Source organism: uncultured Ramlibacter sp. (assembly GCF_936925435.1).
GTDB lineage: Bacteria > Pseudomonadota > Gammaproteobacteria > Burkholderiales > Burkholderiaceae_C > Ramlibacter.
Genome location: NZ_CAKZHQ010000014.1, coordinates 1 through 54,044, shown reverse-complemented (window position 1 = coordinate 54,044; position 54,044 = coordinate 1). Strand labels below are relative to the sequence as shown.

Here is a 54,044-nt window from a genome sequence, read left to right as displayed (position 1 = left end):
GCACGGCGCCTGGCTGGCAACGGCCGCTTCGCCTTCGGCACCTGGAAGATCGAGGTGCTGGGCGGCTACAGCAGCGCCATCCTGTTGCTGCTGGTCGCAGCCCTCATGCTGTGGCAGTCGGTCGCGCGCCTGCTGGCACCGGAGCCGATCCAGTACGACGCCGCCATCGCCATCGGCCTGGCGGGCCTGGCTGTCAACCTGGCCTGTGCCTGGCTGCTGCGCGGCGGCCACCAGCACGATCACCACGGCCACGGACACCACCATGGCCACGGTGATGCCCACGGCGACCTCAATCTGCGCTCGGCCTACCTGCATGTGCTGGCAGACGCCGCCACCTCGGTGCTGGCCATCGCCGCCCTGGCCGGCGGCAAACTCTGGGGCGCCAACTGGCTGGACCCGGTGATGGGCATGGTCGGCGCCGTGCTGGTCACCGTCTGGGCCGTGGGACTGCTGCGCGACACCGGGCGCGTGCTGCTGGATGCCGAAATGGACGCCCCCGTGGTGCAGGAGATCCACGAGGCCATCGCCGCAGGCCCGGTGCCGGCCAGCATCTGCGACCTGCACGTCTGGCGCGTCGGCAAGGACAAATACGCCTGCATCGTCTCGCTGGTCACGGCCGCCGACGCCCAGCCCGACGACTTCAAGCGCCTGCTGCGCGTGCACGACGAACTGGTCCACATCTCGGTGGAGGTCAACCGCGTGACAGCGGCCGACGCCTTCGTCCCGGCCTGAGCGGCCTTTAAACCGCCGATAGGGACGGGCGCACCGCAGCTAGTCCAGGCAAAGCGCGGCCAGCCCACCGGCCAGAGCGCAGGCCGCCACGAATGCAAGCTTGACTGCCTCGCCCAGGCCGTGGCGGTCCACCAGGGCGGTGAGGCTGGCCCAGCGCATGAGGAGAAGGCCCATGGCCAGATTCTGCACGACCTGCCCGGGCCTGGACACTGCAAGCCCCAATGCCAACAGCCCGCACGAGGCGGGCTGCTTGGCTTGGCGTTTCACGTGCGGCCACACAGGCCGCAACGCTCACCAGTTCTTCACGCGGGCGCGCAGGCGGGCCACCGACTGGCTGTGCAGCTGGCACACGCGCGACTCGGTCACGCCCAGCACGGCGGCGATTTCCTTGAGGTTCATGTCGTGCTCGTAGTACATGCTCATCACGTACTGCTCGCGTTCGGGCAAGTCACCGATGGCGGCCACCAGGGATTCGCGGAAGCGCCGGTCGGCCAGCTGGGCGGCCGGGTCGGTGCGCTCGTCCACCGGCAGGTGGCGGTCCAGGTAGTGGGTGTCGTCGCCGGAGGCTTCGTAGTCGTCGGTGTAGACCAGCTGCGCGCTGCGCACGTCGGTCAGCATGTCGTGGTAGTCCTGAAGCGGCACGGCCAGCTGGGTGGCGATTTCCGAGTCGGTGGGCGCGCGGTGCAGCTGGTGCTCCAGCGCGTGCACGGCGCCGGCGATGTCGCGCTGGCTCTTGCGCACCGAGCGGGGCACCCAGTCGGTGCCGCGCAGCTCGTCGAGCATGGCGCCGCGCACGCGCTGCATGGCGAAGGTCTCGAACTGGGCGCCATGGCCCTGTTCGTAGCGCTGCATCGCATCCATCAGGCCGATCATGCCGGCCTGTACCAGGTCGTCCATCTCGACGTTGGCGGGCAGGCGGCCGATCATCTTGGCGGCGGCGCGGCGCACCAGGGGAAGGTAGGTCTCGATGCCGGGTTGGCCGTCGATCGTGCCTTTGGCGGTGTACATGGACATGGATTGCTCCTTGGGATCGTCTTCGTCCGGCACGTCAGTGCAGGACCAGGGGTGTGGCCGCGGTATGGATCAGGCTCTGGGCCAGTTCGGCCAGCGCCGGTGCGGAATCGGCGGGCGGGCGCGGCAGCCAGCCAGCCAGCTGCACCTCGCAGTTCAGGAACGAGCGTGCGGCGGTGGCCAGCCGGGCGTGGGCCTGGCGGGCCTGCACGGCGCTGGTCGCACCCTGGGTGACGACGGTAAAGCGGCTGTAGCCAAATCCCGTCGCCAGTTGCTTGACGGTGGCATAGGCATGGACCAGGCCGTCGTCGCCGCTGTCCAGCGCAATCACCGGCAAGGCCGTGGCGGGCGAGGCCAGGCAGGCCAGTTCGCCGGCCGGCATCGCCAGCAGCAGCACGTCAAAACCGTGCGACAGGCCGGCGAAGCCGCCGAACAAGCGGCTGGCCGGCGCGCCCGAGGCCACGAAAGCCTCGACGCCGCGGTCGGCGCGCAGCACGTGGATGCCGTCGGACGTGGCCAGTGCTACCTCGTCGAACTGGCGCACGCCCTGCATCATGTCGAGCAGGTCGTGGCGGGGCTTGAGGCCGAAGGCGCGCGTCACGCCGCCACCGCTGGCATCGACCACCACCGGGCGCATGCCCAGCGCGCGCAGCGAATGCGCCAGCTGGGCGATCCACAGGCCGCCATCGCTGGCGGCAACCGGGAACGCCATCAGGCTCAGGCCCGGCTGCGCCACCATGCGGCGCAGCCCGGCGGCCTGGTCCAGGCCCTGGTCAAGCACGCATGCCTCCGGCAACGCGCCCAGCGGCCGGCGGTGCCGTCAGCATCAGGCCCAGTTCGGTGTCATCGGGAGTGAAGATGGAATTGGGCTGCCTGAGCAGGGCCTTTTGCACCAGCAGCTTGGCGCGCGCGGCGTGCCAGTCTTCCGGCACACGCTGGCCGTTGGCAAAACCCTCGACCAGCAGCTGGTGGCGGATCGCCACGTCGATGACGCCACCGCACTTGACGGCCTCGTCCAGCTTGGAGATGACGCAGCGGCCACCGGCGCCAGTGCCATAGGCCTGCACCACTTCTTCCAGGGTCTCGGCCTGGGCGCTGGCATTGAGCACCAGCAGGCGGTTGATGCGCTCGGCCGGCAGCGCGGCGAACAGGTCGGTCAGGCGCCTGTCGCGCTGGCCCACGCCCACGGTGTCGATCAGCACCAGCTTCTTCTTCTCGAACAGGTTCAGCAGATCGACCAGCGCGGCGCTGTCGCGCGCCATGTGGACCGGGATGTTCAGGATCTTGCCAAAGGCGCCGAGCTGGTCGGATGCGCCCATGCGGTAGGTGTCCACCGTGATCAGGCCCACCGAGGCGGCGCCGTGCTGCATCGCGAAGTTGGCGGCGATCTTGGCGGTGGTGGTGGTCTTGCCTGCGCCGGTCGGGCCGACCAGGGCGAACACGCCGCCCTTGTTGGCGATGGATTCGCTGTCGGCGCAGTGCAGGTTCTTGGCCAGCACGTCCAGCAGCCACTGGCCCGACTGGGCCTCATCGCGGCCATCGGGCAGCCGGTGCACCAGCTGGCGCGCCAGCGCGGGCGAGAAGCCGTTGGAGATCATCAGGCGCAGCAGCTGGGTCTGGGCCGGGTTGCGGCGCACGGTGTCGAACCACGACAGGCTGGCCAGCTGCGAGGAGATCATGCCGCGCATGGACTTGAGTTCGGCCAGCATTTCCTCGCCCTGCCCGGCCTGGGCCACGGCGGCAAAGGCACTGGCGCCGGCCTGGAAGGCGGGCGAGGCCGGCGTGCCGGTCTCGGACTGGGCTTGCTGCGCCACTTCGTCGTTGAGTTGTTCGGCGGCAAAGCGGCCCGGCTCCACCGGGGGCTTGCGGCGCGCCGGCGTGGCCTTGGTCGCCACGGCGGCAGCAGGAGCAGCCACGGCCTCGGCCACGGGCTCTGCCTTCGCCTCGGCGCCTTGCGCATCCAGACGCTGGCGCTCGCGCACGAACTGCTGGAACGACAGCGTGCTCATGGGCTCGACCGAGCCGGCCGGGCGCTTGGCCTCGACCGCAGCGGCCGTGCCCTTGGGCGCCGGCTGCGCCGTCTTGGCGCGGTTGCTGTGCATGGGCGCCTCGGCGCTTTCCATGGCCAGGATCTCGACACCGCCCGGGATGGGACGGTTGGACAGCACCACGGCCTGGTCGCCCCAGGCGCCACGCGCCTGTGCAATGGCTTCACGGGCATTCCTGCCAACAAAACGTCTGACGTTCATGTGTTCACTCCGATAACGCGGTTAATCTGGATCGAATGGGTGCGCGGGATTTCGCTATGGGCCAGCACGCGCAGGCGGGGAGCCTTGCGGCGCATCAGCTTGGCCAGCGGCGCGCGGATACGGTCTGGCACCAGCAGGCAGGCAGGCAGTCCCGCCTCCTCCTGGGCCTTGGCGGCGGCAGCCGCCTGGTCTGTCAGCAGCTCGCCCATGCCGGGATCGAGCGGTGCCTGGGCTTCGGGCGACAGCGCCTGCACCAGCACCTGCTCCAGGCCGGGCTCCACGGCCATCACGCCGAGTTCTTTCACCGGGCCATACAGATCCTGCACGATGGCAGGGGCCAGGCCGATGCGCAGCTCGCGGGTCAGCACGCCGGTGTCCAGGCTCTGCTGGCCAAACTCGCCCAGCAGCTCCAGGATGCCGCGCAGATCGCGGATGTGCACCGACTCGTCCAGCAGGTTGCGCAGCACCTTCTGCAGCACCTGCAGCGGCACCAGCTTGGGCACGGTGTCGTCGACCAGGGCCGGCGCATAGCGGCGGACGTGGTCCAGCAGCTCCTGCACTTCGACGCGGCCCAGCAGGGCGGCGGCGTAGGTCTGCATCACGTGGTTCAGATGGGTGGCCACCACGGTGGCGGCATCGACCACCGTGTAGCCGGAAGACTGGGCCTGCTCGCGGGTCTTGGCCTCGATCCACACGGCCTGCAGGCCGAAGGCCGGGTCGGTGGTGAGGGTGCCGGCCAGCGGCACCTTGATGTGACCGGGGTTGATGGCCAGGTACATGCCGGTGAAGGCCTGGCCTTCGCCGACGATCACGCCCTTGAGCAGGATGCGGTAGTGCGAAGGATGCAGTTCGAGGTTGTCGCGGATGTGCACGGCCGGCGGCAGGAAGCCGACGTCGGCGGCGAACTTCTTGCGCACGCCCTTGATGCGGCCCAGCAGGTCGCCGCCCTGGGCCTTGTCGACCAGCGCGATCAGGCGGTAGCCCACTTCCAGGCCCAGCAGGTCGACCGGGGTGACGTCGTCCCAGCTGGCTTCGGCGCCGGGGTTGACCTGCTTGGGCGCCTCTTCGGCCACCGGCTTGGGTTTGCTCGCCGCCTTGGTCAGCATCCAGGCGCTGTAGCCGCACAGGCCGGCCAGCACCAGGAAAGGCAGGTGCGGCATGCCCGGGATCAGGCCCAGCACGCCCAGCACGCAGGCCGTCAGGCCCAGCGCGCGCGGAATCGACAGCAGCTGGCCGGCGACCTGGCGGCCGATGTCTTCGTCGCCCACGCGCGAGACGATCAGGCCGGCGGCCACTGAGATCACCAGCGCGGGCACCTGGGCGACCAGGCCGTCGCCGATCGCCAGCAGGGTGTAGTTGTTCAGCGCGGCTTCCAGCGGCAGGCCGTGCTGCAGCATGCCGATCACCAGGCCGCCGATCATGTTGATGAACAGGATCATGATGCCGGCGATGGCGTCGCCGCGCACGAACTTGGAGGCACCGTCCATGGAGCCGTAGAACTCGGCTTCCTGGGTCACCTCGTTGCGGCGCTTGCGGGCTTCCTTCTCGTCGATGCTGCCGGCGGCCATGTCGGCGTCGATGGCCATCTGCTTGCCGGGCATGGCATCCAGGGCGAAGCGGGCCGACACTTCGGCGATCCGGCCCGCACCCTTGGTGACGACCACGAAGTTGATGATGGTCAGAATGGCGAACACCACGATGCCGACGGCGAAGCTGCCGCCGATCATGAAGTGCGCAAAGGATTCGATCACCTGGCCGGCGGCGCCGGTGCCGGTGTGGCCGTACATCAGCACGGCGCGGGTCGAGGCCACGTTCAGCGCCAGGCGCAGCAGCGTGGTCACCAGCAGCACGCTGGGGAAGCTGGAGAAGTCCAGGGTCCGCTTGGTGTAGCTGGCCACCATCAGCACCACCAGGGACACGGCGATGTTGAAGCTGAACAGCAGGTCCAGCGCGATGGCCGGCAAAGGCACCAGCATCATCGCCAGGATCATCACGATCAGCAGCGGCGCGCCGACGGCGCGCCAGCCGGGCATCATGTCCAGCAGGCCGGCCATGCCGCCGGCCTGGCCGTTGGCGGGAGTGGTGGTCAGGAAGTTTCTCATGTGGTGGCCTTGTCAAGCGGGTCCATGCCGTGCGGAACCTGGATCACCGGCAGGGCCGGCGCGCGCACTGCGGTCTGCAGGCGGAACACCCAGGCCAGAACCTGCGCCACCGCGGTGTACAGCTCGACCGGCACTTCGCCGTCGATGTCGCCGTGGCGGTAAAGGGCGCGCGCCAGCGGCGGCGCTTCCAGCATCGGTATGCGGTTGGCGGATGCCACTTCGCGGATCTTCAAAGCCAGGAGGTCAGCGCCCATGGCGACGATCCGGGGTGCGCGCATCGAGGTCTCGTCGTACTGCAGGGCGACCGCATAGTGGGTCGGGTTGGTGACGATGACGTTGGCCGTGGGCACGGCGGCCAGCATGCGGCCGCGCGACATCTCGCGCTGGCGGCGGCGGCGCTCGCCCTTGACGTGCGGGTCGCCCTGGGATTCCTTGTTTTCCTGCTTGACTTCTTCCAGCGACATCTTCAGCCCGGACTTGTGCTTGAAGATCTGCAAGGGCACGTCGGCCAGCGCGGACACCAGGCACACGCCCAGCAGCATCCACAGGCCGCCGGTGAGCCAGCCAAAGCCGGTGGACAGAGCCCGTGCCAGCGGCAGGCGGGCCATGGTGTCGATATCGCCGGCGTGGGACTGCAGGTAGAGCCAGGCGCAGTACAGCAGGGCCGCCGTCAGCAGGATCAGGCGCAGGCTCTGCAGCATCTGCTGCAGGTCGAACATGCGGCCGATGCCGGCGATGGGGTCGAGCCGCTCGAACTTGGGTTCGAGCGCCTTGAGGGTGAAGTTCCAGCCGCCCACGGCCAGCGTGGCACCGGCCAGCAGCACGGCCATGGCGCCGGCCACCGGCACCACGGTCTGCAGGCCGGCAACGCCGAAATGCGCCAGCCTGGGCACCATCTTGCCGGTTTCGAAGGCCGCTTCGCGGTCAAAGCGCAGGCCGGCATGGACCAGCTGCAGGGCCTGCTCGGCCAGCCAGGGCCCCAGGCCGAGAAGAAGCAACAGAAGAGCGCCGATGGCCGCCAGGTGGACCAGGTCGCGCGAACGCGCCACCTGACCGTCCTCGCGGGCCTGTTCAAGGCGGCGCTCGGATGCGTCTAGCTGGCGGTCTTCTTTGCTGGTTTCGGATGCGGACATGGAGGGCGGGAACGAATGTTCAGTGCCTCCATTGTTTTGCCGATGGGCAAAACTTAAGTCCCGAAGAAAGGGGGAAAAAGCCCCCTATTGGGTGGGCGGCCACCGCCGGGCCGCGTACGTGAGCGCCGCTGGGCCGCCCCAAGGCGCGAAGGCCCCCTCGGGGGGCAGCGAGCTACACGCAGTGAGCGAGCGTGGGGGCCATTCAGAAGCCGAGGCTCTCCAGCAGGTCGTCGACCTGGGCCTGGTTGGAGACCACGTCGGTGCGGCCGCTGGGGTCGATCACCGGGCCGTTGAGGAAACCGGTTTCCACCGTGGCTCGCGCCTCCAGTGGCGCGGTTTCCAGCAGCAGCTTGAGCAGCGAGTCCTCCAGCGTGGTGGCCATGGCCACCACCTTTTGCACGGTCTGGCCGGTCAGGTCGTGGAAATCCTGCGCCAGCATGATTTCGCTGAGCTGGCCGGTGGTGACCTGGGCGTTGGACTTGACGTTGCCGATGAAGTTGAGCACGTCGCCGCGGGCCACGGCGCCGACCGGGTCCTTCTTGAGAAGCTCTTCGATCGCCACAGCCTGGGCCACCAGGGCGTCCTGCTGGGCCTGGGCGGCGTCAACCGTGTTGAGCACCTTCTCGGCGGCGTCGCCGGTCAGTCGGGCGATGAAAGACAGGCGGGCCTTGGCATCGGGCAGGGTGCCCAGCGAGGCCTCGATGTTCTTGTCGTAGCCCAGCTGCTGCAGCGCGTCGTGCAGGTTGCGGGTCAGCTCGCCGACGCGCTTGAAGAAGTCGGGCGCGCCGGCGGTTGTTTCAGTGGTGGACATGGTGATGTCCTTCAGGCGGTCTGGGCCAGTTTTTGCAGGATCTTCTGAACCTTGTCTTCCAGCGTGCCCTTGGTGAAGGGCTTGACGATGTAGCCGGAGGCGCCGATCTGGGCCGCCATGACGATGTCTTCCTTGCGGGCCTCGGCGGTGATCATCAGCACCGGCAGCGCCTTCAGGGCCGCATCGGCGCGGATCTGGGCCAGCAGCTCGAAGCCGTTCATGTTGGGCATGTTGATGTCGCTGACCACGAAGTCGAAGCTGCCGGCGCGCAGCTTGGCCAGGGCGGCGACGCCGTCCTCGGCTTCGTCGGCGTTGGCGAAGCCGGCTTCCTTGAGCAGGTTGCGCACGATGCGGCGCATGGTCGAGAAGTCATCGACGATCAGAAACTTCATGTCAGTGGGGGCGGTCATGGGATGGCTCCGGAGTGAAAGTTGGCAATGGATTTCAGCGGGCGGCAGCAGGCGCGGCCGGGAAGATGGGGGCGGGTGCGGGGCGCAACGCCAGGGGCGCAGCCGTCACCGCGGGGACTTGACCTGGCAGCGACGCGGCGGGGGGCATGGCGGCCTCCTGCTTTTCCAGCAGTTGCTCGATGGCCTGGGCTTCCGACACCGGCGTCTCCACGCCCCTGGCCCAGCGCTCCTGGCCGAGGCGGCCCAGCACCAGCAGGGAAATGCGGCGGTTCATCGGGTTGACCGGGTCGGCGGGATCGAACAGGGTCGAGGAGCCCATGCCGAGCACGCGCACAACGCGGTCCTCGCGCAGGCCACCGGCCAGCAGTTCGCGGCGCGAGGCATTGGCGCGGTCGGCCGACAGCTCCCAGTTGGAGTAGCCGCGTTCGCCGCCGCTGTAAGGCGAGGCGTCGGTGTGACCCGACAGCACGACGCCGGAGTCGGCGCCCTCGATCAGCTGGCCGATGCTGCGCAGCAGCTCGCGCATGTAGTCCTTGACCCGGGCGCTGCCGGCGTCAAACATGGGTCGGCCCTTGTCGTCGACGATCTGCACGCGCAGGCCGTCGGGCGTGATGTCAAAGCGCAGCTGGTTGCGCAGGCCCGCCAGCGCCGGGTTGGCCGCGATGGCCTGCTCCAGCCTGGCTTGCAGCTCGCGCATGCGTTGCGCATCGGTGGCCTGGATTTCAGCGCGCAAGGCCTGCAGGTTGAAGCTGCGCTGCTGGGCCGGGGTCTCGCCGTTGCGCACGTTGCCGTTGACGCGGGTGAGAACGGAGCCGCCGCCCTTGATGATGCTGGAGCTGTCGCCGGAGCCGGAGCCACCGGCCATGGACACCTTCAGCGGATTCTGGAAGAACAGCGCGATGCCCTGCAGGTCGCCCTTGGAGGTCGACCCCAGCAGCCACATCAGCAGAAAGAAGGCCATCATGGCCGTGACGAAGTCGGCGTAGGCGATCTTCCACGCGCCCGAGTGGTGGGGTGCGTGGCCGGCCTTCTTGACGCGTTTGATGATGATGGGCTGAAGCTTGCCCGCTGCGGTTGCCATGTCTGTTCCTGCCTTGTTGCTGCCGCTCTCAGGCGGTCTTCTTCTTGTTGCCCTTGACGTGGTCTTCCAGCTCGATGAAGCTGGGCCGTTCCGTCGAGAACAGGACCTTGCGGCCGAACTCCAGCGCGACCGCCGGGGCGTAACCCTGCACGCTGGCCAGCAGCGTGGTCTTGACGCACTGCAATTCCTTGGTCGTCTCGTCGACCTTCTGCGTGGCCAGCTGGGCCAGCGGGCTGACGAAGCCATAGGCCATCAGGATGCCCATGAAGGTGCCCACCAGGGCGCCGGCGATCATGCCGCCCAGCACGGCGGGCGCGGCGCCCACCGAAGCCATGGTCTTGACCACGCCCAGCACGGCGGCCACGATGCCGAAAGCCGGCAGGCCATCGCCCATGGTCTGGATCGCGCCGGCGGGAATCAGGGCCTCGTGGTGGTGGGTGTCGATCTCGTTGTCCATGAGGTTCTCGAGCTCATGGGCATTGAGGTTGCCCGAAACCATCATGCGCAGGTAGTCGGTGATGAACTCCATCAGGTGGTCGTCGGCCAGGATCAGCGGAAATTTCTGGAACAGCGGGCTCTTGCGGGGCTCCTCGACGTCCGACTCGATCGACATCAGGCCCTCCTTGCGGGCCTTGGTCAGGGTGTCGAACAGCAGCGCCATCAGCTCCATGTAGCGCGCCTTGGTGTATTTGGAACCCTTGAACAGCTTGGGCAGGAGCTTGAGCGTGGCCTTGACCGTCTTGGAGCTGTTGCCCACCAGGAAGGCGCCCAGGGCGGCGCCGCAGATCACGAACAGTTCATGCGGGGCAGCGTGCAGCAGGACCGGGAACGAGCCGCCGGCCATGGCATAGCCGCCGAGCACGCAACCGATCACAAGAAGGTAGCCAACGATGACGAACATGAATGAAATGCTTTCGAATACGGCCCGGCGATGTGCCGGTGTCACAGGCAAGGTTTCGGCAGGGGGGCGCGCCACTTGAGCGATGAGGCAAAAAAAAACGCGTGTTCCCCTGGGAGCACGCGTTCAAGAATGCGTCTGCAACGACGCGAGGAGAACAATCAGTGGATGGCGCCGGTGCGGCGGCTCTTGCCGGCGCGGGCCGGCGGCTCGCACATGCCGCAGACAAAGGCCTTGAAGCCCTTGCCGTACTCGTGGCTGTGGGTGACGAAATGGCCGCCGCAGTGGGTGCAGGGCGTCAGGCACAGCATGTCGCTGTCGACGAACTTGACCAGGCGCCAGGCGCGGGTGATCGACAGCATGGCTTCCACGCCCAGGGCCTTGACGTCGGCCTCATACAGCTGCCAGGCCTTGGTGATCAGGTCGATCTGGTCCAGGTCGCAGGTCTTGTTGAGGTTCTCGTAGATGTTCAGGAACAGCGAGGCATGGATATTGGGCTGCCAGGAGGTGAACCAGTCGGTGGAGTAAGGCAGCTGGCCCTTGGAGGGCGACTGGCCGGTGACCTCGCGGTACAGGCGCAGCAGGCGCTCGTGCGACAGGCTGGTCTCGGACTCCAGGACGGCCATGCGGGCGCCCAGTTCGATCAGCTGGACGGCGCGGCCCAACTGGCGGCTGTCGTTCAAGAGGCTCTTGGCAGGTGTGCTCATGTGTGTGTCCTGGAGAAAGGGTCAGTGATCAGGCAGCGAGGGCGTGTTGGCCGGCCATCAGCACGCTGGCATGCAGGCGGCTGACGGTCTGCTCGCCGGCCTGGCGCGCATCGTGGCCGTCGGTCAGCAGGCCCCAGACCAGCTCGTCGTCGAAACGCATGGTGCACAGCATCTGGTTGCGCGAGGCCACGCGGACGATCTGCTGCGGAGACAGCTGGGCAATGAGGTCGGCCACCGGCTCGGACAGGCCCAGGCGGAACAGGGCCAGGGTCTTGTCCTGGCGGATCATGGCCTGGGCCAGCATCAGGTAGGACAGGTTGGTGTCGCGAATCTCATTCATCAGCTGATCGTTGGTCATGGTGGGTGCTCCTGGAAGGGTCGGTGGGGCTGCTGCTCCGATGTGTCCAATTGTGTTGGCGCGAAACAGAAACTTGATGCGGGAAAGGCGCATAGGCCCTAAGCAATTTGCTTACAAATGAAAAGGGGCTGTCACCAATCTCTGTGGGTGACTGAGGCGTCGATGGCGTAGAGCGAGCGCTGGTGCACAGGCGGCGTTCTCCAATGAGGGTAGGGGCCAGCCACTGTCACAACACAGTGCGCGACAGAGCCCATGCAATGGCCTGCGCTTGCGCTCTTTGCAAAACCCGCTAAAGCCCGCCGCCACCCCGCCGATAAAGAATGGCAACGGGATTCTCCCGCCAGGGCCGCGACAGATAGAGACGCGGTGTCTAAACCCAGGGCTTCCATGTCGGAAGCCGATTCTTGAGGATCTGCAACATGCCTTCCGTTATCAATACCAACATCCCGTCGCTCAACACGCAACGCAACCTGGGCAGCTCGCAAGCTGCTCTGAGCACCTCCATCCAGCGCCTGTCGACCGGCCTGCGCGTGAACAGCGCCCGTGACGACGCCGCCGGCCTGGCCATCGCCGAGCGCATGGGTGCTCAAGTGCGCGGCCTGAACGTCGCTGCCCGCAACGCCAACGACGCCGTCTCCCTGGCGCAGACCGCTGAAGGCGCCCTGGGCAAGGTTGGCGAAATGGTCCAGCGCATCCGCGAACTGGCCGTGCAATCGTCCAACGCCACCAACAGCACTAGCGACCGCGAAGCTCTGCAGGCTGAAGTGGACCAGCTGAAGGAAGAAATCGACCGCGTTGCCAAGACCACCCAGTTCAACGGCAAAGCGCTGCTGGACGGGACCTTCAGCAAAGAAAAATTCCAGGTCGGCTCCGATGCCGGCCAATCCATCGAGATCGACCAGATCACCAACACGCAGCTGTCCAGCATCCAAACCAAGACGAACGCGGCCACCGGCGGCGCCATCACCACCTTTGAAGCCCTTGCCACCGGCGACATTACGATCAATGTCGGCACCCTCCCCGGCCCCGTCGTCAGCTACCAACTTGATGCAATTGCAGCCCCCGCGGCCCTCACCCAAAAGGCCCGCGCGAACCAAATCGCCGATGCGATCAACGCTCAAGCATTTAAGTCCGGCGTGAGCGCCACGGTGGACACGGTGTCCGACGCTGTTGTCATCTCCTCCGCTTCCGAATTCACGATTTCGTTTGCAGGCGCCGGCGCCGCCTCCGCCACCAATACGGGCTTCGCTGATGGCGCCGCCAGCGTCGCCGGCGGCGCCGTCAACATGTCCGCGCTGTCCGTCACTACCCGGGACGGCGCCCAGCTGGCCATCCAGCAGGCCGACGACGCCTTGAAGCTGATCAACACCAGCCGCGCCAAGCTGGGCGCCGTGCAAAGCCGCTTCGAGAACGCGATCGCCAACATCCAGATCACCGCGGAGAACGTGACGGCTGCCCGCTCGCGCATCATGGACACAGACTTCGCCGCTGAAACGGCCAACATGACCCGCGCCCAGATCCTGCAGCAAGCCGGCACCGCCATGCTGTCGCAGGCCAACCAGCTGCCCCAGCAAGTTCTGTCGCTGCTGCGTTAATTTTCGCAAGGTCTCCCCGGAACCGGGGCGGCTTGCCGGCAGAAATAGCCGGCAAGCCGCCCTCTTTTCCGTGGTTTGCCTTGCCGCCGCCTCAAGCACAGTACGGGAATGCGCCGATCCTGAGACCCAGGACTGGCGTGAGCCCCGGGTGCCGGCGGCGCAGTTGCGTTAGGACGCAGCTGCGGTCTCGCAAGGCAATCCGGTTGAAAACCAGTTTTCGATTGGAGTCCCAATGCCTTCCGTCATCAATACCAATATCACCTCGCTGAACACCCAGCGCAACCTCAATGGCTCGCAGTCGTCCCTGGCGACCTCGATCCAGCGCCTGTCCAGCGGCCTGCGCGTCAACAGCGCCCGCGACGACGCCGCCGGCCTGGCCATTGCCGAACGCATGAACTCCCAAGTGCGCGGCCTGAACGTCGCCGCCCGCAACGCCAATGACGGCGTCTCCCTGGCGCAAACCGCCGAAGGCGCGCTGGGCAAGGTTGGCGAGATGGTCCAGCGCATGCGCGAACTGGCCGTGCAATCGTCCAACGCCACCAACAACGCCACCGACCGCGTCTCCCTGCAAGCCGAAGTGATCCAGCTCAAGCAGGAAATCGACCGCATGGCCCTGGGCACGAACTTCAACGGCACCAAACTGCTGGACGGCAGCTTCGCCTCGGCCCGCTTCCAGGTCGGTGCCAACGCCGGCGAATCCATCACCATCGACAAGCTCACCGATGCGCAGCTGACCAGCATGGGCACCATCAAAGCCCCGGCGATCACCGGTGCCGACGTCACAGACGCCCTCAACTTCACCGACCTCACCGCCATCACCGCTGGTGACCTGGAGATCACGGTTGGCACCAAGACCTTCAAACTCGATGCCATCCCCCTCGCCCTCACTAAGACAGAGCGCCAGACCCAGATGCTCGATGCGATCAACAAGGATTCCGCGTTGCACGGCGTGAGCGCCTACCTGGACGCAACGACCAACTCCATCGTCATGACCTCCTCGGCCGATTTCAAGCTGGCCGCGGTGGGGGCAACCGCCACCGTCGACACCACGGGCTTCACCTTCAGCGCCACCGTCCCCCCCCTGCCCCCCGGCGACGAGGCCGCCTCCACCTCCACCGACGTCAGCATGATCGTGCTGAACGTCGGCAGCTATGAGGCCGCCCAGCTGGCCATGCTGCAGTGCGACAAGGCCCTGGAAGAGATCAACAGCGCGCGCGCCACCCTGGGCGCCGTCCAGTCGCGCTTTGAGAGCACGATCGCCAACATCCAGATCGCCTCGGAAAACACCACGGCCGCCCGTTCGCGCATCATGGACACCGACTTCGCGGCCGAAACCGCAGCCATGACGCGAGCCCAGATCCTGCAGCAGGCCGGCAACGCCATGCTGGTGCAAGCCAACCAGCTGCCCCAGCAAGTGCTGACCCTGCTGCGCAATTAACCCAACGGAGAATTGAACCTTGCCTTCCATCACCAGCACCGGGGTCGGTAGCGGCCTCGACGTCAATAGCATCGTCACTTCGCTGATGGCGCTGGAGAAAAGGCCGCTGAACCTGCTGCAAAGCGCGGCCAGCTCCATCCAGACCAAGCTGTCGGCCTTCGGCTCGCTCAAGAGCCAGCTCTCGAGCCTGGGCGACATCGCCAAGACCCTGGCTGGCAGCACCAACTGGAACCCGCTGCGCAGCGACAGCAGCGATTCCGCTTCCGTCAGCGCCACAGCGGCCAGCACGGCCGTGCCAGGCAAGCACACACTGGAAGTCTCCCAGCTGGCCCAGGCCCAGTCGCTGGCCAGCGGCCCCTTTGACGCCCCCACCACCGTGGTGGGCACCGGCACGCTCAGGCTGGAGATCGGCACCACCACGGCCCCCGGCGTCTTCAACGCCAAAAGCGGCAGCACCCCTACCACCATCACCATCGACGCCAGCAAGCAGACCCTGGCCGGCGTGCGCGATGCGATCAACGCCGCGGGCGCGGGCGTCAGCGCCAGCATCGTCACCAGTGGCGGCAAGTCGCGCCTGGTGCTCAAGGGCAGCGACGGCGCCGACAGCTCGATCCGCCTGACGGCAACCGACGGCAACGGCGTCAACACCGATGACGACGGCAACAGCACCGACGCGGCTGGCCTCTCGGCCCTGGCCTGGGACCCCGCCGCCGGCGGCGTCAAGAACCTGGAAGAGACCCAGCCCGCGCAGGACGCCAAGTTCACGCTCAACGGCCTGAAGCTGACCAGCGCCAGCAACAATCCGGCCGAGGTCATCGCCGGCGTCACGCTCAGCTTCAAGAAGATCACCACGGCGCCGGTGGACCTGACGGTGGCCATCGAGACGGCGGCGGTGCGCAAGAACATCAACGACTTCGTCAACGCCTACAACGGCCTGAACACCCTGCTGAAGAACCAGACCCTGGCCGACACCGCCAACAGCGGCCCGCTGCAGGGCGACTCCACCGCCACCTCGATGCTCTACGCCATGCGCAGCATGCTGCAGGGATCGGTCAGCGGCCTGGCCAGCCCGTCCAGCCTGAGCGCCGCCGGCATCGAACTGCAGCGCGACGGCTCGCTCAAGGTCAACGACACCAAGCTCACGCCCCTGCTGTCCACCCCGGACAAGCTGGCCAAGCTGTTCAACCAGGCCCAAAGCGGCAGCGACCCCACCACGCGCGGCTTTGGCCTGCGCTTCAAGGAATGGGCCGGCGCCCTGACGGCCGAGACCGGCATCCTGGCCACCCGCACCACCGGCCTGGGTGAGAGCGTCAAGCGCAACCAGAAGCAGCAGGACGCCCAGCAAGAGCGCCTGGAACGCACCGAGAAGCGCCTGCGCGGCCAGTACCAGACACTGGACAGCAAGATGAGCAACCTGAACGCCCAGATGGCCCAGCTCAAAGCCAGCCTCGGCCTGGCGTAAGTCCTTTTCCCTATCACCGGCGGCGCTCAAGTTCGGGCGCCACCGGTCGATAACTGGGACAAGGACTTATTACGCCATGTTTGCCTTGCCCTCCCAGCCCATTGATCTCTACCGCCAGGTGGACACGGTCACCTCCGTCTACCAGGCCAGCCCGCACAAGCTGGTGCTGCTGCTGCTCGATGGCGCCATCGCCGCCGTGCTGCAAGCGCGCCACGCGATGGAAACCGGCGACACCGAGACCCGCATCTCCACCCTGTCCAAGGCCATGCGCATCATCGACGAGGGCCTGAAGGCCTCGGTCGAGAGCGACGCCGATCCCTCCCTGGCCGAGAACCTGCGCTCGCTGTACGACCACATGGTGTCGCGCCTGTTCATCGCCAACCTGCACGTCAGCGACGTACCGCTGGTGGAAGTGGCCCGCCTGCTGGGCGACCTGCGCGCTACCTGGGCCGAGATCGGCCCGGTGACCCAACTCAACTCCACACTGCAGGCCTGAGCATGGACAATTTCGACATGGGTCTGGACGATTCCGCCAGCGTCCTGCGCTACTACCTGGCCCTGGAAAGCGCCAGCCACGAGATGCTGCGCGCCGCCCGCGCCGGCGACTGGGACAGCGTCTGCCGCCTGGAAGGCGCCTGCGCCATCGTCATCGCCAAGCTGCGCCAGGCCGCGCCCAGCCGGCCGCTGGAAGGGCCGCAGCAGGCCGAGCGCATGCGCGTGCTGCGCGCCATCCTGGCCAACGATGCGCAGATCCGCCGCATCTGCGACCCCTTGCCCGAGACCATGGACCCGCGCTCTTTTGCCGTGGGGGAAGTGAGCCTGGCGCTGCACTGAGCAGCGCACGCAAAAAAGCCGCGCAGAGTGCGCGGCAGACAGCGTCCGCTCCGGGCGAAACAGGAGCCTTGGAGCGGAACTGAAACAGGGGCCGCGTTGAACGCGGCGGGTCCTCAGACCTGCATGTTCATGATGTCGCTGTAGGCGGACACCAGGCGGTTGCGCACGTGCAGGGCCGACTGGAAAGCGATCTGGGATTTCTGCGAGGCCACCATGGTCTGCTCCAGGCTGACACCAGCCGGGTTCATCTGGAAGGCTTCGGCCATGCGCGATGCATCTTCCTGGGTGGCGCTGACGGCGCGCAGGGCCTTGTCCATGGCGCCGGTGAAGGATTGCGACTCCTGGGCCGGCTGGCTGGCGCGCTGGGCTGCTGCGTTGCGCTTGAGCGCATCGAGCAAGGGGGTTGGCAGGCCGGAGACGGCGGCAGTCTTGTTGATTTCCATGATAGGGCTCCTGTAGGGGGTATGTGTTGACAAGACTTTAGCGGCGCGGCGGCGATCTTGAGCGACGAAAAGAGGCGCAAATACAGCGCTTATCGGCGCTCAGGTCCGGCCCCGTCCGGCCGAAGTGTCTGGGGTGTGACTGTGGCGGCGCGGCGGGTGGGCTGCTGCAGCGAATAGGGCCGGGAATGGGCCGTATTTCGGCGCTAAGGTTTGGCGCGGTCCGGCCAACAATGGCGTCCGCACTCCCCACCGCCCCATGGACACCACATTCACTCCTGACACCCTGGCCGAGACCGTGCCAGCGCGGCCTCTGACCCCCCTGAACCGTCTGAGCGCCATGCCCACGCGCAACAAGATGGCCCTGGGCATTGCCGCTGCCCTGCTCGCCGCGATCGTGGCCGTCGGCCTGATCTGGAGCCGCCAGACCGACTGGAAGGTGCTCTACGCCAGCCTGAACGACCGTGACGGCGGCGCCGTCATCGCGGCGCTGACGCAGATGAACGTTCCCCACAAGTTCACCGAGGGCGGCGGCGCCATCCTGGTGCCGGCCGAGCACGTCCACAACGTGCGCCTGAAGCTGGCCTCGCAAGGCCTGCCCAAGGGCGGCACGGTGGGCTTCGAGCTGATGGAAAACCAGAAATTCGGCACCACCCAGTTCCAGGAACGGCTGAACTTCCAGCGCGGCCTGGAAGGCGAGCTGGCCCGCTCCATCATGGCGCTGTCGGCCGTGCAGGCCGCCCGCGTCCACCTGGCACTGCCCAACCAGACGGCTTTCCTGCGCGAGCAGCAAAAGCCCTCGGCCTCGGTCATGCTGACGCTGTTTGGCGGCCGCACGCTGGACCGCGCGCAGATCGCCGGCATCGTCCACCTGGTGGCCTCCAGCGTGCCCGACCTGCAGCCGCGCGGCGTCAGCGTGATCGATCAGACCGGCAACCTGCTGTCGCAGGCCCCCGGCGACGTGCCCAACGGCCTGAACGAACTGCAGATGCAGCACGTGCGCCAGACCGAGCAAAGCCTGTCCTCGCGCATCCTGGCCATCGTCGAGCCCATCGTCGGCACCGAGAACGTCAAGGCCCAGGTCACGGCCGACGTCGACTTCACGCAGAGCGAATCGACCGCCGAGCTCTACACCCCGAACCAGGGCGCAGCGCCCGCCGCGGTGCGCAGCCAGACGCTGTCGGAGACGCCCACCGGCAGCGGTGCAGCCGCCGCCGGCGTGCCCGGCGCGCTGGCCAACCAGCCGCCCGCCACCCCGACCTCGCCGGTCAACGGCGCGCCCCAGGCCCTGAGCGCTGGCGGCACGGGCAGCGCCGCCAGCGGCGTCAAGCGCGATGCCCTGACCAACTACGAAGTCGACAAGACCGTCAAGGTGGTGCGCAACGCCACCGGCACCGTGCGCCGCCTGAACGTCGCCGTCATCATCAACCACGCCACCAAGGTCGGCGCCGACGGCAAGGCCGTGACCCAGGCCCTGACGGCGCCGCAGATGGAGCAGATCAACACCCTAGTGCGCGAGGCCATCGGCTTCAACAAGGAGCGCGGCGACTCGGTCAACGTGATCAATGCGCCCTTCACCAGCACCCAGCCCAAGGCCGAGCCCGAGCTGCCGTGGTGGCGCCAGCCGCAGAACATCGAGATGGCCAAGAACTTCGCGCCCTGGCTGGCGATGCCCCTGGTGGCCCTGATCATCATCTTCGGCCTGGTGCGCCCGGCCATCAAGGCCAGCCGCGACAAGCCGCTGCCCACACGCCTGCTCGAGACCTCGATCCAGGACGCCATCGACCTGCCCAACCCGGACGGCACGCCGTCCACCGAAGGCCTGCCAGGCATGCCCTCGGTGCCGCTGCTGGCCTCGGCCGCACAACACCGCGCTGCCCAGCTCGACAGCATCCGCGCCCTGGTCAAGCAGAACCCGGCGACCGTCGCCAACGTGGTGCGCAGCTGGATCACCCAGCCCACCGCATCCTGAACCCGCGAGATTCCCATGGCCGTAAGCACCTCTATTACCGTTGAAGATGTGGGCGTCACTTCCAGCGCCATCCTGATGCTCGCCCTGGGCGAGGAAAGCGCCGCCGATGTGTTCAAGCATCTGGCACCCAAGGAAGTGCAACGCCTGGGCGAGCGCATGGCGCGCCTGACCACCGTGGCCGACGACCAGTTCGACGACGTGCTGGCCCGCTTCCAGGAGCAGGTGCAGTTGCAGCGCTCGCTGGTCAGCGACACCGGCGCCTATGTGAGCAATGTGCTCAAGCTGGCGCTGGGCGACGACAAGGCCGGCCTGCTGATCGACCGCATCGTGCAGGGCCGCGACGTCAGCGGCATCGAAAGCCTCAAGTGGATGGACGCAGCGGCCGTGGCCGAGCTGATCCGCAACGAACACCCGCAGATCATCGCCTCCATCCTGGTCCACCTGGACCGCGACCAGGCCTCGGGCGTGCTGTCCGCCCTGGAAGAGCGCAACCGCAATGACGTGGTGCTGCGCATCGCCACCCTGGACGGCATCCAGCCCAACGCACTCAAGGAACTCAACGACGTGCTGTCCAAGGTGCTCGCCGGCGGCGATCGCGTGCGCAAGACACCGCTGGGCGGCCCCAAGACGGCGGCCGAAATCCTCAACTACCTGGGCTCGACCCTCGAGATGTCGGTGCTCGGCTCCATCCGCGACGGTGACGCCGACCTGGCGGACAAGATCGAGGAACAGATGTTCACCTTCGACGACCTGCTCAAGCTGGACAGCAAGGCCATCCAGATGATGCTGCGCGAAGTCGACAACGCCGTGCTGGTGGTGGCGCTCAAGGGCGCCGAGCCGGAAATGCGCGAGAAGATTTTCACCAACATGAGCATGCGCGCCGGCGAAGCCCTGCGCGAGGACCTGGAGACACGCGGCCCGGTGCGCGTGTCCGAGGTCGAAACCCAGCAAAAGGAAATCCTCAAGATCGTCCGCCGCCTGGCCGACGAAGGCGAGATCGTTCTGGGAGGCGCCGCAGATGAAAGTTTTGTCTGAGGAGCAGCTGCGCGGCGCCGCGGCGTCGTCCAGCCGCATCATCGCCGCCGAGGCGTTGCGCGGCGTGGCCAGCTTCGCCATCTCGGAACTCGACACCGTCACCCCGCTGCCGCAGCGCCATCTGAGCGCGCGCGACCTGGGCAACGAGACCGCCCGTGCCGCCTATGCGCTGGGACGGCGCCGCGGCTTCCAGCAAGGTGCCCGCACCGGCCTGGAGCAAGGCTACAGCGAAGGCTCGCAGGCGCTGGAAGACTTCCAGTCGCGCAAGGCCGCCGACGTGGCGCGCCAGATGCAGGACCTGGTCGACAGCTTCCGCGGCGAACTCGCCGCGCTGGAATCCCAAGTGGCCAGCGACCTGGTGTCGCTGGCCATCGACATCGCCCGCCAGGTGCTGCGGCGTGAACTGGACACCGACCCGCGCTCCGTGCTGCCCGCCGCCACCGAAGCCCTGCGCGCGCTGGCCGAAGGCGCCTCGCAGCTGGAGCTGCGGGTCAACCCGGCCGACGCCCCCATGCTGCGCCAGCACCTGGAAGGCATGCCGCAGGCACGCAGCTGGCAGGTCAGCGAAGACGAGTCGCTGCAGCGCGGCGGCTGCCGTGTCGAAGCCGACACCGGCGTCGCCGACGCCAGCTTCGAAGCCCGCTGGCAGGCCGTGATGGCCAGCCTGGGCCGCGACGAGGAGCCCTTGCCATGATCGCCGCCCGCATGGGCACCCACCTGCAGGCCCACCGCGGCCTGCTGTCGGCCCAGGTGCCGCTGGCCATCAGCGGCCGGCTGGTGCGCGTGGCCGGCCTGGTGATGGAGGCCACCGGCCTGCGCGTGCCGCTGGGCAGCGTCTGCCGCGTCACCGACGGCGAACACACGACCGAAGCCGAAGTCGTGGGCTTTTCCAAGGGACGCCTGTTCCTGATGCCCACCGGCGACATCCACGGTCTGGCGCCGGGCGCGCAGGTGCAGCCCCTGACCTACAGCTTCGATGGCCTCAACTATGGCCAGAGCGTTATCACGCCGGCCACCAACCGCCACAACCCGCACGCGCGCCGCCTGCCCATGGGCGACGCCCTGCTGGGCCGGGTGGTCGACCCGGCCGGCCAGCCGCTGGACCATGGCGGCCCGCTGTTCGGCACCCGTGCCGAGCCGCTGGCGCGCGACCCGATCAATGCGATGGAGCGCGACCCCGTGCGCGAGCCGCTGGACGTGGGCGTGCGCGCCATCAACGCCATGCTCACCGTCGGCCGCGGCCAGCGCCTGGGCCTGTTCGCCGGCTCCGGCGTCGGCAAGTCGGTGCTGATGGGCATGATGGCCAAGTACACGCAGGCCGACGTCACCATCGTCGGCCTGGTCGGCGAGCGCGGCCGTGAAGTCAAGGAATTCGTCGAGGACATCCTGGGCGAGGAAGGCCTGCGCCGCGCCGTCGTGGTGGCCGGACCGGCCGACCTGCCGCCGCTGATGCGCATGCAGGGCGCCAACTACGCCACAGCCCTGGCCGAGCACTTCCGCGACCGCGGCAAGAACGTGCTGCTGCTGATGGACTCGCTGACCCGCTACGCCATGGCCCACCGCGAGATGGCCCTGGCCCTGGGCGAGCCGCCGGCCACCAAGGGCTACCCGCCCTCGGTGTTTGCCCGCCTGCCCCAGCTGGTGGAGCGCACCGGCAACGGCCTCAATGGCGTCGGCTCGATCACCGCCTTCTACACCGTGCTGACCGAGGGCGACGACCAGCAGGACCCGATCGCCGACAACGCCCGCGCCATCCTGGACGGCCACATCGTGCTGTCGCGCCAGCTGGCCGAGCAGGGCCACTACCCGGCCATCGACATCGAGCAGTCCATCTCGCGGGTGATGCACAACGTCACCAACGAACGCCACCTCAAGCTGGCCCGCGCCCTCAAGGCCATGTACGCGCGCTACCAGCGCAACCGCGACCTGATCGCCGTGGGCGCCTATGTGGCGGGCAACGACATGCAGACCGACCTGGCGATCCGCCTGTATCCGCAGATCGCTGCCTTGCTGCAGCAGGACATGCGCGAAGGCGCGACCCTGCCCTCGAGCATCGCGGCGCTGGAGATCCTGCTGCAACAGGCCGGCGGCATCTGATGGACAAGGTTCTGCCGCTGCTGACCGACACCGCCCTGAAGGCGCGCGACAAGCAGACCCTCATGGTGCGCGATGCCGCTGTCGCGGTGCAGCAGGCCGATGCCACGCTGCGCAACCTGCAGCAGTTTCGCACCGAGCTGCTGGCCCGCGCGCCCGGCAGCCGGGGCAGCCCGGCCGACGCCCAGAGCCTGCTGGACCACCAGGCCTTCGTGGTGCGGCTGGACGAGGCCATCGCCATGCAGACCCTGGAGCGCCTGCGCCGCCAGGAGCGCTGCGACGCCGAGCAGCAGCGCCTGATCGAACAGCAACAACGCCTGATGGCGTTCCAGACCCTGGCGCGCCGCCGCGCCGCCAGCCACCAGTTGAAAGAGTCGCGCCGCGCCCAGAGCGACTCGGATGAATTTGCGGCGCGCGCCAGCCGCCGCGCCTCCTAGGAGCAAAACCCATGAGCACCATCGCCCCCGCCGCCCGCGTGGCCCCCGCTTCCAGCGCCACCACCGGCGCCGCCACAGCCGGCACCAGCGCCGCCAATCCCGGCGGCGCCAATGCCGCTGGCGACGGCCCAGCCGACGCCTTTGCCGCCCTGCTCGAGGGCCTGACTGCCGCTGGTGCCACCCCGGCCGCCGCGCAGGATGGCAGCGCCGAGCTGGCCGCCGAACCGGCCCTGCCGGGCGAACTGGCCGCTGCCACCCTGGCCGCCTTGCCGGCGCCGCTCGCCTTGCCGGATGCGACGCTGGTCGCTGCGACACTGGCCGCCGCCCAGCAGCCCCAGACCCCCCAAGCCAGCACCGCCCAGTCGCCCCAACCCGCCCAGCCCGGCGCCGTGCAAGCCGGTGTGCTGCCCGGCCTGCCGGCCACGGCCACGCCGGCCGCTGCCGCCGTGGCCGATGCCAGCCCGGCCCGCAAGGACGCCGCCGCCAGCCCGGCCACGGTCAGCCTGGCCGCCGCCGGCCCCGCCAAACAACAGAACGACCCCGGCCTGCTGCCTGCCACCACCGCCAGCGCCGCGCCGGCCAGCGGCCCGGCCGCAGCGGCCGCGACCGCCCCCGCCTTCGGCGACATCGTCAGCCGGCTGCGCGCCGATGCCGCCCGCGCCGACAGCAGCAGCGACAGCCCGCGCCTGCCCGAGGCCTCGCCCCTGAGCCTGGCGGCCCCTGCCTCGCCGGTGGACACCTCCCGCGCGCCGTTCGCCGCAGCGGTCCACCAGGCTACCCTGGCCTCGCAGCCGCAGGACCCGGCCTTTGCCGGCGACCTCTCGGCCGAAGTGCGCTTCATGGTCGATGCCGGCATGCAAAAGGCCGAACTGCGCCTGAACCCGGCCGAGCTGGGCCCCATCCAGATCCAGCTGAGCGTCACCGCCCAGACCGCCGACATCAGCTTTTCGGCCGCCCACAGCGCCACCCGCGACGGCATTGCCGAGGCCCTGCCGGCCCTGCGCGACATGCTGGCCAGCCAGGGCATGAGCCTGGGCCAGGCCGGCGTGTCAGCGGGCCAGGACGGCCGCCAGCAGCAGCAACAGGCGCAAGCCAGCCAGCAGCAGGCCCGCAATGCCCTGGCAGCCCAGGCGGGCGAAGGCCGCGCCGGCAACGGCGCCATCAGCGTGAGCGGGACCATGACGGTGCGCGCCACGCGCGGCATGCTGGACCTTTACGCCTGAAATCCGCCCGCGCCAGACGGCCGCGGGCACCGAAACGGCGGAATTTCCCGCGCTTATTGAGGCTTAGGTTTTCGCCAGGCTTCGCACAATCAATGTCATCGACTGGAGCCCTGCATGTCTGCCGACAAATCCGCCACCGCCACCGCCCCCGTGCCCAAAAAATTCAATAAAAAACTGGCCCTGATCGTGGCCGGCGCCCTGCTGCTGGGCGGCGCAGGCACTGCCGGCGCGACCTGGCTGCTGATCAAGCGGGGCTTCGGCGCCGACATGATCGCCAAGAAGGAAGGCCCCAAGAAGCCGTTGTTCACGCCGCTGGAGCCGTTCACGGTCAACCTGATGGACCCCCGTGGCGAGCGCTATGCCCAGATCGGCATCACCTTGCAGCTGGAAGACCCCGAGATCGAGATCCAGCTCAAGGACCGCCTGCCCGCCGTGCGCAACCAGATCCTGATGCTGATCACCGCCAAGACCATCGACGAGCTGCTGACGCCCGAAGGCAAGCAGCTGCTGGCCGACCAGGTGCGCGCACGTGCCGCCCAGACCATCGGCTTCGAAGTGCCGGACCCGCTGCCGCGCCAGTCCGCTGCCGCAGCAGCCGCCCCGGTGGCGCCGGTTGTCATCGCCGCGAACACGCTCAAGAAACAGCCGCTGAAGGCCGACAAGGCCATCGACAACCCTGTCAAGGACGTTCTGTTCTCGCAGTTCATCGTCCAGTAAGAACGCAAGAACACACACCATGGCCCAGCCGCTTTCCCAGGAAGAAGTCGATGCCCTGCTCGCAGGCGTCAACGGCGAAGACATCAGCAGCGCGGAAGAACTCGCAGCCGAGGGCGACGCCGCAGGCGTGCGCGACTACAACCTGTCGAGCCAGGAACGCATCGTCCGCGGCCGCATGCCGACGCTGGAGATCGTCAACGAGCGCTTCGCCCGCAACTTCCGCGTCGGCATCTTCAACTTCATGCGCCGCAACCCCGACATCTCGGTCGGCCCGGTCAAGGTGCAGAAGTTCAGCGCCTTCGTGCGCAACGTGGCCGTGCCGTCCAACATCAACGTCATGCAGGTGCGACCGCTGCGCGGCTCGGGCCTGCTGATCTGCGACCCGACCCTGGTGTTCGCCGTCATCGACAACCTGTTCGGCGGCGCCGGCCTGAACCAGGCCCGCATCGAGGGCCGCGAGTTCTCCGCCACCGAGCAGCGCATCATCCTGCGCCTGGTGGAAGTGATCGCCGCCGAGTACGCCAAGAGCTGGGGCACGATCTATCCGATCGAGCTGGAATACGCCCGCTCGGAAATGCACATGCAGTTCGCCAACATCGCGACGCCCTCGGAAATCGTGGTGACCACCACCTTCCGCGTGGACATCGGCGACGTCGGCGGCGACCTGCACATCTGCATCCCCTACTCCACCTTCGAGCCGATCCGCGAAGTCCTGTACTCGCCGCTGCAGGGTGACCAGGGCGGCCCCGACCGCCGCTGGCTGGCCCTGCTGACGCAACAGATCAAGCACGCCACCGTCGAGCTTGCCGCCGAACTGGCCCACAGCCATGCCACCGTGGGTGAGCTCATGGGCCTCAAGGCCGGTGACTTCATCGAGCTGGACCGCATGCCCACCCTGGTCTCCAAGGTGGATGGCGTGCCCGTCTTCGAGTGCGAATACGGCACCCTGGGTGCGCGCTACGGCGTGCGCATCCGCGAATTCCTGACCCAGCCTGTGGTGCTCGACGCCCAGCCTGTCCAACCCTGAACACCCTTCCCGGAGCCACCATGCAGGACACACCCAAACCGACCGACGAAGAAGCCGCGATGGCCGACGACTGGGCCAGCGCACTGGCCGAAGCCGAAGCTGCCGCGCCCACGCCCCCCGCCGAGCCTGCCCCCGGCATCTTCGCCGCACTGGGCGCAGGCGCTGCGCCCGCCCAGCGCGACGACATCGACATGGTGCTGGACATCCCGGTGCAGCTGACGGTGGAACTGGGCCGCACCCGCATCCCGATCAAGCACATCCTGCAGCTGGCACAAGGCTCGGTGATCGAGCTGGACGCGCTGGCCGGCGAACCCATGGACGTTCTGGTCAACGGCTTCCTGATCGCCCAGGGCGAGGTGGTGGTGGTCAACGACAAGTTCGGCATCCGCCTGACCGACATCGTCACACCGTCCGAGCGCATGCGCCGCTTGAGCCGCTAAAGGACACACCGCGATGCAATCCATGGCCTGGTCCCTGTCGATGATGGTGCTGGTGCTGGCGCTGATCCCGCTGGCGATGTGGGTGGTCAAGCGCATGCAGACCATCCGCCCGGCCGGCGCGCAGCGCCAGCTGGAAGTGGTGGCGCAGCTGCCCCTGGGCCCGCGCGAGCGCGTAGTCATGGTGCGCGTGCAAGGCCGTGTGCTGGTGCTGGGCGCCACGGCGCAGCACATCAGCCTGCTGGCCGAGGCCGATGCGCAGGACTTCGCGCCGCCCAGCGCCCCCAATGGCGCCATGCCCACCGGCTTTGCCGGCCTGCTCAAGAACCTGACGGCCGGCGTGGCGTCGCAAGGACAACGCAAATGACCCCCCGCACCCACCACTGGCTGCGCCTGGCTGCGCTGGCCGGCCTGGCTCTGGCCTGCGGCGGCGCGATGGCCCAGGCCACGCCGTTTGGCTTCACCTCCCAGACCAGCGGCAACACCACCACCTACTCGGTGCCGGTGCAGACCCTGCTGATGTTCGGGGCCCTGTCCTTCCTGCCCGCGGCGCTGCTGCTGATGACCAGCTTCACCCGCCTGATCATCGTCTTCAGCCTGCTGCGCCAGGCGCTGGGCCTGCAGACCACGCCGCCCAACCAGGTGCTGGTGGGCATGTCGCTGTTCCTGACCTTCTTCATCATGGGCCCGACCCTGGACAAGGTCTACAACGACGCCTACAAGCCCTACAGCGAACAGAAGATGAGTTTTGAGGATGCCGTGGCCAAGGGCTCGGACCCGCTGCGCACCTTCATGCTCAAGCAGACCCGGGCGCCCGACCTGGCCCTGTTCTACCGCATCGGCGGCACCGAGCCGGCGCCGGCCGCGCAGACGCCCATGCGCATCCTGATCCCGGCCTTTGTGACCAGTGAGCTCAAGACCGCCTTCCAGATCGGCTTCATGGTCTTCATCCCCTTCATCGTGATCGACCTGATCGTCGCCAGCGTGCTGATGTCCATGGGCATGATGATGCTGTCTCCGGTGCTGGTGGCCCTGCCCTTCAAGCTGATGCTGTTCGTGCTGGCCGACGGCTGGAACCTGATCGTCAGCTCCCTGGTGGGCAGCTTCGGCGGGATCAACTGATGACGCCCGAAGCCGTCCTCGCATTCGGCCGCACGGCCATGGAGACCCTGATCACGGTCTCGGCGCCGGTGCTGCTGGTGGCTCTGGCCGTGGGCCTGGCCGTCAGCCTGTTCCAGGCCGTGACCCAGATCAATGAATCGACCCTGTCCTTCCTGCCCAAGCTGCTGGCCGTGCTGGGCGCGCTGGCCGTGTCCGGACCCTGGATGATCTCGGTGCTGGTCGACTGGCTGCGCCAGGTCATCAGCTCCATCCCCCAGGCCGTCGGCTAGGAGCCCTGCCAGTGATGACGTTTTCGCAGCTGCAGATGGACGCCTGGCTGGCCTCCGCGCTGCTGCCCTTCATCCGCATCCTGGCCCTGTTCTCGGCGGCACCGCTGCTGTCGCACAAGGGCTTTCCGGCGCGTGGGCGGGTGGCGCTGGCCGCCGCCATGGCCTTCGTGGTCGCGCCTTTTGCGCAGGTGCCCGCCGGCCTGACCCTGGCCTCGGCCGCCGGCCTGGGCCTGGTGGCCCAGCAGGTGGCGATCGGCCTGGCGCTGGGCTTTGCCGCGCGCCTGCTGTTTGCGGTGTTCGAGATCGCCGGCGAGTTCATCGGCCTGCAAATGGGCTTTTCCTTCGCCGGCTTCTTCGACCCCAACGGCGGCAGCGAGTCGGCCGTGGGCACCTGGCTCAACACCCTGGGCATGCTGCTGTTCATCGCGCTGGACGCGCACCTGGTGCTGATCGACACGCTCATCAATACCTTCACCACCTTCCCGATCGCCCACGACGCCTTCGCCTCGCTGGTCGGGCTGCGGCTGGACCGGCTGGGCAGCGATGTCTTCCGGCTGGCCCTGTCCATGGCTTTGCCGGCCACCATGCTGATGCTGTTCATCAACCTGGTGCTGGGCTTCAGCTCGCGCGTGGCGCCCCAGCTGTCGATCTTCTCGGTGGGCTTTCCCATCACCCTGCTGGCCGGCCTGCTGGTGCTGGCCCTGGGCACCGAGCACCTGCTGGCGCCGATGACCGAGGCCTTGCAGGTCTTCCTGGCGCCGCTGCGCTAGCCGCCATCGCTCCTTTTTTGATAGCTACCCAGGTCCATTGGCCGGGGGGTAGTGGCCGATCTGGCACCTGTCAAAGGGCCTTGCCGTCGAAATGGCGCACCGGGATGGCCGCCAGATCGATGTTGTTGATGCTGCGCAGGTTGACGGCCGCCACGGCATTGCCCTGGGGGTCCGTGGCTTCACCGAAGACGTGGATGCCGCAAGCCGGGCAGAAACGGTGCCGGATCGCGTGCTTGTTGAACAGGTAGGTGGCCGCAGCATCGTCCGGGGTCGTCAGCCGCAGGCTGGCGCGCGGCACAAACCACAGCAGCGATGCCCGCTTGGCGCACATGGAACAATTGCAGGCCAGCCCGCTGTCGATGCGGCCCTCGACCTCGATGGCGACCTTGCCGCATTGGCAGCTGCCGGTGTAGGTGGTGGTGTTCATGCCCGCACTTTAGGCCGGCGGCGGCACAGCGCGGAGTAACAAAAGCGTCGTGAATCGGCGCGCTCAGTCGTCGGCGCCGTCCTGGGCCTGCGTCAAGGCCTTGACGGCGACGGCGGCGATCAGCGCCGTCACCAGGATGCCGCAGATGCCCACCGCGACCGCCAGCACACGCCCGAGCAGCGTCTTGGGGGCGTAGTCGCCGTAGCCTATGGTCAGGCCCGAGACAAAGGAGAAGTACACCGACTCCTGCAGCGACCAGCCTTCGGCCGTGCCGGCCACCACGCCCAGGGCGACGATCAGCATGAGCAGCGCCGACAGGATGGGCCACACCACCCGCAGGCCTTTGCGCATCCGGGCCACGAACTTGCGCTGCAAGGCGCGCGGATCGCTGTCCGCGGGTTGGAGTCCTGCCCCAGTTGCTCCCCCGCGTGTCGCAATGAGGTACGCGGCGAACAGCGCAACCATGAGGACATCGGCGGCCACCGACACACCCGCTTGAAACTGCAGGAACTGCTGGCCAAGGGCGAGGACCAGGCTGATGAACGCCAGCTTGCTGGCCCCTGCCACCAGCAAGGCGGTGCGCCGCACCGGTTCATGGAATGCGCCGTAAATGAGCAGCAGGCCCATCAGCCCGATGAGGATGCCCCAGTTTCTGACCACGATTTGGGCGACCGGGCCGTCGATGGCCTGGCCAAAGGCCGACTGCAGCACTGCCTCGGGGGCAATGGCCGCATAGAACATGGTGCAGGTCAGCAAGCCCGCCACCAGCATGCCCCCCTTGATGGACCGGTGGAGGAAGTTCATGGGAAGAGTCCGCACGGCCTGCGGTCGATGGGTCAAGCCGCGCGGCGGCGCCTCAGCCGCCCAGCGCGATGATGGCAGCCGTCAGGGCCACGCCCAGCACCGTCATGACCAGGCCCGACTTCCAGCCGCCGCCGCCGGCATGGCGGCCCAGGGCCAGGCCGCAGCCGAACAGCATGACCAGGGTCAGCACGCGCGAGACCACCAGGGCCGGCTCCGGCTCGAACACCAGGAAGGGCAGCGCCACCGGGAAGGTGCCCAGCACCACGATGGCAAAGACCGCGGCAGCGGCCAGCCAGTCGCGCGCGTCCAGGCCCGGTTTGGAGGGCAGCTCGTGCAGGCCAGCCATGCGCGCGCGCACCGCTTCGAGCTCCGCATCGGTCACCAGGGTGCGCATCACGCCATCGAGCTCGTCGCGCAGCCGCCGCACGCCGCGCGCCGCATCAGGGTCGGCACGCACCGCCAGCGCCAGCCGCAGCCGGCGGCCGCGTTCGGTCAGGGTGCGCACCAGGTACATCACGGCATCGGCCAGGCCCCAGGCCAGGTTGCAGCCCAGCGCGGTGTAGAACATCAGCCGGCCGGCGTCCGGCCCGTCGGTGGTGGCCGAGACGGCGCCCACGAAGGTCAGGGCCATGAACAGGCCGAAGCACAGTTCGCAGACCCGGTCGACCGGGTCGAGCACGGGTTCGCGGCTGCCGTCGGAGGCCTTGTCAGAGGGATTCGCCATGGTCTTTCCTTCTCCGTCTAGAAACTGACTTTGCCCGACAGCTGGAGGCGCCCGGCATTGGCCGCGCTGCCATCCTTGTTCTCGCGCCGGCCCCAGATGTATTCGCCGCCCACCAGGACGTTGTCGGTCAGCGTGTACAGCAGGTTGACCGAAGCATAGCTGCCGGCGTGGAAGGCGTTGGCCGCCTGGCCGCTGCTGTTGTCCTGGCGGTGCTGGCTGTAGCCGATGGAGCTGTTGAGTTTGGCGTCCCAGGCATGGCCGTAATACAGGAAGTAGCCCAGCGAATTGACCGCCTCTGCGCGCAGGCCGGCGCCGGGCGCCAGGTCGGTGCCGCCGTCGTTCATGTAGCTGGCGATTGCCTTGCCGCCGGTCAGGCCCCAGCCCAGCGTGCCGCGGCCGGACAGCTTGAGCACGCCGGTGAGGTTCAGGCCGTAGCCGGTCTTGTCGCCCGAGGGGTCGCCGCTGGCCGTGGTGACGGTCTGGTAGCCCACCTGGCGCACGATGGCGGCGGCCTTGACGTGGCCCCAGTCGCGATCGAGCCGCACCGAGCCCACCAGGTCGGGCAGGCGGTTGTGCGCCGTCACGCCGGCGCCCAGCGCCGGGTCCACCTGCGACAGCTTGCCGGTGTCGATGACCGAGTTGGGCGCCTCCAGCGAGACGGCCCAGGCCAGGCCCTCGCCGCCGGCGCCGGTGTAGCGCACTTGCGGGTTGCGCACGAAAGCCATGCCCGAGGGGCCCCAGTAGTCGATGACATTGGGGTAGGCATCGATGTCCATGAAGTTGGAGTCGGTCTGACCCAGGCCCCAGGCGCCCACCTCGGCCCAGGCCCTCAGCCAGTGGATGTTGGTGCCGCCGTCGGTGCCGAACAGGTCGAAGGCCAGGTCGGTCTTGACCACGCCCAGGCCGGTGGGGATGGCGGCACGCAGGCCCAGGCTGGACTGGCGCACGCTCATGCCCAGTGCGCCGTCCTTGCCGCAGCCCGGGTCGGCCGGGCAGTTGACGGCGATCTGCGAGGGCCGCATGGTGGCCTGCCAGGCGGGGTTCACGCGCCCGCTTTCGGAGATGGCGTCCAGCATGACCTGGCCATAGACCTCGACCTGCGGCTTGTCCGGCGCCGGCTTGGCCGCGGCCGCCGGGGCGCTGGCGGACACAGCGGCAGGCGCGGAGGCAGGCGCCGTTGTCGCAGCCGCCGCAGGGACGGCGGCAAGGGCCGGCGGCTGGGCCTGTTGCCGCGCCTCCAGCTGCTGCACGCGCTGCTGCAGGTCCCCGATGGTGCGCATGGCCTGGTCCAGCAAACCCTTGAGTTCTTCGGTGGACTGGGCCTGCGCGCCGCCGCACAGGACGGCGCAGGCCAGTGCGACCAGCAGTTGCTTGTGCATGTTTTCGCTCCTTGGCATGACGGGTTAGACCTTGGGTGGCACCACGTACAGCGTGATGGCAAAGGTCAGGTAGACGGCAATGGCCAGCACGCCCAGGAACCAGGCGCTGCGGCCGCTGTTGCACAGCATGGCCACGGTCAACGAGGCCAGGAACATCATCGCCACCGCGCCCGGCCAGAACAGCAGGGTCATGGGCTCGGGGCCCAGGAAGTAGCTGGCCAGCACCAGCACCGGCGCGACGAACAGCGCGATCTGGGTGGAGCTGCCCAGCGCGATGCCCACGCTCATGTCCAGCCGGTTCTTGCGGGCGGCCGAGAAGGCCGAGGCCATCTCGGCCGCCGCGCCCACCAGGGCCACCACGATGAAGCCGACAAAGGCGTCGCTCATGCCCAGCGCCTGCGCCGCCACCTCCACCGAGCCGACGAAGATGTGGCTGACCAGGGCCACCAGCACCGTCACGCCGGCCAGCACGCCCACCGCCAGCCCCACCGGCCAGGGCGTGCCATGGTCATCGCCGCCGACGGCGGCCGGGCTGGCCGAGCCGAAGAACTGCTTGTGGGTCTTGAGCGAGAACAGCATGCCCAGCACATAGATCACGACCAGCAGCACCGCCAGACTGAGGCTGAGCGTGTGCAGGAACTGCGGCTCGCCGCCCTTGTCGCCCACGACCATCGAGGGCACCAGCAGCGCGATGGTGGCCAGGAACAGCTGGCCGGCCTGCAGCCGGGCGGTGGATGCGTTGAACTCCTGCGTGTGGTGGCGCAGGCCGCCCAGCAGCAGCGAGGCGCCCAGCATGAACAGGCTGTTGGTGACGATGGCGCCGGCGATCGATGCCTTGACCAGCATGTGCTGGCCGGCGATCAGCGCGGTCAGCGCGATCACCAGCTCGGTCAGGTTGCCCAGCGTGGCATTGAGCAGGCCGCCGATGGAGTCGCCGGTGCGTGATGCCACGGACTCGGTCGCATGGCTCAAAAGCGCGGCCAAGGGCACGATGGCCAGCACCGACAGGCCAAACAGCAGCTTGCCGTCGGCATGGAACAGGTGCTCCGCGGCCAACACGGCGGGAACAAACACCAGCAGCCACAGCAGGCGCTTGTGGCGGATCTCTTCCCATAGCAGCGTCATTGTCCCTTTCCGGTTGGTGCACCGCCTTGGCAGCGCAGGGGCGGGACACGCGGCCTCTCCAGGCCCGCGCGGTCGAAGCCAGTGTGGCCCGGCGGTCCAGCTACCGCCAATAGGACTTTAGGGCCAGGTTTTTCCGGCGCCGCGCCTAGCGAACACCCACCATGGCCTCGGCGCCCACGGACGCGCACTCCTGCCGCAGCTTGCCGTCTCCTGCGACGCGTGTCACCTGGACCATGTCGTCCCGCGCGCCACGCAGCTGCGCCGGCCTCAATCCCGCGATGCAAATCTGCCACAGATCGACATTGAGCTGCTGCCGGCCCGGCGAAACGCCCCACGCGAGCAGCAAGCCATCGTTGCTCCACACGGTCTCGAACGGCAGCCTGGTCCGATGGGCGATCCAACGCTCAGCCGCGCTTTGGGTGGCGAAGTGAACTTGCGCCTCTTCCACCACGGTGCGCGAGATGCCGTTGCAACCGAACACCCTGCCCAACAGAAGTCCGAGCGGGCCTGCGCCGGCAGGATCGTAGAGGCCCATGGCGCCGTACCAGCGTTGTGAGCGGGCCATCATCGAAGCCGCGAGAGAGCAGCCATTCCATTCGTAGGTGCGCGCATAACCCTGTCCGGCAGTGACGCTCACCGTCCCGGACGGGGTCGTCGCGCTGAGGCGAACGCCCTCCTGCAGAACAAGTTCCGGGGGCATGGCGCCAACAGCGACGCCAAGCGTTGCCGACAGGCAAAAGACGGCGATGCGCGAGCCCAGTAAAGCCTCAGGCCGCATTCTCGCCCCGGCGTCTGGTGACGGCTCGCGCGCACGCCCACCCGATGACCGCCCCCAGGGGACCGAGGAGCAGCAAGTTCCAGACGGGCATGAACAGGAGTCCCAGGGCAGCCGTGGATCCCTTGGGCGCGATGAACACTGCGTAGTGCATGAAGATGTCGCCAGCCAGGGCGCCTGCGGCGAACCCAAGGGCAGCGTTCAGCGCGTGCCAGACACGCCCCATGAACGCGCTGATTGCGTAGGGCGTGAGTGAGAACGCAAAGAGGCAAACCGTGAACAGGCTCCAACCATCCTGCGCCTTGAACGTCCAGGTGTACGCATGGAGCAGGCAGGCAGCGGCGATCGTGAGAATGAGCGGCAGGCGCATTTTTGTGCTGTCTCGGTGATGTGCCGAGAGGAATTTCGAACTCCACGAAATCCACACCCTGGTTATAGCATCGGCATGGCGCAGCCCGCATGGAAACCCAAGACGCTATCGATTCAATAGCGTCTCGCGTCCATTCGACGGGGGCTGACAGCCTTTTTGATGGAAATTGCAGGCCGCAGCCGCCTGCAGGGCCCCTCAGGCCGGAGCGTGCTGGCGGCCCTGCTGGGCCACGCGCTGCAGCAGGTGGCGGGCCATCTGGTCCAGCGGCAGCACCTCGTTGGCGGCGCCGGCGGCGATGGCTTCGCGCGGCATGCCAAAGACCACGCAGCTGGCCTCGTCCTGCACCAGGTTCCAGGCGCCGCGGTCGCGCATTTCGCGCATGGCAGTGGCGCCATCAGCGCCCATGCCGGTGAGCATCACGCCGGTGGCGCGCGGCCCCGCATGCTTGGCGACCGAGCGGAACAGCACGTCCACCGAGGGCTTGTGGCGGTTGACGGGCTCGCCGTCGGCCACGCGCGCGACATAGCCGCCAGCGGAGCGCTCCACCCACAGGTGCTTGCCGCCGGGCGCCACATAGGCATGGCCCATCAGCACGCGGTCGTTGTCCTGGGCTTCCTTGACCCGCATGTGGCACAGGCTGTCCAGCCGCGCCGCAAAACTGGCGGTAAAGCCCGGCGGCATGTGCTGGGTGATGACGATGCCAGGCAGGCTGGCCGGCAGCGCCACCAGCAGCTCGCGGATGGCCTCGGTGCCGCCGGTGGAGGCGCCGATGGCGATGATCTGGCTGCTGGCCTGGCCCGCCTGGCCCAACGGGACCGGGCGCTGCGGCGGCGGTGCGGCAACGCGCACCGGCGCCGCCACGGCGCGGCGGGCCACACGGGCACGCGCCGCGGTGCGCAGCTTGTCGCAGATTTCGCGCGCAGCCTCGTCCAGGCCGGCGCGCAGGCCCAGGTGCGGCTTGGCGACGAAGTCCACCGCGCCGAGCTCCAGGGCGCGCAGCGTGGTCTGGGCGCCGCGCTCGGTCAGGGTCGAGATCATCACCACCGGCATGGGCCGCAGGCGCATGATCTTTTCCAGGAAGTCCAGCCCGTCCATCTTGGGCATCTCGACGTCCAGGGTGATGACATCGGGGTCGAGCTCGCGGATCATCTCGCGCGCTTCCAGCGGGTCGGCGGCCGCGCCCACCACCTTGAGGTCGGGGGTGCGGTTGATCAATTCGGTCAGGATGCTGCGCACGAGCGCGGAGTCATCCACCACAACAACACGGATGGCCATCAGAACAACTCCACTTCGCCGCCGCGCGGCTGCTGAACCAGTTGGGTACGGTAACGCGCTTCCTGTGCCTCGAACTCCACGCCGTGGGTGGCGGGCAGGCGCTTGCAAAGCACCTTGCCGCTTTTGGGGAACTGGACGATTTTGCGCGGATAGATTTCCAGCACGTCGCTGGCCAGGACCGGGATGCGTTCCTGCGCCAGAAAACTCTGGACAAAGGCGACGTTCTTGTCACCGATCTGGGTGTTGGCCAGGCTCTTCATCACCTGGCCGCCGCCGAAGATTTTGGCTTCCAGCGACTGGCGCCGGGCGCCGCGTTTGAGCAGCTCGTTGATCAGCAGCTCCATGGCGAAGGCGCCGAAGCGCCCGCCGGCGCCTGCATCGCCGGCGTCGGGCAGCATGAAATGGTTCATGCCGCCGATGCCGGCCGTGCGGTCGTTGATGCAGGCCGCGACGCACGAGCCCAGCGTGGTGGTGACCACCACGTCGCTGTCGTGCACGAAGTACTCGCCCGGCAGCACCTTGACCGCGGCACGGGCGAAGCCGTGGTCGTGGAAGAAGAAGCTGGCCTGGCCGGGACGGCGCGGCAGCTTGCGCAGTTCCGCCACATCCGGCAGGCCCGATGGCAATACTTCCGTGGCTGTCGCCATCTCAGGCCCCCACGCGGTGGTACAGCGTCTTGCCCGTGAGGGTGAACAGGTCCTTGTGCTCCGTGAAGTTTTCCGAGTGGCCGACGAACAGCAGGCCGCCGGGCTTCATGCAGGCGTGCATGCGCTCAAGGATGCGGCGCTGGGTGGGCCGGTCGAAATAGATCATCACGTTGCGGCAGAAGATCACGTCGTACGGCTCCATCCGCCACTGGCTGGCCAGCAGGTTGAAGCAGCGGAAGTTGATCATGGCGCGCAGCTCGGGCTTGACGCGCACGCGGCCCAGATTGGAGCCGGCGCCTTTGAGGAAGTAGCGCTGCAAGCGCGGCGCGTCCAGGTTGGCGACGGTTTCGGCCGCATAGGCGCCGGTCGCGGCTGTTTCCAGCACGTTGGTGTCGATGTCGCTGGCGTCGATGGTGACGCCGCCCTTGCCGCCCAGCGTGTCGGCAACGGTCATGGCGATGGTGTAGGGCTCCTCGCCGGTGGAGGCCGCACTGCACCAGATGCGGGTGGGGGCACCGCGCCGGGTGCGCAGGAAATCCGCCAGCAGCGGGAAGTGGTGGGCTTCGCGGTAGAACGAGGTCAGGTTGGTGGTCAGGCAGTTGATGAACTCCTGCCACTCGGCCTCGCTGGCCGCGTTCAGCGAGTCCAGGTAGGTGCGGAACTCGGTGTAGCCGCGCTCGCGCAGCCGGCGCGACAGCCGGCTGTAAACCATGTTCTGCTTGCCCGGGTTCAGGTCGATCCCGGCCTTGGCATGGATCATCGAACGCACGCGCTCGAAGTCCGAGCTGCTGAATTCGATGTCGCGGGCGCCGGCGGACGGCACCACGGGTAGAACCGCGCTCATGCGGCAGCTTTCACCCGGAAGACCTGGACGGCATGGGTCAGCGACTGCGCGCGCTCGCGCAGCAGCTGGGCCGACGCGGTGGATTGCTCCACCATGGCGGCGTTTTGCTGGGTTGCGCTGTCCAGTTGGGCCACGGCAGCGTTGATCTGGCTGACACCGGTGGCTTGCTGGGCGGACGCGACGGAGATGCCTTCGATCAGCCCCCCCATGTCGCGCACGGCGGCGACCACCTCGGCCATCGTCGTGCCCGCCATCTCTACCATCTTGCGGCCGCCGGCGACCTGGTCTCGCGACACGTCGATCAGCTGTTTGATTTCCTGGGCCGCCGCGGCGCTGCGCTGGGCCAGGCTGCGCACTTCGGCGGCCACCACGGCAAAGCCGCGGCCCTGCTCGCCGGCACGGGCGGCTTCCACCGCCGCATTGAGCGCCAGGATGTTGGTCTGGAAGGCGATGCCGTCGATCACGCCGTTGATGGACGCGATCTTGCCCGAGGACGCCGCGATGTCCTGCATGCTGGCGACCACCTTGCCGACGGCATCGCTGCCGCGCTCGGCCACCGTACCGGCGCCGCTGGCCTTGCGGGCAGCCTCGCCGGCGTTGCTGGCATTCTGGCCCACGGTGGAAGCGATCTCTTCGATCGCCGCGGCCGTCTCCTGCAGATTGCTGGACTGGGCTTCAGTGCGCGACGAGAGGTCGGTGCTGGCCGAGGCGATCTCGTTGGCCGCGCCGTTGATCTGCTGGGCCTCGGTGCGCACATCGCCCACCAGGCCTTGCAGGTTCACATTGAGCTGGTTGAGCGCGCGCAACAGTCCGCCCACCTCGTCAGTGCGGCGCACTGCCAGATCCTGCGACAGGTCGCCGGCCGCCATGCGGTTGGCCACCAGTGCGGCACCGCGCAGCGGCTGGGTGATCGCCCAGTGCAACCATTTCGCCAGCACGGCCACCAGGGCCAGCTGGCCGGCGATACCCAGGACGATGGCCAGCATGCCCAGCTCGTGCGTGGCGATGCCGATGACCGACGAGACCGTGGTCAGGGCCAGCAGCGCCGCCGTGACGCGCACCGTGATGCCCATGCGCGCCATGCGGGCGAACACGGCGTTCAGGCCCTTGCGCTCGATGCCGCCGCTGCGCAGACGGATGCGCGGCTTGGGCAGTTGGGCGTCGGCGCGCATCTGCGCGTACAGGGCCTCGGCGGCTTGCACCTGCGCGGCGCGGGGCTTGGTCCGCACCGACATATAGCCCGACACCTGGCCGCTGGCGTTGTCCACGATGGGCGTGACGTTGGCCACCACCCAGTAGTAGTCGCCGTTCTTGCGGCGGTTCTTCACCAGCTGCGACCAGGGCTTGCCCGAGCGGATCGTCTCCCACATGTCGCGGTAGGCCTCGGCCGGCATGTCCGGGTGGCGCACCAGGTTGTGCGGCTGGCCGATCAGCTCCTCGCGGGTGTAGCCGCTGGTGGCGATGAAGGCCGCGTTGCAGTACGTGATCCGGCTGTCCAGGTCGGTGGTCGATACCAGGTTGGTTCCGTCGGGAAACTGGTATTCGGTCTGGGTAACGGGCAGGTTGACGCGCATGGCAGTGGCCTTGTGGATGGAAAATAATTAGCTGGCTGCGACGGCGCCTGGAACCAGGCGGAACGACATGACCATGCGCGCCAGGCTGGCGGCCTGGTCTTTCAGGCTCTGGGCGGCGGCGGCGGCCTCTTCGACCAGCGCGGCGTTCTGCTGCGTGATCTGGTCCAGGTGGCCGACCGCCTGGTTGACTTCGCCGATGCTGCCGGCCTGGCCGGCGGCGGCGGCGGTGATCTCGCCGATGGCGGCGGTCACGCGCTGCACGCTGCCTTCGATTTCCTGCATGGTCTGGCCGGCGTCGCGCACCAGGCGCGAGCCGTTGCCGACCTTCTCGACGCTGGCGCCGATCAGGGTCTTGATCTCGCGTGCGGCCTCGGCAGAACGGCCCGCCAGGCTGCGCACTTCGCTGGCCACAACCGCAAAGCCGCGGCCTTGTTCACCCGCACGCGCCGCTTCCACGGCGGCGTTCAGGGCCAGGATGTTGGTCTGGAAGGCAATGGAGTCGATCACGCCGATGATGTCGGCGATGCGGTTGGAGCCTTCATTGATGTCGGCCATGGTGGCCACCACCTGCGACACCACCTCGCCGCCGCGGCGGGCCACGGCGGCAGCCGTGTCGGCCAGCTGGTTGGCCGAGGTGGCCGAAGTGGCCGACTGGCGCACCGTGTCGGTCAACAGGGCCATGGTGGCCGCCGTCTGCTGCAGATTGCTGGCTGCCTGCTCGGTGCGGGCGCTCAGGTCCTGGTTGCCCGAGGCGATCTGGCCGGTGGCCACGCTCACGCTGTCTGTGCCGGCGCGGATGCCCGAGACCATTTCGCGCAGGCGGGCCTGCATGTCGGCCAGGGCGGCTTGCAATTCACCGAGCTCATCGCGGCGGGTCACCGCCAGGTCGTTGCTCAGGTCACCGGCCGCGATGTTGCTGGCAGTGACGATGACTTGGCGGATCGGGCGCACCAGGCTGCGGGCCACGGCCCAGGCCAACAGCGCGCCCAGCAGGACGGCGATGGTGGACAGCACGGGCAGCAGCGTCTGCGCGAAGTTGATGGCCTGGGTCATGGCGGCGCTTTGGGCTTTGAGTGCGTCGTCCATATGGGCGACCACATCGTCCAGCGAAGCCAGGTAGGCGTTCACCGAGGGGATCAGCTTGCTGTCGATCTCCGCTGCGGCCGCGGCAGTGTCGTCCAGCTTGGCCATGCGCTCGAGCAGGCTGGCGCGCAGACCCACATAGGTCTTGCGGGTGTCGGCCACGCGCGCCATCAGGGCGTGGGCCTTGTCGCCTTCCAGGCCTTTTTCCAGGGCAGTCTGCAGCTCGCTGATCTTGGCCGAGGTCTGCTTCATCTCGGCGTTGGCCCAGGTGGCCAGGTCCGCCGGGCTGCCGGCCTTGGCCAGCATCACGGCACGGATGACATTCATCCGGGTCTGGGCATTCCACTGGAATGCCAGGTGGCGGCTTTCAGCCATGGCTTCCTGCCGGTGCTTGATCTGGTCGATCTGGCGCAACTCGTACACGGCCGCAACGGCCATGACGATCTGCAGCAGCAGAAGCGCACCGAAGGCCAGCGCCAGCCGGCCCCACAGCTTCAGGCCGCCGGGTTTCACAGATCGCTCCCAGCGCTGCCCAGGGCAGCTTCGCCCAGCAGGGCCTCGATGTCGACCAGCATCAGCATGCGTTCAGCGACGCTGGCGATGCCGGTGATGAAATCGTCGCCGTGGCCGCCGGACAGGTCGGGCGGTGCCTTGATGGCGCCGGCTTCCAGGTCCAGCACGTCGGAGACCGAGTCGACCACCGCGCCGACCACGCGGCCGCGCACGGCCAGCACGATCACCACAGTGGAGCTCTCGTATTCGGCAGTCGCGCAACCGAGCTTCAGGCGCAGGTCGACGATGGGCACGATCACGCCGCGCAGGTTGACCACGCCCTTGATGAAGGAAGGCGCGTTGGGGATGCGGGTGGGTTGCTCGTAGGAGCGGATTTCCTGCACCTTCTGGATGTCGACGCCATACTCCTCGGCGCCCAGGCGGTAGGTCAGGTACTCACCGGCTTGCGCTTCCAGGCTGGTGACGGCGCGGCTGGCTTCGTGGCGGGCGATGTGTTCGCCTTCAAGGATCATTTCCATGGTGCTTCTCCGTGGGGTGGGGGTCAGAACTGGGTCCATTCGCCGTCGCCTGCCGCCGCGGCTGCGGTCGGTGCGCTGGCTTTTGCCGGGATGGCGGGCTTGACTGCTGGCTTGGATGGGGTGCTTGCCGGCTTGGCGGCGGCCTTGGCCGCTGCGGTCACGGGCGCGGTCACCGGGGCGGTCGCGCGAGCGGCCACCTTGGCGACGGCAACGGCGACGCTCTGTGCGGGCGCGGCCTTGTCGGCTTGGCCCAGGCGGAAGGAGGCGACCGAGGCCACCAGTTCGCCCGAGCGGGTGTTGAGGCTGCCGGCGGCGGCGGCCAATTGCTCGACCAGGGAAGCGTTTTGCTGCGTCACCTGGTCCAGCTGGGTCACGGCCTCGCTGACCTGGCCTATGCCCAGGGTCTGCTCACCAGCGGCGGCGCTGATCTCACCGATCATGTCGCTGACGCGGCGCACCTGGGCCACGATGTCGCCCATGGTCTTGCCGGCGTCGCCGACGAGCTTGCTGCCGGATTCGGCCTGACCGACGCTGTCGCCGATCAGGACCTTGATTTCACGCGCCGCGTCGGCGCTGCGCTGGGCCAGGCTGCGCACTTCGGCGGCCACCACGGCAAAGCCGCGGCCCTGCTCGCCGGCACGGGCGGCTTCCACCGCCGCATTGAGCGCCAGGATGTTGGTCTGGAAGGCGATGGAGTCGATCACGCCGATGATGTCGCTGACCTTGCGGCTGGAAGTGCGGATGCCTTCCATCGTGGCCACCACGTCGTCGACCATGCGGCCACCCTGCTGGGCTGCGGCGCTGGCCGAGGCGGCCAGTTCGGTGGCCTGGCGGGCGGTGGCGGCGGAGTTGCGAACCGTGCCGCTGAGTTCTTCCATGGAGGCGGCCGTCTGCTGCAGGTTGGAGGCCTGCTGCTCGGTGCGCTGCGACAGGTCTTCGTTGCCGTTGGCGATCTGGCCGGAGCCGGTGGCGATCGCGTCGCTGCCGGCGCGCACCTGCGAGACCACCCGCGACAGCGAGTCGTTCATGGCGGCCAGGGCGCGCAGCAACTGGGCCGGCTCGTCACGGCCGGTGGCGGCGATGGTCGCGGTCAGGTCGCCGTCGGCGACCGTCTCGGCAACACGCACGGCTTCGCGGATCGGACCGGTGATGCTGGCGGTCAGCAGCCAGGCGCCGGCGATGCCAAGCGCCAGCGCGGCCAGCGCGGCGGCGATCATGATCAGGCGCGTGGTGGCGTAGCTGGCCTCGGCCGCGGCGGCCTGGGCGTCGGTGTCGTCGTCCTGGAACTTCACCATCTTGTCGATGGTGCTGATCCAGCGGGTCTGGGCCGGCAGGACCTTGTCGGTGAGCATGCGCTTGGCACTGTCGTCTTCGCCGGCCTGGGCCATGCGAAACAGTTCGTCCATCAGCGGGCGGGAGATGGCCTGCTCTGCCTGGATGGCGGCGAGGGTCTTCTTTTCCTCGTCGCTGCCGGTGGCGTTGAGCATGCCGGCGAGCTTGGTCTGGGCTTCGCCATAGGCCTTGCGGCCGGCGGCCAGTGACGCCACCGCGGCTTCCTGGTCGGCAATCTTGTCGGCCAGGATGAGGTCGCGCCCCGCCGTGGTCGTGCGGCTGATGGCCGCGCGCATGGTGTTGGACTGGCGCACCTGCTCATTGCTGGTGCGCACGATATCGCTCAGGCTGGCGTTCAGGCCGGACATGCGCTGCAGGCTCAGGGCGCTGATTCCCAGAAGCATGGCCAGCAGCAGACCGAAGCCGACCGCCAGGCGTGTGCCGATCCTGAAATTACGAAGAGTGTTCATTGGGGAAACCGCAAGACAAATGGGATGACTACGCTGGTTTTCGGCCCGCCGGCCCCTTCCTTGAGGGTCGGGCGCCGGGCTTGGGGAAATGGCTTAATGCCGCGAGCGCCGCACCAGGGCCGACACGTCCAGAATCAGGGCCACGCGGCCGTCGCCCATGATGGTGGCGCCAGACACGTTGGGCACCTTGCGGTAGTTGGCTTCGAGGTTCTTGACCACGACCTGCTGCTGGCCCACCAGGGCGTCCACCTCGAGGGCGACGCGCTGGCCTTCGGACTCGACGATGACCATCATCGGGTCGGCCACCGGCTCGCTGCCAAAGCCCGCGCCGAAAGCCTGGTCCAGCGCCACCACCGGCAGGTAGTCGTCGCGGACCTTGACCACGCGGCCGGCTTCGCCCATGGTCTTGACGCCGGCCGTCGAGGCCTGGAACGACTCGACCACGGTTGCCAGCGGCAACAGGTAGAGCTCGCCGCCGACCGAGATCGACATGCCGTCCATGATGGCCAGGGTCAGGGGCAGGCGCACGCTGACGCAGGTGCCCATGCCGGGCGCGGAGTCGAGGTCGACGCTGCCGCCCAGGGCCAGGATGTTGCGCTTGACCACGTCCATGCCGACGCCGCGGCCGGAAACGTCGGTGACGACTTCGGCGGTGGAAAAACCGGGTGCGAAGATCAGCTGGAAGACCTGCGAGTCGTCCATCTTGTCGGGCAGCTGCATGCCGCTCTTGCGGGCCTTGGCCAGGATGCGATCGCGGTCCAGGCCGCGGCCGTCGTCGCGCACCTGGATCAGGATGGAGCCACCCGCGTGCTGCGCGCTCAGCGTCAGCGTGCCGGCGGCCGGCTTGCCCTTGGCGAGGCGCTCGTCGGGCGTCTCGATGCCGTGGTCCACCGAGTTGCGCACCAGGTGGGTCAGCGGGTCGGTGATCTTCTCGATCAGGCTCTTGTCCAGTTCGGTGGCTTCACCGACGGTCTGCAGCTCGATCTGCTTGCCCAGCTTGGCGGCCAGGTCGCGCAGCATGCGCGGGAAGCGGTTGAAGACGTCCGACATGGGGATCATGCGGATCGACATGACAGATTCCTGCAGGTCGCGGGTGGTGCGCTCCAGATCGGCCAGGCCGGTGGACAGCTGCTGGAAGGCCGAGCCGTCCAGGCCCGAGGCGCGCTGCGCCAGCATGGCGCGGGTGATCACCAGCTCGCCCATCAGGTTGATCAGCTGGTCGACCTTGTCGACCGAGACGCGGATGGTCGTGTCACCACCGGTGACGCGCTTGGGCGCGGCCTTGACCACCGGCGCTGCGGCCACCACGGGCGGGGTCGCACCGGGGGCGTTCTCGTACAGGCCCCAGCCGGGATCGGCCGCGGTGGAGAGATCGGCTGGCGCGCTCGCCGCAACGGCGGCGGCGCCGCCCCAGGGCGTGATGCGGATCTGCTCGCGCGGCAGGTGGAAGCCGCACAGGTCCAGCAATTCGCTGTCGGCGGCCGTGGTGGTCAGGTGGAAACGCACGCTTTGCGGGTCCTGGTCGGGCGCGGGTGCGGCCACTTCCAGCTTGCCGATGCCGCCGACTTCACCAAACAGGGTGACCAGGTCGTCGGCGATCGAGGCATGGGGCAGCGGGCCGGCCAGCAGTTCCAGCTCGCGGGTGCCGGGAGCGGCAACCGGCGCGGGTGCGGCGGCGGCAGCAGCAGCGGCCGCCGGGGCGGGAGCTGCCTGGTCGCCGTTGGCGAAGCCGACAAAGGCTTGCGTCAATCCGGCCACGTCGGGCAGATCGACTTCGTTGCCCTGGCGGCGCTGCAGCATGGCCGTCAGCGCGTCGCCGGCGGTCAGCAGGGTGTCGGTCATGGCGGACGTCAGGGCCAGCTCGTGGCGGCGCAGCTTGTCCAGCAGCGTCTCCATCACATGGGTCAGTTCGGCCAGTTCGCCGAAGCCGAAGGTGGCGGCGCCGCCCTTGATGGAGTGGGCGCAGCGGAAGATCGCGTGCAGCGTCTCGTCCTCGGGGGCCTGCGGGTCCAGCGCCAGCAGCAGCTGCTCCATGCTGGCCAGGTTCTCGGCAGCTTCCTCGAAGAAGACCGAGTAGAACTGGGCGAGATCAAAGCCGCCAGCGTCGGCGGAAGAATCGGTAGATGTTTGCGACATGGGATGGGTCCTGTGAGCCGGTTAACCGGCGACCTTGCGGATGACTTCGAGCAGACGGGCCGGGTCGAAGGGCTTGACGATCCAGCCGGTGGCGCCGGCGGCGCGGCCGGCCTGCTTGGTCTCTTCGGCCGACTCGGTGGTGAGGATGAGAATGGGCGTGACGCGAAAGCGCTCTTGCGAACGCAGCGAACGGGTCAGTTCAAGGCCGGTCATGCGCGGCATGTTCTGGTCCGTCAGGATCACGTCCACGGTGCGGCCGCGCACTTTCTCCAGCGCGTCCAGTCCGTCCACGGCCTCGATCACCTCGTAGCCCGCGCCCTTGAGCGTGAACGCCACCATTTGCAGCATGGCTACGGAGTCGTCGACGGCGAGAATCGATTGCATGAATGCATCCTTTGTTGGGGGGCCGGCATGCCACAGACGGGCATGGCACGGGCCTGTGCAGAAATTGTGATCGCCACCCGGCAAAGTCGAACGCTCGTAAAGAAGCGCCGAAACCCGTCTTTTCTGCCGCTGGAAGGCCGCGGCTGGCCCTATTCTTCAATCCCACCCAAGCGGAGCCACAGCCTTGCATTTCCTGGTCATCGAGGATTCACAGCTGGACCATGAAATGCTCATGGCCACACTTGCCCTGCAGGGCGTTCCGGCGCATGGCTTGCGGGTGGAGTCCGCCCTGGAACTGGGCGAGGCGCTGGAGCGCCAGGCCTGGGACCTGGTGATCTGCGATCACCACTTGCCCGGCTTCTCGGGCATCGAGGCCTACGCCATGGTCAAGGCCCTGGCCGACCCACCCCCCTTCATCATCGTCTCGGGCACCATTGGCGAGGAAACCGCGGTGGAAGCCATGCGCCGCGGCGTCGATGACTACCTGATCAAGGGCCGCCTGGCCCGTCTGGGCATGGCCGTGCGCAACGCCATGGCCGCCTCCACCGCACGCCGCGAAAAAGCCCGTGCCGAAGAACAGCTGCGCGAGTCGCAGGAGCAGCTGCACGAGCTGTCGGCCCGGCTGCAGACCCTGATCGACGAGGAACGCGCGGCCATCGCCCGCGAGATCCACGACGAGGTCGGCGGCACCCTGACAGCGATGCGCTTCGACCTGGAATTGCTGGGCAAGCAGGCCAGCCCGGCGCTGCAGGAGCGCCTGCAGCGCGCGCTGGCGGCGCTGGCCCAGGCGGCCGGCGCGACCCAGCGCATCTCGCGCGACCTGCATCCCCCCATCCTGGAGGCCGGCCTGGTGGCCGCCCTGGAGTGGCAGGCCGGGCAGTTCCAGGAGCGCTCGGGCATCGCCATGCAGTTCCGCAGCAACGTCAACGCCGTTGAACTGGACCGGCAGGTGGCCATGGCCGTCTACCGCACCTGCCAGGAGGCGCTGACCAACATCGGCAAGCATTCGGGCGCCAGCAAGGTCAGCATCGACCTGCACTACGGCGACGACCTGATCTCCATGGAGATCTGCGACAACGGCCGCGGCCTGGCGCCCAGTGACCTGCGCAAGCAGGGCTCGCTGGGCCTGCGCGGCCTGGCCGAACGGGCCCGTGCCGTCAACGGCCACATCGACATCACCTCGGCGCGCGGCCGCACCACGCTGATGCTGTGGGTGCCGCTGACCGAGCAGGCCCAGCCGCTAGAGACGGAGCCGGCATGATCCGCCTGATCCTGCTGGACGACCACGCGCTCATCCGCCGTGGCATGCGCGACGTGCTGGAGGCCGAGGCCGGCATGACCATCGCCGGCGAAGCCGGCTCGCATGAGGAGCTTCAGGCCCTGATGGCGACGACGAGCTGCGACGTGCTGGTGCTGGACATCAACCTTCCCGGCGCCTCCGGCCTGGACGTGCTGGCGGCCCTGCAGCAGCGCGCCGACGGACCACGCACCCTGGTGGTCTCGATGTACCCGGAGGACCAGTACGCGGTCAAGGCGCTGCGCGCTGGCGCCTGGGGCTACGTCAACAAGTCGGCCGATTCGGCGGTGCTGGTCGAGGCCATTCGCAGCGTGGCCCAGGGCCGCAAGTACATCTCGCCGGCGATCGCCGCGCTGCTGGTCGAGCGCCTGGTGGCGCCGGCGCCGACCCTGGCGCACGAGCGCTTGTCCGAGCGCGAGCTGCAGATGCTGGTGATGATTGCCCAGGGCCAGAAGCTGGCCGACATCGCGCTGCAGCTGGACCTGTCGCCCAAGACCGTCAGCGTCTACCGGGCCCGGTTGCTGGAGAAGATGAAGCTGTCGACCAACGCCGAGATGGCGCACTACGCCGCCAAGCACGGCCTGCTGTGAACACCTGCCGCTCAGGCGGCAGACTCAGAAAACGGCCGCTCAGGCGGCAGACTCAGGAACGGCCGCTCAGGCGGCCGGGTGCAAGGCGTCCAGCGTGATCCGGGCGCGCGCCTGGATGCGCGGCCAGGCCTCGATGGCGGTCTCGGCGTGGTAGCCGGTCAGGGCAATTTCCATGGAACGCGCGGCCTGCGACAGCTCGCGGTCCTGCATCATCGCGGCGGCGCCGGCCAGCTTGTGGGCCACCGCCTGCATGGCGGCCGCGTCGCCGGCCTCCAGCACCTGGCCCAGCTCGGCCAGCTGGCTGGCCAGCGAGTCGCGGTACATGCCCACCATCTTGTCGCGCACCGGCGCGGGCAGCTGCAGCAGCAGGCTGAACATGGGCTGCAGGGATTCTTCAACGGTCATTGCTTGCTCTCCTGCGCTGCAGCGGCGGTGCTGAGCACCTCGCCGATCATGTCGCACATTTCCTCGATGCCGCGCGGCTTGTCGAACAGGTGGCGCACACCAACCCGGGCCGCGCCATCGCGCAGTTCGTCGGTCAGGTAGCCCGAGGCCAGGATCACCGGCAGCTCGGGACGCAGGCGGCGGATCTCGCGCGCCACTTCCAGGCCGGACTTGCCCGGCATGTTGTAGTCGCTGACCACCAGGTCGACCTCGTCGATATGGCCACGCAGGTACTCCAGCGCGGACTGTGCATCCTCGAAACCGGTGGTGCGGTAGCCGCGCACGTCCAGCGTGGCCTTCATCATGAAGACCATGGCTGGGTAGTCGTCCAGGTAGACCACGTGCTGGCCTTGGCCGCGCGCCGCGCTGGGCCGTGCCTGCGCCAGTTCGCAGGCGGGCACGCCGTCGCGGCCGGCGGTCAGCGGCAGAAAGATGTCGAAGGTCGTACCGTCGCCCTTGCGGCTGTGCACCTCGATGCGCCCGCCATGGGCCTGCACGATGCCGTGCACCACAGGCAGGCCCAGGCCCGTGCCTTCGCCCTTGGCCTTGGTGGTGAAGAAGGGCTCGAAGATGCGCTGCACGGTGGCCTCGTCCATGCCGCAGCCGTCGTCACTGACCTGCAGCTTGACCTCCTGGTCGCCGTGCGCCATCAGGCGCACGCGGATGCGGCCGGGCTGGCTGCCCAGGGCCTGCCAGGCGTTGGCCCCCAGGTTCATCACCACCTGGCTGATCTGGGTGGCGTCGGCCGCCACATACAGCGGCAGCTCCGGCAGGCGGCAGGAAATCTCGATGCCCGAAGGCAGGGTGGCGCGCAGCAGTTGCACGGCCTCTTCGATCAGCGGCTGCAGCGGCTGGCAAGAGAACACCGCCGGCTGGCGGCGGCTGAAGGCCATGATGCGCTGGACCAGGTCGCGCGCGCGCAGACCCGCCTTGCTGATCTCGCCGATGAAGACCTGGGCCGAGCTGCCCTCGGGCAGGCTGGCGCGCGCCAGGCCGGCGTTGCCCAGCATGGCGGCGACGATGTTGTTGAAGTCGTGGGCGATGCCGCCGGCCATGGTGCCCAGCGCTTCCATCTTCTGCGACTCGCGCAGCTGCGACTCCAGCGCGGCGCGCACCCGCTCCAGCGCCTGCCGCTCGGTCAGGTCGCGCAAGGTGATGGAGTACAGCTCGCGGCCGTTGACCGCGATGCGCGACATCGCCGCCTCGACCGGGAACTCCTGGCCGCCGGCGCGCATGGCCGCGATCGGGCCGGCCGGCTCGCGCGCGGGCCGGCCGGCCTGCGCCGCCTGGATGGCGCGCAGGCCCTGCGGCAGGAAGTGCTCCAGCGGCAGGCCCAGGGCGGCGGCGCGCAGGCAGCCGAACATCACGCCGGCTGATTCGTTGAAGACCACCACGCGCTGCGCGGTGTCGATGGTGATGATGGCGTCCATCGCCGAGTCGATGATGGCGGCCAGCTGCGATTCGCTGGCGTTGAGCGCCTGCTCGGCCTCCTTCTGGGCCGTGCAGTCGCGCCCTAGGCCGCGCCAGCCGCGCAAGCGGCCGCCCAGACCCAAAATGGGCTCGGCATTGATCAGAAGGTAGTGCAGACGGCCGCGGACATCGCGCCAGCTGAACTCGAAATCGCGGATGGGGGTGTTGTCCTGCAGCGCGTTGCGCAGCGCGGTCCAGCGGCTGTCGCCGGACTCCACGCCCGGCAGCTCGCTCCAGGTCTTGCCCAGCACCGCGACGCGCGGCACCGGGCCTTGCTGGGCCGCCACGAAACGGGTGAAACGGTGGCCGCTGTCGGTCTCGAAGTACCAGTCGGCCGACATGCGCACCAGCGCCTCGCCGCGCCCGGTACGGATCGGATATCCGCGCAGCCACGCGCCCAGGCGCGCGGCCAGCATGGCCGTCGCGCGCAACAGGGAGGGGCCGCTGGGCGGCGTGCTGACTTCGGACATGCTTGTGGCGGTCGGGGGGACTGGCGGTGAAAATGATTATGCTGAGCACTCCGCGGCGGCAAGGCTGGAAAAGCGGGGGTTTCCCACCGTTTCCCTCGGGCCATCCGTCCTGCCTCCACCCAATCTGGCTTCCAATGGCTTCTTACCTGATCGGCGACGTGCAGGGCTGCGACGGCGCGCTGGAGCGGCTACTGCGCAAGATCGCTTTTTCGCCCAGCCGCGACACCCTCTACCTGCTGGGCGACCTGGTCAACCGCGGCCCGGCCTCGGCCGCCGTGCTGCGCCGGTTGATGGCCTATGGCGATGCCGCGCAATGCCTGCTGGGCAACCATGATCTGAGTCTGCTGGCGATCGCCCAGGGCAGCCGCGCGCCGCACCGCAACGACACACTGGACCAGATCCTGGTCGCACCCGAGCGCGAGGCGATGCTGGACTGGCTGCGCCACCGGCACATGGCGATCGGCGCCCACGGCCTGCTGATGGTCCATGGGGGCGTGCTGCCGCAATGGGATACGGCCAAGGTGCTGGCGCTGGCAGCCGAAGTGGAGGCTGTGCTGCGCGGGCCCGATCTGCCGGCCTTCCTGGCGCAGATGTACGGCAATGCGCCGGCGGCCTGGGACGAGAGCCTGACCGGCGCTGCACGGCTGCGGGTGATCGTCAATGCGCTGACGCGGCTGCGCTTTTGCAGCGCCGACGGCGTGATGGATCTGAAGGCCTCAGGCGGCCTGGACGCCGCGCCGCCCGGTTGCATGCCCTGGTTCGACGTGCCGGGCCGGCGCACGGCGGCCACGCCCATCGCCTTTGGCCACTGGTCGACCCTGGGCTGGCTGCGCCGCAGCGACATCGTCTCCATGGACACGGGCTGCGTCTGGGGCGGCTGCCTGAGCGCGCTGCGCCTGGGCGCCTCGATGGACACCCATGAACTGGTGCAGGTGGAGTGCGAACAGGCGCAGGTGCCTGGGGAATCGTGAGCGAGAGCGCAGGGGCTCTATTCGCGCCGACGGGCCGCCCCTAGGCGCGAAAGCCCCCTCGGGGGGCAGCGAGCTACACGCAGTGAGCGAGCGTGGGGGCTCTGTCAGGCAGGCGTGTCGGACGGGCTTTGCGCCGGCGCGTCGGACTTGAACAGGGCCGCGAGCTTGCGCTTGGGCTTGATGTTGGCCGAGACGCGGCTGCCCACCGGCTTGGCGCTGGTTTCCCAGGCCGGCGGCGCTGCGGTGGCCGGCGCCTCGTAAGGCTGGTCGAAGAAGGGATCGCGCGGCGCGGCCGCCGGACGGTACTCGCGCTGCGGCCGCGGCGGACGCTCGGCGCGCGGTGCATCGGCAGCAGCAGCACGTGGCAGCGCGTCCAGCGCGTCGCGCGGATCGCCCAGCTCGCCGGCTTCGCGCCAGGTGCGGCGGCCGTCGTTGATGCGGCCACGCGGGCGGTCTTCTTCGTACTCGACGGCCTCGATCTCGATGGTTTTCTTCAGCAGCTTTTCCAGGTCGGCCACCAGCCGGCCGTCGCTGCCCGAGACGAAGGTCACGGCCAGGCCGGAGGCGCCGGCGCGGCCGGTGCGGCCAATGCGGTGCACGTAGTCTTCGGCGTTGAACGGCACGTCGAAGTTGAACACTGCCGGCACGTCCTTGATGTCCAGGCCACGGGCCGCCACGTCGGTGGCCACCAGCAGGTCGACCTCGCCGGCCTTGAAGGCGGCCAGCGCCTTCAGGCGCTCGTCCTGGCTCTTGTCGCCGTGCAGGGCCGTGGTCTTGAGGCCTTCGCGCTCGAGCGAGCGGGCCAGCCGGGCGCAGCCGAGCTTGCTGTTGACGAAGACGAAGGCCTGGGTGAGGCCGCGCTGGCGCACGATCTGCTTGAGCGCGCGGCGCTTGTCGTCGTCGCCCACGCTGTAGAAACGCTGTTCGACGGTGGAGGCCGTCTCATTCGGCCGGGCCACTTCGATGGTGACGGGGTCCTGCAGGTAGCTGCTAGCCAGGCGCTTGATCTCGGGCGAGAAGGTCGCCGAGAACAGCAGCGTGGTGCGCTGCTTGGGCAGATAGGACAGGATGCGCTGCAGGTCGGGCAGGAAACCGATGTCCAGCATGCGGTCGGCTTCGTCGAGCACCACGTACTCAACCTGGTTGAGCACCGCGTTCTTGGCCTCGATGTGGTCCAGCAAACGGCCCGGCGTGGCAACCAGCACCTCGACGCCCTTTTTCAACTCCAGCGTCTGCGGCTTCATGTCCATGCCGCCGAACACCACCGCGCTGCGCAGGTTGGTGTGCTTGGCATAGAGCTTGACCTGCTGGGCGACCTGGTCGGCCAGCTCACGCGTGGGCAACAGCACCAGGGCGCGCACGGGATGGCGCGCCGGCGAGGTCGAGGCGTTCTCGTGTTTGAGCAGGCGCTGCAGCAGGGGCAGCGAAAACGCCGCCGTCTTGCCGGTGCCGGTCTGGGCCGCGCCCATCACGTCCTTGCCGGTCAAGACGACGGGAATCGCCTCGGCCTGGATGGGAGTCATGAATTCGTAGCCCATTTCGGCCACGGCACGTGCTAGCGGTTCGGCCAGCTGGAGATTGGAAAAGGAGGCTGTCATTAGAGCCCTCTATTGTCGCACTGCCGCAAGGCAGCCGGGTGAGAAGGCCTTTTGCTGCGCTTTTGATAGCAATCAAGCACCATTTGGCGGGGGTTGGATGCCGATCTGAGCCGAATACGCCTCACAGGGCGGCGCGCAGCTGGCGGGTGGTGGCGGCCAGCCGGCGGTTGCCGATCTGGGCCAGGTTGGCCATCAGGACCAGGGCGTCGGCCGGCGCACCCGCCGCCCAGGCGTCGAAATCCGCGCGCGCCAGGCGCACGAGCTGCGCCGGCCCCTCCTCGGCGCCGGCACAGGCTGTACGGGCAGCGCCGCTGAGAAACGCCATCTCGCCCACGGTCATGCCCTGGCTGACCACCGCCAGGCGCAGGCCGTTCTCCGGCGGCCAGGCCGTGGCGATGGTCACCCGGCCGGCCGTCACCACCACCAGCTGGGTGTCGGTGTCGCCGGCCAGAAAGACGCTGGAACGCGAGGCCACCGTGTCGGTTTGCAGCAAGCCTTCAAGGTGCCGGCGCGCGGCATCGCCCAGGCCCTCACCGACCTCGCCCAGCAGGTCGTTGCCCCGCGGCATGCGCTCCTGCGCCGAGCGCTCGTCCAGCAAAGCGTCCTCGGCCCACTCCAGTGCGCGGTCGACGTCGGCAAAGCACTTGACCTGCGCGCCGGCCAGGCGCTCGCGCGCGCTCTGGCTCAGGCCGCAGACGGCCAGCTCGCGGCCCTGGCGACCAAGGTCGCGGCCCAGGGCGCGCAGCTGGGCCAGGGCGGTGGCGTCGGCGAAAGGCACGCGGCCGGCGTCCAGGATGACGCGGTCGTGGCGCACCTCCAGCTGGATGCGCACCTGCTCGGCCAAGTGGGCGGCCACGCCGAAGGACAGCGCACCCTGCAGCTCGAACACCGCCACCCGGTTCATGCGCTCGGCCAGCCAGCGCTCGGAGGCGGCGCGGCGCAGCCGGCGCGAACGCAGCTGGCCGTCCAGCGAGGTGCGGCGCAGCGCGCTGTTGGCCGAGGAACGCAGCAAGGCCAGCACGGCCATGACCAGGCCGATGATCAGGGCGCCGACGCCGCCCTCGGTGGCGAACACCAGGGCCACCAGCCAGGCCTGGCCCCAGGCGCCCGGCGCGCTGCGGGCATAGTGGCGCGACCACAGCGGCAGTGGCACCTGGGTCAGGCCGGCCAGCAGCAGGGCGCCCACCAGGCAGGCCTTGGGCACCCAGGGCAGCCACAGGTGGCCGGTGAAGGCCACGAGCAGCAGCACCGCGGCATGGGCCTGGCCTGCGGACATGCCGCCACCGTGGCGCAGCACGATGCGCGAACGCGAGGAACTGGTGGACGCCGGAATCAGGCCCAGGATGCCGCAGGCCACGCCCAGCAGGCCTTCGCGCCGCAGCACGCGGTTGGAATCGCTGCGCAGGCCGTGTTCCAGCTCCAGCTCCTGGCTGAAGACCATGACTTCCAGGCTGTTGACCAGGGCCATCAGCAGCGCCAGCGACACCAGGGTCACGCCATGGGAGCCGGCCAGGATCAGCCAGGGGACGCCGCTCCATGCGGGCAGCATCGGCCACTCGAAACCGCTCAGCGGGACGGCCGGCGTGAGCCAGCCGGTCATGCCCGTGGCCACGGCCAGCAGGGAGATGGCGGCCACCGCCGGCAGCAGGCCGGGCACACGCGGCCAGCGGCGCTGGACCAGCCAGGCCAGGACGGCGACGGCCAGGGCGATGGCGGCATGCCAGGCCAGACGCGCGTCCCAGGCCAGCACGCCGGCACCGAAGCCGCCCTTGCCCTGGGCGACCACCATGGACAGGCCGACGCCGGCGGCAAAGCCATGGGTCACCGACAACGGCAGGAAGCGCGCCAACGAGGCCAGGCGCAGCATGCCAAACAGCCACTGGAAGCCGAAGGCCAGGGCGACGGTCGCGCCGGCAACCGCCAGCACCTGGCCTGCATTGAGGCCCAGGCTCCAGCCCGCCTTGGCCACGCTGGCCAGGATGGCGGCGAACAGCAGGGCGACCACGGTGGACGGCGCGTAGATCACACCATTGCGCGGCCATAGCAAGGTCATCAAGGCGCCCGGCAGCGCAGCCGACCACAGGGCCATGGCGGCCAACGGGTAGTCGGCGGCGATGGGCGCGAAGGCCAGGACGCCCAGGCCGATGGCGTGCGGCACGGTGACCGTCGCCGCTGACAGGCCGGCCTCGATGCCGGGCGGCATGGGTTGCAGGAGGCGCGGTCGCAGGTTCACACGGCCATGTTATGACCGTTGCGTGACAGGACGAAGACGGTCACATGTCGGGCAACGCTCTCAATTTGAGAGCGTCACAAGGAGAAAAGACGGTGGCTAGCGGCCGATTGACTACAAATTTCGGCTGCTGAAGGTGTCGCAGGCCTTGACGCTGCCGGTTTTCAGGCCGGTGCCAAACCAGCGCTGGCGCTGGGCGCTGCTGCCGTGGGTGAAGCTCTCGGGCACGA

General features: G+C 68.4%; 56 protein-coding genes (1 of these 56 running past the window's edge). 22 read left to right on the top strand and 34 right to left on the bottom strand.

Annotated features, from left to right (window positions below; all coding sequences use genetic code 11):
• Positions 1-732: the 3' portion of a CDF family Co(II)/Ni(II) efflux transporter DmeF gene (dmeF, locus tag Q0632_RS08380; RefSeq protein WP_298927235.1), read on the top strand. Its footprint begins 219 nt before the window's first position; 732 of the gene's 951 nt are visible here — the last part of the coding sequence; the start codon falls outside the window, past its left edge; it ends in the stop codon at positions 730-732.
• A 39-nt stretch (positions 733-771) separates the two neighbouring features.
• Here the strand turns inward: dmeF and Q0632_RS08375 are convergent, their stop codons facing one another.
• The 12 genes from Q0632_RS08375 to flhD all read right to left on the bottom strand — a co-directional run bounded on the left by Q0632_RS08375 (position 772) and on the right by flhD (position 11,492).
• Positions 772-906, bottom strand: a complete 135-nt coding sequence (locus Q0632_RS08375; RefSeq protein WP_298927234.1) for a hypothetical protein — start codon at positions 904-906, stop codon at positions 772-774.
• A gap of 117 nt (positions 907-1,023) precedes the next feature.
• A complete protein-coding gene (locus Q0632_RS08370; protein ID WP_298927287.1) occupies positions 1,024-1,740 on the bottom strand; it encodes an RNA polymerase sigma factor FliA in 717 nt (238 codons plus the stop codon).
• Positions 1,741-1,780: 40 nt separating this feature from the next.
• The gene (locus Q0632_RS08365) at positions 1,781-2,524 is read right to left on the bottom strand and encodes a hypothetical protein (RefSeq protein WP_298927231.1); all 744 of its coding nucleotides are present in this window, start codon (positions 2,522-2,524) and stop codon (positions 1,781-1,783) included.
• The gene (gene flhF, locus Q0632_RS08360) at positions 2,517-3,992 is read right to left on the bottom strand and encodes a flagellar biosynthesis protein FlhF (protein WP_298927228.1); all 1,476 of its coding nucleotides are present in this window, start codon (positions 3,990-3,992) and stop codon (positions 2,517-2,519) included. Before flhF ends, Q0632_RS08365 begins: the two co-directional genes overlap by 8 nt.
• Positions 3,989-6,046, bottom strand: a complete 2,058-nt coding sequence (flhA, locus tag Q0632_RS08355; RefSeq protein WP_298927285.1) for a flagellar biosynthesis protein FlhA — start codon at positions 6,044-6,046, stop codon at positions 3,989-3,991. Before flhA ends, flhF begins: the two co-directional genes overlap by 4 nt.
• A gap of 44 nt (positions 6,047-6,090) precedes the next feature.
• Positions 6,091-7,227 (bottom strand): EscU/YscU/HrcU family type III secretion system export apparatus switch protein, encoded by a 1,137-nt coding sequence (locus tag Q0632_RS08350; RefSeq protein ID WP_298927225.1) that lies wholly within the window; start codon positions 7,225-7,227, stop codon positions 6,091-6,093.
• Between the two features lie 202 nt (positions 7,228-7,429).
• Positions 7,430-8,038: a protein phosphatase CheZ gene (locus tag Q0632_RS08345; protein ID WP_298927222.1), complete on the bottom strand. Its 609-nt coding sequence runs from the start codon at positions 8,036-8,038 to the stop codon at positions 7,430-7,432.
• 11 nt (positions 8,039-8,049) lie between these two features.
• A complete protein-coding gene (gene cheY, locus Q0632_RS08340) occupies positions 8,050-8,448 on the bottom strand; it encodes a chemotaxis response regulator CheY (RefSeq protein WP_298927219.1) in 399 nt (132 codons plus the stop codon).
• Between the two features lie 34 nt (positions 8,449-8,482).
• The gene (motB, locus tag Q0632_RS08335) at positions 8,483-9,529 is read right to left on the bottom strand and encodes a flagellar motor protein MotB (RefSeq protein ID WP_298927216.1); all 1,047 of its coding nucleotides are present in this window, start codon (positions 9,527-9,529) and stop codon (positions 8,483-8,485) included.
• Positions 9,530-9,557: 28 nt separating this feature from the next.
• Entirely contained in the window at positions 9,558-10,430 is an 873-nt protein-coding gene (gene motA / locus Q0632_RS08330) for a flagellar motor stator protein MotA (RefSeq protein ID WP_298927213.1), read from the bottom strand.
• A gap of 158 nt (positions 10,431-10,588) precedes the next feature.
• Positions 10,589-11,134: a flagellar transcriptional regulator FlhC gene (gene flhC, locus Q0632_RS08325; RefSeq protein ID WP_298927210.1), complete on the bottom strand. Its 546-nt coding sequence runs from the start codon at positions 11,132-11,134 to the stop codon at positions 10,589-10,591.
• Positions 11,135-11,162: 28 nt separating this feature from the next.
• Positions 11,163-11,492, bottom strand: coding sequence for a flagellar transcriptional regulator FlhD (gene flhD, locus Q0632_RS08320; RefSeq protein ID WP_298927209.1), 330 nt, complete (start codon positions 11,490-11,492; stop codon positions 11,163-11,165).
• Positions 11,493-11,911: 419 nt separating this feature from the next.
• Between flhD and Q0632_RS08315 the strand changes: the two genes are divergently transcribed.
• From Q0632_RS08315 to Q0632_RS08295, 5 genes are all read left to right on the top strand, one after another.
• On the top strand, positions 11,912-13,087 hold the full coding sequence (locus tag Q0632_RS08315) for a flagellin (protein ID WP_298927208.1): 1,176 nt from the start codon (positions 11,912-11,914) through the stop codon (positions 13,085-13,087).
• A 232-nt stretch (positions 13,088-13,319) separates the two neighbouring features.
• Positions 13,320-14,525 (top strand): flagellin, encoded by a 1,206-nt coding sequence (locus tag Q0632_RS08310; protein ID WP_298927206.1) that lies wholly within the window; start codon positions 13,320-13,322, stop codon positions 14,523-14,525.
• 19 nt (positions 14,526-14,544) lie between these two features.
• The gene (gene fliD, locus Q0632_RS08305; protein WP_298927204.1) at positions 14,545-15,987 is read left to right on the top strand and encodes a flagellar filament capping protein FliD; all 1,443 of its coding nucleotides are present in this window, start codon (positions 14,545-14,547) and stop codon (positions 15,985-15,987) included.
• Between the two features lie 76 nt (positions 15,988-16,063).
• A complete protein-coding gene (gene fliS, locus Q0632_RS08300) occupies positions 16,064-16,483 on the top strand; it encodes a flagellar export chaperone FliS (protein ID WP_298927203.1) in 420 nt (139 codons plus the stop codon).
• A gap of 2 nt (positions 16,484-16,485) precedes the next feature.
• Entirely contained in the window at positions 16,486-16,821 is a 336-nt protein-coding gene (locus Q0632_RS08295) for a flagellar protein FliT (protein WP_298927202.1), read from the top strand.
• A 113-nt stretch (positions 16,822-16,934) separates the two neighbouring features.
• On the opposite strand, the gene fliE is transcribed toward Q0632_RS08295, so the two are convergent.
• Complete coding sequence (gene fliE / locus Q0632_RS08290; RefSeq protein ID WP_298927201.1) at positions 16,935-17,264, bottom strand: flagellar hook-basal body complex protein FliE; 330 nt, start codon at positions 17,262-17,264, stop codon at positions 16,935-16,937.
• Positions 17,265-17,520: 256 nt separating this feature from the next.
• Between fliE and fliF the strand changes: the two genes are divergently transcribed.
• The 13 genes from fliF (at position 17,521) to fliR (ending at position 28,364) form a co-directional block, all read left to right on the top strand.
• Positions 17,521-19,233, top strand: a complete 1,713-nt coding sequence (gene fliF, locus Q0632_RS08285; RefSeq protein WP_298927200.1) for a flagellar basal-body MS-ring/collar protein FliF — start codon at positions 17,521-17,523, stop codon at positions 19,231-19,233.
• 15 nt (positions 19,234-19,248) lie between these two features.
• A complete protein-coding gene (gene fliG / locus Q0632_RS08280) occupies positions 19,249-20,268 on the top strand; it encodes a flagellar motor switch protein FliG (RefSeq protein ID WP_298927197.1) in 1,020 nt (339 codons plus the stop codon).
• Complete coding sequence (locus Q0632_RS08275) at positions 20,252-20,962, top strand: flagellar assembly protein FliH (protein ID WP_298927195.1); 711 nt, start codon at positions 20,252-20,254, stop codon at positions 20,960-20,962. Before fliG ends, Q0632_RS08275 begins: the two co-directional genes overlap by 17 nt.
• On the top strand, positions 20,959-22,365 hold the full coding sequence (gene fliI / locus Q0632_RS08270; RefSeq protein WP_298927192.1) for a flagellar protein export ATPase FliI: 1,407 nt from the start codon (positions 20,959-20,961) through the stop codon (positions 22,363-22,365). Before Q0632_RS08275 ends, fliI begins: the two co-directional genes overlap by 4 nt.
• Complete coding sequence (fliJ, locus tag Q0632_RS08265) at positions 22,365-22,799, top strand: flagellar export protein FliJ (protein ID WP_298927190.1); 435 nt, start codon at positions 22,365-22,367, stop codon at positions 22,797-22,799. Before fliI ends, fliJ begins: the two co-directional genes overlap by 1 nt.
• 11 nt (positions 22,800-22,810) lie before the next feature.
• Positions 22,811-24,022 carry a flagellar hook-length control protein FliK gene (locus Q0632_RS08260; RefSeq protein WP_298927186.1) on the top strand — a complete coding sequence of 404 codons (1,212 nt, stop codon included), beginning with the start codon at positions 22,811-22,813 and terminating at the stop codon, positions 24,020-24,022.
• A 114-nt stretch (positions 24,023-24,136) separates the two neighbouring features.
• Positions 24,137-24,739 (top strand): flagellar basal body-associated FliL family protein, encoded by a 603-nt coding sequence (locus Q0632_RS08255; RefSeq protein WP_298927183.1) that lies wholly within the window; start codon positions 24,137-24,139, stop codon positions 24,737-24,739.
• A gap of 19 nt (positions 24,740-24,758) precedes the next feature.
• Positions 24,759-25,766 carry a flagellar motor switch protein FliM gene (gene fliM / locus Q0632_RS08250; RefSeq protein WP_298927180.1) on the top strand — a complete coding sequence of 336 codons (1,008 nt, stop codon included), beginning with the start codon at positions 24,759-24,761 and terminating at the stop codon, positions 25,764-25,766.
• A 20-nt stretch (positions 25,767-25,786) separates the two neighbouring features.
• The gene (fliN, locus tag Q0632_RS08245; RefSeq protein WP_298927175.1) at positions 25,787-26,206 is read left to right on the top strand and encodes a flagellar motor switch protein FliN; all 420 of its coding nucleotides are present in this window, start codon (positions 25,787-25,789) and stop codon (positions 26,204-26,206) included.
• A gap of 13 nt (positions 26,207-26,219) precedes the next feature.
• Entirely contained in the window at positions 26,220-26,570 is a 351-nt protein-coding gene (fliO, locus tag Q0632_RS08240; protein WP_298927171.1) for a flagellar biosynthetic protein FliO, read from the top strand.
• Positions 26,571-26,638: 68 nt separating this feature from the next.
• The gene (fliP, locus tag Q0632_RS08235) at positions 26,639-27,325 is read left to right on the top strand and encodes a flagellar type III secretion system pore protein FliP (protein WP_298927283.1); all 687 of its coding nucleotides are present in this window, start codon (positions 26,639-26,641) and stop codon (positions 27,323-27,325) included.
• The gene (gene fliQ / locus Q0632_RS08230; RefSeq protein WP_298927166.1) at positions 27,325-27,594 is read left to right on the top strand and encodes a flagellar biosynthesis protein FliQ; all 270 of its coding nucleotides are present in this window, start codon (positions 27,325-27,327) and stop codon (positions 27,592-27,594) included. Before fliP ends, fliQ begins: the two co-directional genes overlap by 1 nt.
• A gap of 14 nt (positions 27,595-27,608) precedes the next feature.
• Complete coding sequence (fliR, locus tag Q0632_RS08225) at positions 27,609-28,364, top strand: flagellar biosynthetic protein FliR (RefSeq protein ID WP_298927161.1); 756 nt, start codon at positions 27,609-27,611, stop codon at positions 28,362-28,364.
• Positions 28,365-28,434: 70 nt separating this feature from the next.
• On the opposite strand, the gene Q0632_RS08220 is transcribed toward fliR, so the two are convergent.
• From Q0632_RS08220 to Q0632_RS08145, 16 genes are all read right to left on the bottom strand, one after another.
• Positions 28,435-28,791, bottom strand: coding sequence for a GFA family protein (locus Q0632_RS08220; RefSeq protein WP_298927156.1), 357 nt, complete (start codon positions 28,789-28,791; stop codon positions 28,435-28,437).
• 63 nt (positions 28,792-28,854) lie between these two features.
• Positions 28,855-29,595 carry a potassium channel family protein gene (locus Q0632_RS08215; protein WP_298927151.1) on the bottom strand — a complete coding sequence of 247 codons (741 nt, stop codon included), beginning with the start codon at positions 29,593-29,595 and terminating at the stop codon, positions 28,855-28,857.
• A gap of 52 nt (positions 29,596-29,647) precedes the next feature.
• Positions 29,648-30,319, bottom strand: coding sequence for a VIT1/CCC1 transporter family protein (locus tag Q0632_RS08210; protein WP_298927146.1), 672 nt, complete (start codon positions 30,317-30,319; stop codon positions 29,648-29,650).
• A 17-nt stretch (positions 30,320-30,336) separates the two neighbouring features.
• Entirely contained in the window at positions 30,337-31,698 is a 1,362-nt protein-coding gene (locus Q0632_RS08205) for a DcaP family trimeric outer membrane transporter (protein WP_298927141.1), read from the bottom strand.
• Between the two features lie 24 nt (positions 31,699-31,722).
• The gene (cax, locus tag Q0632_RS08200; protein ID WP_298927136.1) at positions 31,723-32,823 is read right to left on the bottom strand and encodes a calcium/proton exchanger; all 1,101 of its coding nucleotides are present in this window, start codon (positions 32,821-32,823) and stop codon (positions 31,723-31,725) included.
• 145 nt (positions 32,824-32,968) lie between these two features.
• On the bottom strand, positions 32,969-33,523 hold the full coding sequence (locus Q0632_RS08195; RefSeq protein WP_298927131.1) for a hypothetical protein: 555 nt from the start codon (positions 33,521-33,523) through the stop codon (positions 32,969-32,971).
• A gap of 67 nt (positions 33,524-33,590) precedes the next feature.
• Entirely contained in the window at positions 33,591-33,968 is a 378-nt protein-coding gene (locus Q0632_RS08190) for a hypothetical protein (protein WP_298927126.1), read from the bottom strand.
• Between the two features lie 195 nt (positions 33,969-34,163).
• Positions 34,164-35,243, bottom strand: a complete 1,080-nt coding sequence (locus tag Q0632_RS08185; RefSeq protein ID WP_298927123.1) for a chemotaxis response regulator protein-glutamate methylesterase — start codon at positions 35,241-35,243, stop codon at positions 34,164-34,166.
• Positions 35,243-35,890, bottom strand: coding sequence for a chemoreceptor glutamine deamidase CheD (gene cheD, locus Q0632_RS08180; RefSeq protein ID WP_298927118.1), 648 nt, complete (start codon positions 35,888-35,890; stop codon positions 35,243-35,245). The genes Q0632_RS08185 and cheD overlap by 1 nt, the downstream gene beginning before the upstream one ends.
• A 1-nt stretch (position 35,891) precedes the next feature.
• The gene (locus tag Q0632_RS08175; protein WP_298927113.1) at positions 35,892-36,734 is read right to left on the bottom strand and encodes a CheR family methyltransferase; all 843 of its coding nucleotides are present in this window, start codon (positions 36,732-36,734) and stop codon (positions 35,892-35,894) included.
• Positions 36,731-38,308 carry a PAS domain-containing methyl-accepting chemotaxis protein gene (locus Q0632_RS08170; RefSeq protein ID WP_298927108.1) on the bottom strand — a complete coding sequence of 526 codons (1,578 nt, stop codon included), beginning with the start codon at positions 38,306-38,308 and terminating at the stop codon, positions 36,731-36,733. The genes Q0632_RS08175 and Q0632_RS08170 overlap by 4 nt, the downstream gene beginning before the upstream one ends.
• 27 nt (positions 38,309-38,335) lie before the next feature.
• Positions 38,336-39,904 (bottom strand): methyl-accepting chemotaxis protein, encoded by a 1,569-nt coding sequence (locus Q0632_RS08165; RefSeq protein ID WP_298927103.1) that lies wholly within the window; start codon positions 39,902-39,904, stop codon positions 38,336-38,338.
• Complete coding sequence (locus Q0632_RS08160; RefSeq protein ID WP_298927099.1) at positions 39,901-40,422, bottom strand: chemotaxis protein CheW; 522 nt, start codon at positions 40,420-40,422, stop codon at positions 39,901-39,903. Before Q0632_RS08160 ends, Q0632_RS08165 begins: the two co-directional genes overlap by 4 nt.
• 23 nt (positions 40,423-40,445) lie before the next feature.
• The gene (locus Q0632_RS08155; protein ID WP_298927094.1) at positions 40,446-42,224 is read right to left on the bottom strand and encodes a methyl-accepting chemotaxis protein; all 1,779 of its coding nucleotides are present in this window, start codon (positions 42,222-42,224) and stop codon (positions 40,446-40,448) included.
• A 93-nt stretch (positions 42,225-42,317) separates the two neighbouring features.
• Positions 42,318-44,360, bottom strand: coding sequence for a chemotaxis protein CheW (locus tag Q0632_RS08150; RefSeq protein WP_298927089.1), 2,043 nt, complete (start codon positions 44,358-44,360; stop codon positions 42,318-42,320).
• Between the two features lie 21 nt (positions 44,361-44,381).
• Positions 44,382-44,744, bottom strand: a complete 363-nt coding sequence (locus Q0632_RS08145; protein WP_298927084.1) for a response regulator — start codon at positions 44,742-44,744, stop codon at positions 44,382-44,384.
• Between the two features lie 184 nt (positions 44,745-44,928).
• On the opposite strand from Q0632_RS08145, the gene Q0632_RS08140 reads away from it, so the two are divergent.
• Together Q0632_RS08140 and Q0632_RS08135 are read left to right on the top strand one after the other, a co-directional pair.
• A complete protein-coding gene (locus tag Q0632_RS08140) occupies positions 44,929-46,005 on the top strand; it encodes a response regulator (RefSeq protein WP_298927079.1) in 1,077 nt (358 codons plus the stop codon).
• Positions 46,002-46,631 (top strand): response regulator transcription factor, encoded by a 630-nt coding sequence (locus Q0632_RS08135; RefSeq protein ID WP_298927074.1) that lies wholly within the window; start codon positions 46,002-46,004, stop codon positions 46,629-46,631. Before Q0632_RS08140 ends, Q0632_RS08135 begins: the two co-directional genes overlap by 4 nt.
• Before the next feature lie 66 nt (positions 46,632-46,697).
• Here Q0632_RS08135 and Q0632_RS08130 read toward each other — a convergent pair whose 3' ends face one another.
• Positions 46,698-47,036 carry an Hpt domain-containing protein gene (locus tag Q0632_RS08130; RefSeq protein ID WP_298927069.1) on the bottom strand — a complete coding sequence of 113 codons (339 nt, stop codon included), beginning with the start codon at positions 47,034-47,036 and terminating at the stop codon, positions 46,698-46,700.
• Positions 47,033-49,015, bottom strand: coding sequence for a PAS domain-containing sensor histidine kinase (locus Q0632_RS08125; protein WP_298927065.1), 1,983 nt, complete (start codon positions 49,013-49,015; stop codon positions 47,033-47,035). Before Q0632_RS08125 ends, Q0632_RS08130 begins: the two co-directional genes overlap by 4 nt.
• A gap of 134 nt (positions 49,016-49,149) precedes the next feature.
• Here Q0632_RS08125 and Q0632_RS08120 point away from each other — a divergent pair, with 134 nt between their 5' ends.
• Positions 49,150-49,986 carry a symmetrical bis(5'-nucleosyl)-tetraphosphatase gene (locus Q0632_RS08120; RefSeq protein ID WP_298927061.1) on the top strand — a complete coding sequence of 279 codons (837 nt, stop codon included), beginning with the start codon at positions 49,150-49,152 and terminating at the stop codon, positions 49,984-49,986.
• Between the two features lie 104 nt (positions 49,987-50,090).
• On the opposite strand, the gene Q0632_RS08115 is transcribed toward Q0632_RS08120, so the two are convergent.
• The 3 genes from Q0632_RS08115 to Q0632_RS08105 all read right to left on the bottom strand — a co-directional run.
• On the bottom strand, positions 50,091-51,584 hold the full coding sequence (locus tag Q0632_RS08115) for a DEAD/DEAH box helicase (RefSeq protein WP_298927058.1): 1,494 nt from the start codon (positions 51,582-51,584) through the stop codon (positions 50,091-50,093).
• Between the two features lie 121 nt (positions 51,585-51,705).
• Complete coding sequence (locus Q0632_RS08110) at positions 51,706-53,817, bottom strand: SulP family inorganic anion transporter (protein WP_298927053.1); 2,112 nt, start codon at positions 53,815-53,817, stop codon at positions 51,706-51,708.
• Positions 53,818-53,928: 111 nt separating this feature from the next.
• On the bottom strand, positions 53,929-54,044 hold a 116-nt coding region (locus Q0632_RS08105), incomplete at its 5' end, for a neutral zinc metallopeptidase (protein ID WP_298927281.1).

Excerpts from the sequence above, each read along its gene's own strand:
- Q0632_RS08145 (WP_298927084.1), bottom strand. The coding sequence starts at position 44,744 with ATGCAATCGATTCTCGCCGTCGACGACTCCGTAGCCATGCTGCAAATG.
- Q0632_RS08260 (WP_298927186.1), top strand. The coding sequence starts at position 22,811 with ATGAGCACCATCGCCCCCGCCGCCCGCGTGGCCCCCGCTTCCAGCGCC.
- motB (WP_298927216.1), bottom strand. The coding sequence starts at position 9,529 with ATGGCAACCGCAGCGGGCAAGCTTCAGCCCATCATCATCAAACGCGTC.
- Q0632_RS08175 (WP_298927113.1), bottom strand. The coding sequence starts at position 36,734 with ATGAGCGCGGTTCTACCCGTGGTGCCGTCCGCCGGCGCCCGCGACATC.
- flhD (WP_298927209.1), bottom strand. The coding sequence starts at position 11,492 with ATGACCAACGATCAGCTGATGAATGAGATTCGCGACACCAACCTGTCC.
- Q0632_RS08185 (WP_298927123.1), bottom strand. The coding sequence starts at position 35,243 with ATGGCCATCCGTGTTGTTGTGGTGGATGACTCCGCGCTCGTGCGCAGC.
- Q0632_RS08115 (WP_298927058.1), bottom strand. The coding sequence starts at position 51,584 with ATGACAGCCTCCTTTTCCAATCTCCAGCTGGCCGAACCGCTAGCACGT.
- cheD (WP_298927118.1), bottom strand. The coding sequence starts at position 35,890 with ATGGCGACAGCCACGGAAGTATTGCCATCGGGCCTGCCGGATGTGGCG.
- cheY (WP_298927219.1), bottom strand. The coding sequence starts at position 8,448 with ATGACCGCCCCCACTGACATGAAGTTTCTGATCGTCGATGACTTCTCG.
- fliG (WP_298927197.1), top strand. The coding sequence starts at position 19,249 with ATGGCCGTAAGCACCTCTATTACCGTTGAAGATGTGGGCGTCACTTCC.
- flhA (WP_298927285.1), bottom strand. The coding sequence starts at position 6,046 with ATGGCCGGCCTGCTGGACATGATGCCCGGCTGGCGCGCCGTCGGCGCG.
- flhF (WP_298927228.1), bottom strand. The coding sequence starts at position 3,992 with ATGAACGTCAGACGTTTTGTTGGCAGGAATGCCCGTGAAGCCATTGCA.
- Q0632_RS08170 (WP_298927108.1), bottom strand. The coding sequence starts at position 38,308 with ATGCGCGTCAACCTGCCCGTTACCCAGACCGAATACCAGTTTCCCGAC.
- Q0632_RS08120 (WP_298927061.1), top strand. The coding sequence starts at position 49,150 with ATGGCTTCTTACCTGATCGGCGACGTGCAGGGCTGCGACGGCGCGCTG.
- Q0632_RS08160 (WP_298927099.1), bottom strand. The coding sequence starts at position 40,422 with ATGGAAATGATCCTTGAAGGCGAACACATCGCCCGCCACGAAGCCAGC.
- Q0632_RS08130 (WP_298927069.1), bottom strand. The coding sequence starts at position 47,036 with ATGACCGTTGAAGAATCCCTGCAGCCCATGTTCAGCCTGCTGCTGCAG.
- fliP (WP_298927283.1), top strand. The coding sequence starts at position 26,639 with ATGGCCCAGGCCACGCCGTTTGGCTTCACCTCCCAGACCAGCGGCAAC.
- Q0632_RS08345 (WP_298927222.1), bottom strand. The coding sequence starts at position 8,038 with ATGTCCACCACTGAAACAACCGCCGGCGCGCCCGACTTCTTCAAGCGC.
- Q0632_RS08310 (WP_298927206.1), top strand. The coding sequence starts at position 13,320 with ATGCCTTCCGTCATCAATACCAATATCACCTCGCTGAACACCCAGCGC.
- Q0632_RS08195 (WP_298927131.1), bottom strand. The coding sequence starts at position 33,523 with ATGCCCCCGGAACTTGTTCTGCAGGAGGGCGTTCGCCTCAGCGCGACG.
- fliI (WP_298927192.1), top strand. The coding sequence starts at position 20,959 with ATGATCGCCGCCCGCATGGGCACCCACCTGCAGGCCCACCGCGGCCTG.
- Q0632_RS08215 (WP_298927151.1), bottom strand. The coding sequence starts at position 29,595 with ATGAACTTCCTCCACCGGTCCATCAAGGGGGGCATGCTGGTGGCGGGC.
- cax (WP_298927136.1), bottom strand. The coding sequence starts at position 32,823 with ATGACGCTGCTATGGGAAGAGATCCGCCACAAGCGCCTGCTGTGGCTG.
- fliO (WP_298927171.1), top strand. The coding sequence starts at position 26,220 with ATGCAATCCATGGCCTGGTCCCTGTCGATGATGGTGCTGGTGCTGGCG.
- flhC (WP_298927210.1), bottom strand. The coding sequence starts at position 11,134 with ATGAGCACACCTGCCAAGAGCCTCTTGAACGACAGCCGCCAGTTGGGC.
- Q0632_RS08295 (WP_298927202.1), top strand. The coding sequence starts at position 16,486 with ATGGACAATTTCGACATGGGTCTGGACGATTCCGCCAGCGTCCTGCGC.
- Q0632_RS08190 (WP_298927126.1), bottom strand. The coding sequence starts at position 33,968 with ATGCGCCTGCCGCTCATTCTCACGATCGCCGCTGCCTGCCTGCTCCAT.
- fliE (WP_298927201.1), bottom strand. The coding sequence starts at position 17,264 with ATGGAAATCAACAAGACTGCCGCCGTCTCCGGCCTGCCAACCCCCTTG.
- Q0632_RS08370 (WP_298927287.1), bottom strand. The coding sequence starts at position 1,740 with ATGTACACCGCCAAAGGCACGATCGACGGCCAACCCGGCATCGAGACC.
- fliQ (WP_298927166.1), top strand. The coding sequence starts at position 27,325 with ATGACGCCCGAAGCCGTCCTCGCATTCGGCCGCACGGCCATGGAGACC.
- Q0632_RS08210 (WP_298927146.1), bottom strand. The coding sequence starts at position 30,319 with ATGGCGAATCCCTCTGACAAGGCCTCCGACGGCAGCCGCGAACCCGTG.
- Q0632_RS08150 (WP_298927089.1), bottom strand. The coding sequence starts at position 44,360 with ATGTCGCAAACATCTACCGATTCTTCCGCCGACGCTGGCGGCTTTGAT.
- Q0632_RS08375 (WP_298927234.1), bottom strand. The coding sequence starts at position 906 with ATGGGCCTTCTCCTCATGCGCTGGGCCAGCCTCACCGCCCTGGTGGAC.
- fliM (WP_298927180.1), top strand. The coding sequence starts at position 24,759 with ATGGCCCAGCCGCTTTCCCAGGAAGAAGTCGATGCCCTGCTCGCAGGC.
- fliS (WP_298927203.1), top strand. The coding sequence starts at position 16,064 with ATGTTTGCCTTGCCCTCCCAGCCCATTGATCTCTACCGCCAGGTGGAC.
- Q0632_RS08205 (WP_298927141.1), bottom strand. The coding sequence starts at position 31,698 with ATGCACAAGCAACTGCTGGTCGCACTGGCCTGCGCCGTCCTGTGCGGC.
- motA (WP_298927213.1), bottom strand. The coding sequence starts at position 10,430 with ATGTTCGTCATCGTTGGCTACCTTCTTGTGATCGGTTGCGTGCTCGGC.
- Q0632_RS08350 (WP_298927225.1), bottom strand. The coding sequence starts at position 7,227 with ATGTCCGCATCCGAAACCAGCAAAGAAGACCGCCAGCTAGACGCATCC.
- fliJ (WP_298927190.1), top strand. The coding sequence starts at position 22,365 with ATGGACAAGGTTCTGCCGCTGCTGACCGACACCGCCCTGAAGGCGCGC.
- fliN (WP_298927175.1), top strand. The coding sequence starts at position 25,787 with ATGCAGGACACACCCAAACCGACCGACGAAGAAGCCGCGATGGCCGAC.
- Q0632_RS08275 (WP_298927195.1), top strand. The coding sequence starts at position 20,252 with ATGAAAGTTTTGTCTGAGGAGCAGCTGCGCGGCGCCGCGGCGTCGTCC.
- fliR (WP_298927161.1), top strand. The coding sequence starts at position 27,609 with ATGACGTTTTCGCAGCTGCAGATGGACGCCTGGCTGGCCTCCGCGCTG.
- Q0632_RS08135 (WP_298927074.1), top strand. The coding sequence starts at position 46,002 with ATGATCCGCCTGATCCTGCTGGACGACCACGCGCTCATCCGCCGTGGC.
- Q0632_RS08125 (WP_298927065.1), bottom strand. The coding sequence starts at position 49,015 with ATGTCCGAAGTCAGCACGCCGCCCAGCGGCCCCTCCCTGTTGCGCGCG.
- Q0632_RS08255 (WP_298927183.1), top strand. The coding sequence starts at position 24,137 with ATGTCTGCCGACAAATCCGCCACCGCCACCGCCCCCGTGCCCAAAAAA.
- Q0632_RS08315 (WP_298927208.1), top strand. The coding sequence starts at position 11,912 with ATGCCTTCCGTTATCAATACCAACATCCCGTCGCTCAACACGCAACGC.
- Q0632_RS08155 (WP_298927094.1), bottom strand. The coding sequence starts at position 42,224 with ATGAACACTCTTCGTAATTTCAGGATCGGCACACGCCTGGCGGTCGGC.
- Q0632_RS08220 (WP_298927156.1), bottom strand. The coding sequence starts at position 28,791 with ATGAACACCACCACCTACACCGGCAGCTGCCAATGCGGCAAGGTCGCC.
- fliF (WP_298927200.1), top strand. The coding sequence starts at position 17,521 with ATGGACACCACATTCACTCCTGACACCCTGGCCGAGACCGTGCCAGCG.